This window comes from Saprospiraceae bacterium, from assembly GCA_026129545.1.
Lineage (GTDB): Bacteria > Bacteroidota > Bacteroidia > Chitinophagales > Saprospiraceae > M3007.
Genome location: JAHCHX010000003.1, coordinates 344,446 through 402,116 on the forward strand (window position 1 = coordinate 344,446; position 57,671 = coordinate 402,116).

General features: G+C 53.3%; 39 protein-coding genes and 2 tRNA genes (2 of these 41 only partly in view). 26 read left to right on the top strand and 15 right to left on the bottom strand.

All coding sequences use genetic code 11. The features are described from left to right. The 3 genes from KIS77_19345 to KIS77_19355 form a co-directional block, all read left to right on the top strand. Window positions 1-97, top strand: partial view of a catechol 1,2-dioxygenase gene (locus KIS77_19345; GenBank protein ID MCW5924483.1) — the 3' portion only. It extends 806 nt beyond the left edge of the window; only the last 97 of its 903 coding nucleotides appear in the window; its start codon lies beyond the left edge, outside the window; it ends in the stop codon at window positions 95-97. Window positions 98-281: 184 nt separating this feature from the next. Continuing rightward, window positions 282-944 (top strand): endonuclease/exonuclease/phosphatase family protein, encoded by a 663-nt coding sequence (locus KIS77_19350; GenBank protein ID MCW5924484.1) that lies wholly within the window; start codon window positions 282-284, stop codon window positions 942-944. Window positions 945-1,126: 182 nt separating this feature from the next. Next, window positions 1,127-1,927, top strand: a complete 801-nt coding sequence (locus KIS77_19355; GenBank protein ID MCW5924485.1) for a sterol desaturase family protein — start codon at window positions 1,127-1,129, stop codon at window positions 1,925-1,927. A gap of 13 nt (window positions 1,928-1,940) precedes the next feature. On the opposite strand, the gene KIS77_19360 is transcribed toward KIS77_19355, so the two are convergent. Together KIS77_19360 and KIS77_19365 are read right to left on the bottom strand one after the other, a co-directional pair. Beyond that, window positions 1,941-2,309: an IS1 family transposase gene (locus KIS77_19360; protein MCW5924486.1), complete on the bottom strand. Its 369-nt coding sequence runs from the start codon at window positions 2,307-2,309 to the stop codon at window positions 1,941-1,943. A 30-nt stretch (window positions 2,310-2,339) separates the two neighbouring features. Further along, window positions 2,340-2,654 (bottom strand): IS1 family transposase, encoded by a 315-nt coding sequence (locus tag KIS77_19365; protein ID MCW5924487.1) that lies wholly within the window; start codon window positions 2,652-2,654, stop codon window positions 2,340-2,342. Between the two features lie 347 nt (window positions 2,655-3,001). Here KIS77_19365 and KIS77_19370 point away from each other — a divergent pair, with 347 nt between their 5' ends. The 7 genes from KIS77_19370 to KIS77_19400 all read left to right on the top strand — a co-directional run bounded on the left by KIS77_19370 (window position 3,002) and on the right by KIS77_19400 (window position 9,185). Next, complete coding sequence (locus tag KIS77_19370; GenBank protein MCW5924488.1) at window positions 3,002-4,906, top strand: DUF262 domain-containing protein; 1,905 nt, start codon at window positions 3,002-3,004, stop codon at window positions 4,904-4,906. A 188-nt stretch (window positions 4,907-5,094) separates the two neighbouring features. Continuing rightward, window positions 5,095-5,544, top strand: coding sequence for an NAD(+)--rifampin ADP-ribosyltransferase (gene arr / locus KIS77_19375; GenBank protein ID MCW5924489.1), 450 nt, complete (start codon window positions 5,095-5,097; stop codon window positions 5,542-5,544). Window positions 5,545-5,548: 4 nt separating this feature from the next. Next, a complete protein-coding gene (locus tag KIS77_19380; protein ID MCW5924490.1) occupies window positions 5,549-6,094 on the top strand; it encodes a dihydrofolate reductase in 546 nt (181 codons plus the stop codon). Between the two features lie 177 nt (window positions 6,095-6,271). After that, window positions 6,272-6,544: a hypothetical protein gene (locus KIS77_19385; protein MCW5924491.1), complete on the top strand. Its 273-nt coding sequence runs from the start codon at window positions 6,272-6,274 to the stop codon at window positions 6,542-6,544. A gap of 171 nt (window positions 6,545-6,715) precedes the next feature. Next, entirely contained in the window at window positions 6,716-7,399 is a 684-nt protein-coding gene (locus KIS77_19390) for a response regulator transcription factor (GenBank protein MCW5924492.1), read from the top strand. Continuing rightward, on the top strand, window positions 7,396-8,658 hold the full coding sequence (locus tag KIS77_19395) for a hypothetical protein (protein ID MCW5924493.1): 1,263 nt from the start codon (window positions 7,396-7,398) through the stop codon (window positions 8,656-8,658). The genes KIS77_19390 and KIS77_19395 overlap by 4 nt, the downstream gene beginning before the upstream one ends. Further along, window positions 8,655-9,185 (top strand): two pore domain potassium channel family protein, encoded by a 531-nt coding sequence (locus KIS77_19400; protein ID MCW5924494.1) that lies wholly within the window; start codon window positions 8,655-8,657, stop codon window positions 9,183-9,185. Before KIS77_19395 ends, KIS77_19400 begins: the two co-directional genes overlap by 4 nt. 131 nt (window positions 9,186-9,316) lie before the next feature. Here the strand turns inward: KIS77_19400 and KIS77_19405 are convergent, their stop codons facing one another. The 5 genes from KIS77_19405 to KIS77_19425 all read right to left on the bottom strand — a co-directional run bounded on the left by KIS77_19405 (window position 9,317) and on the right by KIS77_19425 (window position 17,581). Beyond that, window positions 9,317-10,033 carry a M48 family metallopeptidase gene (locus tag KIS77_19405; GenBank protein ID MCW5924495.1) on the bottom strand — a complete coding sequence of 239 codons (717 nt, stop codon included), beginning with the start codon at window positions 10,031-10,033 and terminating at the stop codon, window positions 9,317-9,319. Then, entirely contained in the window at window positions 10,033-13,182 is a 3,150-nt protein-coding gene (locus tag KIS77_19410; protein MCW5924496.1) for an HsdR family type I site-specific deoxyribonuclease, read from the bottom strand. Before KIS77_19410 ends, KIS77_19405 begins: the two co-directional genes overlap by 1 nt. Further along, complete coding sequence (locus tag KIS77_19415; protein MCW5924497.1) at window positions 13,179-13,619, bottom strand: GxxExxY protein; 441 nt, start codon at window positions 13,617-13,619, stop codon at window positions 13,179-13,181. The genes KIS77_19410 and KIS77_19415 overlap by 4 nt, the downstream gene beginning before the upstream one ends. A 95-nt stretch (window positions 13,620-13,714) precedes the next feature. After that, window positions 13,715-14,944 carry a restriction endonuclease subunit S gene (locus KIS77_19420; protein MCW5924498.1) on the bottom strand — a complete coding sequence of 410 codons (1,230 nt, stop codon included), beginning with the start codon at window positions 14,942-14,944 and terminating at the stop codon, window positions 13,715-13,717. Window positions 14,945-15,001: 57 nt separating this feature from the next. Further along, entirely contained in the window at window positions 15,002-17,581 is a 2,580-nt protein-coding gene (locus KIS77_19425; GenBank protein ID MCW5924499.1) for a type I restriction-modification system subunit M, read from the bottom strand. 239 nt (window positions 17,582-17,820) lie between these two features. Between KIS77_19425 and KIS77_19430 the strand changes: the two genes are divergently transcribed. Beyond that, window positions 17,821-20,244 carry a TonB-dependent receptor gene (locus KIS77_19430; protein ID MCW5924500.1) on the top strand — a complete coding sequence of 808 codons (2,424 nt, stop codon included), beginning with the start codon at window positions 17,821-17,823 and terminating at the stop codon, window positions 20,242-20,244. A 66-nt stretch (window positions 20,245-20,310) separates the two neighbouring features. Beyond that, window positions 20,311-20,724: a PepSY-like domain-containing protein gene (locus tag KIS77_19435; GenBank protein MCW5924501.1), complete on the top strand. Its 414-nt coding sequence runs from the start codon at window positions 20,311-20,313 to the stop codon at window positions 20,722-20,724. Between the two features lie 54 nt (window positions 20,725-20,778). Here the strand turns inward: KIS77_19435 and KIS77_19440 are convergent, their stop codons facing one another. Then, window positions 20,779-21,372, bottom strand: coding sequence for a Uma2 family endonuclease (locus KIS77_19440; GenBank protein ID MCW5924502.1), 594 nt, complete (start codon window positions 21,370-21,372; stop codon window positions 20,779-20,781). Window positions 21,373-21,465: 93 nt separating this feature from the next. Here KIS77_19440 and KIS77_19445 point away from each other — a divergent pair, with 93 nt between their 5' ends. Then, a complete protein-coding gene (locus KIS77_19445; GenBank protein ID MCW5924503.1) occupies window positions 21,466-24,594 on the top strand; it encodes a glycosyl hydrolase in 3,129 nt (1,042 codons plus the stop codon). A 28-nt stretch (window positions 24,595-24,622) separates the two neighbouring features. On the opposite strand, the gene KIS77_19450 is transcribed toward KIS77_19445, so the two are convergent. Both KIS77_19450 and KIS77_19455 read right to left on the bottom strand, forming a co-directional pair. After that, window positions 24,623-25,021 (bottom strand): hypothetical protein, encoded by a 399-nt coding sequence (locus KIS77_19450; protein ID MCW5924504.1) that lies wholly within the window; start codon window positions 25,019-25,021, stop codon window positions 24,623-24,625. Between the two features lie 403 nt (window positions 25,022-25,424). Next, window positions 25,425-25,877 (bottom strand): TerB family tellurite resistance protein, encoded by a 453-nt coding sequence (locus tag KIS77_19455; GenBank protein ID MCW5924505.1) that lies wholly within the window; start codon window positions 25,875-25,877, stop codon window positions 25,425-25,427. A gap of 340 nt (window positions 25,878-26,217) precedes the next feature. Between KIS77_19455 and KIS77_19460 the strand changes: the two genes are divergently transcribed. From KIS77_19460 to KIS77_19500, 9 genes are all read left to right on the top strand, one after another. Beyond that, complete coding sequence (locus KIS77_19460) at window positions 26,218-28,806, top strand: cation-translocating P-type ATPase (GenBank protein ID MCW5924506.1); 2,589 nt, start codon at window positions 26,218-26,220, stop codon at window positions 28,804-28,806. A gap of 474 nt (window positions 28,807-29,280) precedes the next feature. Then, window positions 29,281-29,976, top strand: a complete 696-nt coding sequence (locus tag KIS77_19465; GenBank protein ID MCW5924507.1) for a response regulator transcription factor — start codon at window positions 29,281-29,283, stop codon at window positions 29,974-29,976. Continuing rightward, window positions 29,973-31,340 (top strand): HAMP domain-containing histidine kinase, encoded by a 1,368-nt coding sequence (locus KIS77_19470; GenBank protein ID MCW5924508.1) that lies wholly within the window; start codon window positions 29,973-29,975, stop codon window positions 31,338-31,340. The genes KIS77_19465 and KIS77_19470 overlap by 4 nt, the downstream gene beginning before the upstream one ends. A gap of 97 nt (window positions 31,341-31,437) precedes the next feature. After that, window positions 31,438-32,706 carry a TolC family protein gene (locus KIS77_19475; protein ID MCW5924509.1) on the top strand — a complete coding sequence of 423 codons (1,269 nt, stop codon included), beginning with the start codon at window positions 31,438-31,440 and terminating at the stop codon, window positions 32,704-32,706. Next, window positions 32,703-33,773: an efflux RND transporter periplasmic adaptor subunit gene (locus KIS77_19480; protein ID MCW5924510.1), complete on the top strand. Its 1,071-nt coding sequence runs from the start codon at window positions 32,703-32,705 to the stop codon at window positions 33,771-33,773. The genes KIS77_19475 and KIS77_19480 overlap by 4 nt, the downstream gene beginning before the upstream one ends. Window positions 33,774-33,789: 16 nt before the next feature. Then, complete coding sequence (locus KIS77_19485; GenBank protein ID MCW5924511.1) at window positions 33,790-34,515, top strand: MgtC/SapB family protein; 726 nt, start codon at window positions 33,790-33,792, stop codon at window positions 34,513-34,515. After that, window positions 34,505-35,920, top strand: a complete 1,416-nt coding sequence (mgtE, locus tag KIS77_19490; GenBank protein ID MCW5924512.1) for a magnesium transporter — start codon at window positions 34,505-34,507, stop codon at window positions 35,918-35,920. The genes KIS77_19485 and mgtE overlap by 11 nt, the downstream gene beginning before the upstream one ends. A 16-nt stretch (window positions 35,921-35,936) precedes the next feature. Next, window positions 35,937-36,236 carry a DUF190 domain-containing protein gene (locus KIS77_19495; protein ID MCW5924513.1) on the top strand — a complete coding sequence of 100 codons (300 nt, stop codon included), beginning with the start codon at window positions 35,937-35,939 and terminating at the stop codon, window positions 36,234-36,236. A gap of 48 nt (window positions 36,237-36,284) precedes the next feature. Continuing rightward, window positions 36,285-39,395, top strand: a complete 3,111-nt coding sequence (locus KIS77_19500; GenBank protein MCW5924514.1) for an efflux RND transporter permease subunit — start codon at window positions 36,285-36,287, stop codon at window positions 39,393-39,395. Between the two features lie 17 nt (window positions 39,396-39,412). Here the strand turns inward: KIS77_19500 and KIS77_19505 are convergent, their stop codons facing one another. Next, window positions 39,413-40,582, bottom strand: a complete 1,170-nt coding sequence (locus tag KIS77_19505) for an ATP-binding protein (protein ID MCW5924515.1) — start codon at window positions 40,580-40,582, stop codon at window positions 39,413-39,415. A gap of 253 nt (window positions 40,583-40,835) precedes the next feature. Here KIS77_19505 and KIS77_19510 point away from each other — a divergent pair, with 253 nt between their 5' ends. Next, complete coding sequence (locus KIS77_19510) at window positions 40,836-43,262, top strand: TonB-dependent receptor (protein MCW5924516.1); 2,427 nt, start codon at window positions 40,836-40,838, stop codon at window positions 43,260-43,262. Window positions 43,263-43,454: 192 nt separating this feature from the next. On the opposite strand, the gene KIS77_19515 is transcribed toward KIS77_19510, so the two are convergent. The 4 genes from KIS77_19515 to KIS77_19530 all read right to left on the bottom strand — a co-directional run bounded on the left by KIS77_19515 (window position 43,455) and on the right by KIS77_19530 (window position 54,537). Continuing rightward, window positions 43,455-50,153, bottom strand: coding sequence for a DUF4397 domain-containing protein (locus KIS77_19515; protein MCW5924517.1), 6,699 nt, complete (start codon window positions 50,151-50,153; stop codon window positions 43,455-43,457). A 275-nt stretch (window positions 50,154-50,428) separates the two neighbouring features. Beyond that, window positions 50,429-53,707: a T9SS type A sorting domain-containing protein gene (locus KIS77_19520; GenBank protein ID MCW5924518.1), complete on the bottom strand. Its 3,279-nt coding sequence runs from the start codon at window positions 53,705-53,707 to the stop codon at window positions 50,429-50,431. 112 nt (window positions 53,708-53,819) lie between these two features. After that, window positions 53,820-54,188 (bottom strand): diacylglycerol kinase family protein, encoded by a 369-nt coding sequence (locus KIS77_19525; protein ID MCW5924519.1) that lies wholly within the window; start codon window positions 54,186-54,188, stop codon window positions 53,820-53,822. Next, window positions 54,163-54,537: a hypothetical protein gene (locus tag KIS77_19530; GenBank protein MCW5924520.1), complete on the bottom strand. Its 375-nt coding sequence runs from the start codon at window positions 54,535-54,537 to the stop codon at window positions 54,163-54,165. The genes KIS77_19525 and KIS77_19530 overlap by 26 nt, the downstream gene beginning before the upstream one ends. 123 nt (window positions 54,538-54,660) lie before the next feature. On the opposite strand from KIS77_19530, the gene KIS77_19535 reads away from it, so the two are divergent. The 3 genes from KIS77_19535 to KIS77_19545 all read left to right on the top strand — a co-directional run. After that, window positions 54,661-54,748 (top strand) — tRNA-Ser (locus KIS77_19535). Window positions 54,749-54,809: 61 nt separating this feature from the next. Next, window positions 54,810-54,896: transfer RNA gene (locus KIS77_19540), tRNA-Ser, on the top strand. A 214-nt stretch (window positions 54,897-55,110) separates the two neighbouring features. Further along, window positions 55,111-57,671, top strand: the 5' portion of a protein-coding gene (locus KIS77_19545) for a glucosidase (GenBank protein ID MCW5924521.1). It continues 226 nt past the right edge of the window; only the first 2,561 of its 2,787 coding nucleotides appear in the window; the start codon lies at window positions 55,111-55,113; its stop codon lies beyond the right edge, outside the window.

Consider the following 57,671-nt stretch of genomic DNA (forward strand, 5'->3'; position numbering starts at 1 on the left):
AAAAAATGGAAATATAACGGCGACGGAGAAATATAAATGGGACGAGGTTAAAGAAATTGTAGCCGTGTATCATAAAACAAAATCAGAGAATAAATAAAACTGCCACCAACAGTACATTGCTGCAAGTGTGGCTGATGTACTGCTATTGGGCTGACGAATAGCACGGCATCTGATTATCTTTATTTAAGTGTATTACCAGCAATGCCACACCTGACAGCAATGCCTTGACGTTAGCGGTGATTTTACGAGACACGGTAAGCATAGATAATTGACTGACAAAAATGAGAATAGCAACTTGGAATTTAGAACGGCTCGACAAGAGAAAAAATCAACTCATTCTTGACAAGTTGGTTGACATAAATGCTGACATTTTAGTGCTGACAGAAACAAATTCATTAATTCAACTTGATAATTACAGTTGCATTTCAACAGACCTTTTGCCGACCGAATTTGACGGCATAAAATATAACGTTGGCGAAAACAGAGTTAGTATATTGACAAAGTATAAGGCGGCAACTCAACACAAAACTTTTGACAGTTACACGACTGTTTGCACAGATATTGAAACCCCGTTTGGACTTTTGACAGTTTACGGTTCAATTATTGGAGTTTTTGCAAACCGCCAACCACGTTTCGATAACGACCTCAACGGACAACTTGCAGACTTTGAAAAGATATTTCCCGGCAGACAGGTTTGTATTGCAGGCGACTTGAACGTAACATTTTCGGGACGACCTTGGCCAAGTAATAAGGCTCGACAAATACTTTTGGACGCATTTACAACTTACGGACTAACAAATACAACCGCAAAAATTGCTGACATAGTTGACCATATTATTTTGAGCAACGACTTTATAGAGAACAAGCATATAGAAATTGAAACTTGGAACACAGACAAAAAATTAAGCGACCACGTTGGACATTTATTAACTTTGACAGTATGAACAGAAAAGAAAAAACCACCGCTAACATGGGTTTTGCGTCAGGCGGGCTGACGTGCAAACTCGTAGGTTCGTTCTTATATTCAAGTTCAGTGCTGGTTGACAGTTTTGTGCTTCAAAACCCGCCCGACCGCAAAGCCCAAAAACGTTGTAGGCAACTTTGACAGACCCTAAAATTTTAAACCGTGATAGAAAAGGTATTTCACTATCTGACCAATCTTAACCCAGACATTTTCATGGCGTTTATATTGGCATTTTTATTTTCGTTAGAACAAATATTTACAGGAGTGTCATCCTTGATTAAAAGGACACCTCATTTAATCAACAATATTATTCTTCAAATTGGCTATGTTCTACTGAATCTTGGACTGGCTACTTTAGTTCTTAAAGTCTTAAACTGGACAGATGCTAATAAATATGGGCTTTTTAATATTATTGAACTGCCTTATTACATGAAAGTAATTTTCGGTGTTTTTTGTATTGACCTGACATATTATTTTTCACACCGACTTGCTCATACTTGGGAACTGTTTTGGCGTCTTCACAGAGTGCATCACAGTGACATAATAATGGACAGCTCTACAACATATAGATTTCATCCTCTTGATGCTATTTTAGATAATCTCGCTACTGTTACAGCAGCAGTAATATTCGGGCTTGACGGAACTATATTGATTTTTTGGCTCATTTTGTATATGCCATTATTAGTTTTACATCATACCAGTTTTATAATGCCTAGTTGGTTTGACAGAACATTTGGAAAAATAATAGTTTCGCCAAATTTTCATAAAATACATCATCATCAAGAGCAAAGGTTTACTGACTCTAATTACGGTTTAATATTTATTTTCTGGGATAAGCTTTTTAAAACTTATAAAGAAATTCCTGTTAGTGAAATCAAGTATGGACTATCAGAGTTTGACAATCCAGTACGACAAAAATTTTGGTATTTACTAAAAAGCCCTTTTATAAACGTAAAGAAATAGGTAGTGGAAATATTTAACTGATGACATTTAAGTTGTAGTGGTATGCGAATAGTTTGAAGTGCAGATTGAGCATATACTCCTTTTTGGAGAAGGAGAGGGTTTTTCGGACGAATCGGCTGATACGCTGGCGCAAGGTGTTGTTCAGCCTTTCAACATGGTTTGTCAGACCGGTCTCCTTGCCGACCATGTAGTGTGTTTCGTTGGGCAAGCATTGGTACGCCGTCCAAAAATCGCTGAAACTCAAGCATTTTTGGTACTCGTAGGGTAGTTTTCGCCAAAGGCGCTTGCAGGAGTCCATCGAGCCATCGCCAATGAAAAAGGAAAGTATCTGCCTAGTTCTACAGCACTGGACAATCCAGACCCGTACTTGATTGATTTTCACGGCGAATGTAAGTGAACATTTCGTCCGCCTCTAACTGGTCGTCGGCTTGTCCTTCCTCAATGGTGGTTTTGAATGGGGGGAGTTGCCGGGCTTTTTTTTTAACCAATTGAGTACCGTCCGATGCGAGACATTCAACAAGCGCCCCGTGCCTCGAAGGCTTTGCCGCTCTTGGTAGGCACGCTCCACCAGTTCGGGGTCCATGTTCCTGCTGGGTTGCTTGCTGTCCAATACCCGGCAGCAACCACAATCTTTGCACTTGTAGGTTTGGGTGCCGGAGCGGTTTTTCCCGTTTTTGACGATGTTGCTGCTTTCACAGCGGTGGCAACGACGAACTTCCGTTATCATGGCGCAAAATTACATTGTCAGTTAAATATTTCCACTACCAAGAAATAAAAGCTGCCTACAACAAGAGGTTTGGCGTTATGTCGGCGGACTTTAACGCAATCGTCAACTTTGGTACATGTGGCGTCTGTTATTCCTAGCTTGACGGAACGCTATTCACCTGTATTTTGTAAGCATCAACTAATTAGCTTTAATAATCAACAGTTCCGGGCAGGACGTTTTTCAAATTCCGCCACATCGCCAAGCCCCGAACGTTGCGCCGCAATCCCTTCGGGATTGCGGCGCAACGCCCGCTCCGCTTTCGCGGACAGCCGTACGCCGCCCCTTCGGGACTGCGTACAACTGTCCGCTTGGCAAAATCCAAAAAAATTTTTTTCGCTTCGCGAAATTTTTTTGGACTTCGCCAAGCGGAGCGGGCGTTAGCGGTCAGCTTAAAAAGACAACACATCATATCAAAGCAAACAGACAGAAAAATGAGTTACGAAAAATTGACAATAAAACAGATAATAGAAAAAATTGGAAACAACGAAATTTATCTACCTGCAATTCAAAGAAAGTTTGTTTGGAAACAAGAACAAACTGAAAAACTTTTTGATTCTATTCAACAAGGCTATCCAATAGGCACTTTTTTATTTTGGTTTGTAAAAAGACCACATATAGACAACTATGTTTTTTACAAGTTTCTTCAAAACTATCACCAGCGTGACAACTTTTTAAATATTCGTGTTCCTAACCCTGAGCTAAAAGACGAAATCATTGGTGTATTAGACGGACAACAGCGTCTAAGTTCAATTTATTTAGCACTGCAAGGAACTTATGCTGTAAAAAAGCCTTACTTTTCTTGGGACAATGATTCCGCTTTTCCAAAGAAGACTTTACACCTTAATCTACTAAGTCAAATTCATTTAGACGAAGACAGCGAAAACAACTTTTCTTTTAGCTTTATAACAGAAGATGATGCAAAAATCAAGAATGAAACAACATTGTGGTTTAAAGTAAGAGATGTGCTTGTTTGGGATAAAGATAGTCCACCAGTTGATGAGTTTTACGATGATTTAGTAAGTAACAATCCTACTATCAATGCACTTTCAGATAAAGAAACAAGAAGTAGAATCAAACGGATAGTTAGAGATATTCATTCACGTTTAGTCAGAGAAGAACTAATAAACTTCTTCAAAATTGAAGAGCAAGAGCTTGATAATATTTTGAAAATTTTCGTTCGTGTTAATAGCGGTGGAACTATTCTTTCTAAAACAGACCTATTATTTTCAACGATTGTTGCTAACTGGGAAAATGGACGAGATGAAATAGAATCCTTCTTAACGACAATCAATAAATTAGGGGACACATTCAATTTCAACAACGACTTTGTAATGAGATGTTGTTTGATGTTAACAGATTGTGATGTTCTATTTAAGGTTGGAAGTTTTAAAACAGAAAATGTTATTAAAATAAAAGACAATTGGAATCTAATCAAACAAGCAATACAAAGAACAATTGAGCTTCTTGTTGAATTTGGAATGAGTGGAGCTACATTATCTTCTCAAAATTCTGTTTTACCAATATCATATTATTTGATGAAAGGTGGTGTGTTAGATTCAGCCACAAAATATGAACTAAAGAAATATTTATTTCACGCTCTTTTGAAAAATGTATTTAGTGGTCAAGGCGACACTGTTTTGACTAATCTTAGAAATTCATTAAGAACTAAACCAGACGGAGCTACAGACTACACTTTAAGAGAGAATAGATTTAGTTTTAACAGCATAGTAGGTTTGAAATTGCCATCAAATAAATCATTAAAAATTAATGATGATGATATTGATGAATTTTTACGCTACAAAAAAGGCAATAATGCTTTTCTTGTGTTGTCTTTCTTATATCCAAATTTAAAATACGGACAAGTAAAGTTTCATCAAGACCATATACACCCACAATCTCAATTCACGGACGCAAAAATGAGTAATCTTTCTATTCCAAATACAGACTTTGCAACGTATTACGAGTGCAGAGACTCTTTACCAAACTTGCAATTATTGGAAGGAATAGAAAATATTAAAAAAAATAAAACATCGTTCGCTGATTGGCTAAATTCAAGAGACGAAAACAATAATCCTGTAGTTAGCGACATAAACAAATTTCTTGCGGACAACTACATTGACAATACTCTAAGTTTAGACTTCAGAGACTTTATAACATTTTATAATCACAGAAAACAAACTCTAAAGACAAAACTTCAAAGCATACTTAAATAAAGAAAGCCGAACCGCTAACACGGGTTTTGCGTCAGGCGGGGTGACGTGCAAACTTGGAGCTTTGTGCTTCTATTCAAGTTCAGTGCTGGTTGACAATTTAGTGCTCCGAAACCCGCCCGAACGCAAAGCCCGAAAACGTTAGCGGGCATTGTAAATACCGACCAGTCCGAACAAATAAACTTTTGACAATGGAGAATAACGACAATAAATCAATTTCAACAAGCGTACAAGGAGCAACACCTTTCGCTCAGACTTATTTTCACGGGACTAAGGCAGACCTAAAAGTTGGCGACTTAATTGAAGTTGGTTTCAACTCTAACTACGGACAACAAAAAAACGCAAAATACATTTTTTTGACAGGGACATTAGACGCAGCAATTTGGGGAGCAGAACTTGCTTTCGGTGACGGACGTGAAAGAATTTATTTGGTAGAACCAACAGGAGAAATTGAGAATGACCCGGACTTGACCGACAAGAAATTTCCCGGAAATCCAACGCAATCTTATCGTTCTACCAAGCCTTTCAGAGTAGTTGGAGAAGTAACCGTTTGGCAAGGACATCCAGCAGAACAAGTAAAGACAATGAAAGAACACCTTGAAAAATTGAAAGAACAAGGCATAAATTCATTAAACGATTGAGTAAATGAGAAAAGTAATTTTAGACTTAGCCGTAACTCTTGACGGATATATTGAAGGTTCTAATGGAGAAATAGATTGGTGCATAATGGACGATGATATGGACTTTGATGGTTTTCTATCAACCATTGACACCATATTTTATGGACGTGTAAGTTATGATTTATGGGGAAACTTTCGGCCTGAAAAAAATGCAAGTGAAACGGAGTTGAAACTTTGGGAAGGAGTTCACTCAAAGAGAAAATATGTATTTTCAAAACAAAACAGACAAGACCCAAATGCATCGTTTATCAGTTCAGGAATTTCGGACGAAGTAACAAATATTAAAAACCAAGAAGGTAAGGACATTTGGCTTTATGGTGGAGCAAGTCTAATTAAAACATTTATACAACTTGGACTAATTGACATTTACCGAATATCCGTTCATCCGACAGTATTAGGAAGCGGTAAACCTTTATTTGAAGACTTGAAAGAACGAATAAATTTAACTTTGATTAAGACGAATAAATATAAATCAGGCGTTGTGCAACTGATATATGAAACGAAGAAATGAACAACAACCCGCTAACACGGGTTTTGCGTCAGGCGGGGTGATGTGCAAACTTGGAGTTTTGTGCTTCTATTCAAGTGCAGTGCTGGGTTGACAGTTTTGTGCTCCGAAATCCGCCACTACGCCAAGCGCCAAAACGTTGTGGGCAATGCAAAACAGAAATCTATAAAACAGAGGATTATGAAAAAAAACGACATTTACAATCTGACTGACGAAGAACTATTAGCCGAGAAAAAAAAGATGAGGAAATCTAAACTCTTTTATGCTATTTGGATCGGCTTTCTGGCTGGAATATTCCTTTTCGGAGTTGTTTCTTGGGGTCTATCTTCAGAAAAAAGATTGGGATACCTTATTCCAATGTTGATTCCCGTTTTTTTCATTTACAAACTGCTTAAAGCCCCAAACAACCATAAGGAATTGGAAGATGTCCTGAAAGAGCGCAAACTTAACTGAAGTATCAAGGAAAGTACAGGAGGCACTAGATCAAATCGGGCAGTGCGGGTTCGGGGCTGCCGACAACGTGCAAATCTCCACTTTAAAGTGGCACTGTAAACCGGGGGGCAGGACGGCAACAGCAACACGTCCGCCCAAATTCATCCAAAATCCGGCCCGTATTTTCGCCCCATGAAAATCTTGCTCATTGAGGACGAGCCGGAACTGGCCGCCACCGTCCGCGAGTACTTACAGGGCGAGGGCTACCGCGTCGAACACGCCGCCGACTTCCCGACCGCCGACGAAAAAGCCGCCCTGTACGAATACGACTGCCTCATCGTGGATGTCAACCTGCCCGGCGGCGGCTCGGGCCTGGATGTAATCCGAAACCTGAAAAAAACACGCCCCGAGGCGGCCGTCATCATCGTCAGCGCGCGCAACGCCCTCGACGACCGCATCATCGGCCTGAAACTGGGGGCCGACGACTACCTGACCAAGCCCTTCCACCTGCCCGAACTCAACGCCCGCATCAAGGCCCTGCTCCGCCGCCGGCATTTTGGCGGCATCAACGACCTCGTCTTTCACGAAATACGGGTCCGACCAAACGAGCGCAGCGTGGCCGTCGGGGATGCCGCGCTCGACTTGACCCCGAAGGAATACGACCTGCTGCTCTATTTTTTGGCAAACCCCAACCGCGTCCTGCGCCGCGAAAGCATCGCCGAACACCTGCTCGGCGACGATGCCGACCAAATGGACGACTTCAACTTCATCTATTCGCACATCAAAAACCTCCGCAAAAAACTCCTCGACCGCGGCTGCGGCGACTACCTGCGGGCGGTTTACGGTATCGGCTACAAATTCACGAACAAGCCATGAAACTCCTGCACCAAACCCAACGGATGTTCTGGCGCGTCGCGCTGCCGGTATTTGTGGCGGCGGGCGTGGCGATATACATCGTGCTGTACCGCGTCATCCTGCACGAGACCGACGAACAACTATCGGACACCCGTTTTGCCCTGGAGGAATTTGCGCGAGCGCACGACACGTTGCCCGCGTTTTTCCAGCGCATCGACGCGCGCCTCGTCGCCGTGCCCATGCCGCCGGGAGCGACCGATTTCGGCGAAAAACTGGCGGACACCATGCTGCTCAATCCACTCGAAAATGAACTCGAACCCTTCCGATACCTTGCTTTCCCGATGCAAATCCGAGGGCAATGGGTGCAGGTATCCATCTTTCAGAGCACGTTGGAGCAGCAAGAACTCGCCATGCTGGTCGTGGCCATGCTCGCCCTTGCGTTCGGACTCCTGTTCGGGGCCATCCTTTGGGTCAATCGGGCGGTTGCGCGGAACGTGTGGCAGCCGTTCTACCAGACCCTCGATGCCATGCGCGACTTCCGACTCACCGACCAGGAGCCGCTGCGCCTGCCGCCCGCCGCCGCACAAGAGTTTCGGGAACTCAACGCGACCCTCGAAACCCTCACCGACCAGGTGCGCAAGGATTTTCAGACCGTCAAAAAATTCACGGAAAACGCCAGCCACGAGCTGCAAACACCGCTCGCCGTCATTCAGAACAAGGTGGACCTGCTCCTGCAAGACGAAAATCTGAGCGAAGCGCAGGGGCGCCACCTCGACCTCGTGGGCCAAAGCGCCCGGCGCATGGCCCGGCTCAACCAGGCGCTGCTGCTGTTGTCGAAAATCGAAAACAACCAGTTTGCCGAGAAACAACCGGTGCCGTTGAAGCCGCTTGTTGAGAAAAAATTAGTGTGGCTCGAAGATTTTATCGCCGAAAAACGGCTCGCTGTCGAGGCTGATTTGACGGAAAAAACACTCGTCATCAATCCGTTTCTCGCCGAAACGCTCGTGGCCAACCTGCTGACCAACGCCGTGAAACACAACCTGCCCGACGGCTGGCTGCGCGTTGTTCTGGACGCGCAATGCCTCCTCGTGGAAAACGCCGCTGCGCCGCCGGGCGCACCCGTCGAAACCCTGCGGGAGCGGTTTGCCCGCGGAAACAGCCCAACCGATGGGCTGGGCCTGGGCTTGGCCATGGTGGGGGAAATTTGCGCGCAGGAAGGTTTCGGCCTCGAATTGGTTTTTGCGGAGGACATTTGGGCGACTAAAATCAGGTTCGCATGAAGCATCTCCACGCAACAATCAAATATGTGACCGTCATCCTGCTGGGGGTTGCGGTCTTTCTCTTCGATGCTTACGAATTGACCAACCCCACCGTCAGCGAAGCGATACTGCTGGCCATCAGCGTGGCCAAATCGGGCTATTTCATTTGGTTCACCCTGACAAACATCCGGGCGACCACCATGCGCGAGTTCTACTTCCACGAGTTCATCCCCTTTGTCGTGCTCACGGTGCTGCTCATCGTGCTGTCGTTCGGCATTGATTACTTTTGCCTGTACCACATCCAGAAGGATGCCTTTGCGGGCAGTTTCGACCCCGGTCAGGGCGCGGCCACCTTCCTCGCATTCCTGTATTTCAGCGTGACTACGTTCACCACCGCCGGACTCGGCGAAATCATCCCGCAGGCATCGAGCGCGCGGATTTTTGTCATGTTCGAGCTGTTCGTCTCCTTCTTCTTCACCATTCTGGTCATCGCCAACATCGCCCAAATCCGGGATTCCTTCAGGAAGCAGTCAAAACAGGGGGAATGATGGAGAGGGGGCAGCATTTGGCCGACCTGCCTGACGTCTTCATCAGGCAAAGACGGCGGAATGAGGGCTTTGACCTGCATATCAGGCGGGACCGCGCTTGGCCATGCCCCGGCAAACAACCTTACGCTGCCTCAGTAACTCCAATCCGCATGACTGACGGGCAACTTGTTCAACTCCGTTTTCAGTTGCTGCCAGTTGGGTAGGTGGGTGTCCATGAAATACTGAAATCGGTCGTTGTGGTGTCGTTCCAATAAATGCACCATTTCGTGCACGATAATGTATTCCAAACAATGTTCAGGTTTCTTTGCCAATTCGAGGTTGAGCCAAATCCGTTTCTTTTCGATGTTGCACGAACCCCACTTGGTTTTCATTTGCTTTACTTGCCAATCGTCAACTTTTACGTTCAATATTTTCTCCCATTTGTCTATGATGGCAGGGATTTGTTTTTTGAGTTGCACCCGATACCATTCGGTCAGGATTTCGTGTCGCTTTGCGGTTGGTGTGTCGGGCTTGATGTGCAGTTCAATGAACTTCTTGTTTTTCAAAACTACTTTCTGTGTTTTGTCTGTCTCCACAATGTTGAGCAAATACCGCCTGCCCTGAAAGTAGTGGCTTTCCCGTTGTTTGTATTCTCTTGGTGAAATGCGTTCCTGTCCTTCAAACTTTCTTTGGTTGCGTTTTATCCAGCCAAGTTTTGAAAGGGCAAACAGTCGGATGGCGTCTTCGCTGACGGACAATGGCGCCGCAATGCGCACCCTTCCTGTCGGTGGGTAAACAGCAAGATGGATGTTCTTGATGTCTTTGCGCACGATATCTATTTTTATGTTGCCGATAGTGATTTGCTCCATCAATAGTCCCGTTGATTCTTTACCAAATCAAAAATGCGATGCACTTCCATGTCGTCCATGATGCCGTGGCGATTCAGTACTTCCGTGATGGCATTCCGCACGGCTTTCGATTTCTGGATGTTATCCCGCCAACCGTCTTTCTTTGTTGTCAGGATTTTGTGGTCCAATTCGGTTGCCAGGGCTTCCTGTCGCCCCAGGTTGTCGAACAAGGCCCGTTTGGCGTTGGTGTTGACGGCGCCCGGGTAGTCGGTGGCGGCACCTGGCTTTTGGACTTTCCCCGACAAAGCAATGATTTCATTCAAATACTTTTCATATTTCAACGTGGCTTCTTTTCTCATTTTAATGAGTTCGTCCAACAGCACACTCATTTTCTCGTAGTACATGGGGTTGGTCGGGCTTTTTTCGATGATGACTTTGCGCAGGTTGTTTTCGATGGACTCTGCCATGGCATCGGGATTGCCGGATATGCTTTTGGGGAGTTTTTCGTAAGTGGTTTGTGGCTCCTGCACCAGCATTTCCACAAGGCTCATGTCGTCAAAGTTGGCAAGCAGGCGGCTTTCCTCTGCCCCGATGTAACTGTCAATCAAATGCCGCATGGCTGGCTCGTATTGCTTTAAATCAATATAGTCGCCACTGGCTAACTGAATTTCTTTGCGGACATTTTCAAAATGCTTGATGTCGGCTTTGATGGCTTCCGTTTCCTTTTCGGTGTAACCTGCCTCTTTCATTTCATCGGCTATGTTGGCATAAGCCCGAATGAGAGCAATGGTCAATTTATATAGGGCAACACGTCTTGGCTCAGTGTCTTTTAGTTCATCAGGGTTTTCTGTATTGCTTCCGCAGAAGTAACGAATGTGTTCAATTGTTCCTTTGGGTGGCTCAACGGGTTCAACCAATACTTTAATGGCTTCCAATGCTTCGTCCAATCGTTCTTTACCTTTCTGCAAGCGGTTTTTCAAAAGTCCGTCAATATCCTGTTTCTCGTAACCGCTAAACGCTTCGGAAGTGTAATCATTAAATGCCTGTTCCAAACTCTTGAACAAGTCCATGTAGTCAATGATGTAGCCGTAATCTTTATCGTCTCCATCCAAACGGTTTACACGGCAAACGGCTTGAAACAACCCGTGGTCTCTCAGTTTCTTGTCAATATATAGATACGTGGCACTCGGAGCATCAAAACCTGTAAGCAGTTTATTTACCACAATCAGCAGTTTCATTTGTGCAGGTTCTTCCACAAATTTTTTCTTCACTTCGGTTTCAAACTGCTCAACCTTCTTTAATGCTTCCTCTGGTGTTTCGTTGAAGTATGCGGAAAGCATTTTTTGATAAATCTCAAACCGCTGCAATTTCTCTGTATAGTTGTCTCCTTCGCCTTTTATATCGTTGGCATTGGGAACGAATGATGTTACTATCGCACAATTTTTCAATCCTGCATTTTGAAACAACTCATAATAACGGCAAGCATTGTAAATACTATCGGAAACCAACAGGGCATTGCCTCTGCCGTTTTGCAGTCGTTCTTTTTTCTCCATATCCATCACCACATCCAACACAATTTTTTCCAATCGTGATTTGCTGCTGAACACTTTTTTCAAGGTTCCCCAACGCTGTTTCAATTCGGCTTTGGCAAAGTCGGTCAGTCCTCTTGTTTTCAGTTCAAACCATTCATCTATCTTGTCGGGTGACTTAATGTTTTGCTCAATGTCTCGGGCTTCATAGCGTAAATCCAACACCACTTTGTCCGCTACGGCTTCATTGAATTTGTAGGTATGAATGTATCTGCCGAAAACTTCCAAACTGGTTTGCTTGTCGCTTTTCAACAATGGCGTTCCGGTGAAACCGATAAACAAAGCATCGGGAATAAATTGCTTCATGGCTTCATGCAATTTCCCCGATTGTGTTCTGTGGCACTCGTCCACAAACACATAAATGTCGCCTTTGGCTTTAAAATCGCTTGGAATACTGCTGCGGAGTTCCTGCAAGTATTTTTCTACATCTTCATCGGTGGCTTCTTCGCCTTTGTCTTTGCCACCAAACTTGTGAATGAGTGAACACATCAGCCAGGGCGAAGTGTCGTTGAGTTGTTGCAGTAAATCCCTGCCGCTTTTGGTGCGGTAAATGTCTTCCTGAACGCCTTTGTAAACCTTTTCAATTTGTTCGTCCAGTTCTTCACGGTCGGTAATGATGAGCACCCGTGCATTGTCGTTAAACTCTCTTATCCATTTGGTAAGCCACACCATGGTCAAACTCTTTCCGCTTCCCTGCGTGTGCCAAATGATGCCGCCTTCTTTTCGCTTTACAAAATCCTGAGCCGATTTGATACCAAAATACTGATTGGGTCGGCAATGCTTTTTGATGCCACGGTCAAACACAATATAATCGTGCAGCAATTCAATAAAGCGTTCTTTGTTCAGTAGTTCAATGATGTTTCTGTCTAAAGGATAATCATACTTGGCTGCCTTGTCCCGAATGGGTTTTGTAATTTCCAACAGATGCGGAAATTCTTTGCCCGTTTCTTCGGTAACTTCTTTCCATTTCAAAAAGTATTTCTCTTTGGTTTCAATGGCACCATACGCCAAACCTTCAATGTCGTTACCTGCCATTACATACTGAATGGTGCTGAAAAACGGCTTGATGAAAAGATGCTTTTGATTGTCTAAATTTTGGCGAATACCTTCTGAAATGGAAACCGTGCTGCGTTTCAATTCCAGCACACCCAAGGCAATGCCGTTTACATACAGCACAATGTCGGGGCGTTTTTTGTGTATGCCTTTTATGGTTACTTCTTCGGCAATGGCAAAATGATTGGCAAGCGGATTTTTCCAGTCAATGAGCCAAACCGTTTTTTTGTTTTGCCCAATTTCGGGCTGCACCGTTACGCCATAGCGGAGCAGGGAATACACTTCTTTGTTTACATCATACAGCGATTTGCTTTGGTCGCCTGCGGCTTTGGTAAATTCATAAATGGCTTTGTTCGTTAGATTTTCATCATAGCGTTCTAACAACCATTTACGCAAAAGTTCTTCTTCTATGTTGCTGTTGTTTTCCCGTTCTTCCCAATTGCCCAAGTATTCGTAGCCCAGTTCGTTTTGGAACAGTTTTACCACACGGTTTTGGGTTTCGCGTTCTATTTGTCCTACTTTGCTCATTTGTCAGAATTAGGATTTTTAAGATTAGACGATTGTAGGATTTGCTTTTTGTATTCCTTGTTTTCGGGATGATTTACATTGTAAACTCTTTTGAACTCCAAACTTTTTCCGCCAAAATTGATAAGCAACCCAATTGGTAAATTATATGCCTGACAATAGTTCATGGCTTGTGCCAAATGGACATCTTCTAATTTTATCAATGCTTTCAGCTCTACCATTATGCACTCCTCCACAAAAAAATCTACCCTGCGGGTGCCAATGTCTTCGCCTTCGTAAAAAATGGTCATTTCCATTTCTCGCTGAAATGTCAAACCCTGCTTTGCCATTTCAATAGCCAAAGCCCGTTGATAAATTACTTCCTGAAAGCCATTGCCCAGCGTGGTATGAACTTTCATAGCACAACCGATGATTTTATGTGTTATTTCTTCGTGTTTCATTCTCAATTCTTTTAGCGTTAATTGTCAGAATTAGGATTTTTAGGATTAGATGATGGTAGGATTATTGGTAAAGAAAATCCTATCATCCTGAAATCCTACGAATCATAATTCAGACGTATTTTCCCCGTCAGCAGCACCTGCATCATGCCTTGCTTCATCATTTTGTATTTCTCCAATTGCATTTCCAATTCCTGAATTTCATTGTCCATGTCGGAAAGGATTTGGGCAATAGCATTTTGCTCTGTTTTTGTCTTTGGCAGTTTAACAATTATTTTCTTCAAATGAGCAGGACCAAAATTCGGTTGAGCACCACCAGTTATTAATAAGTCAATTTGCTCTTTGAAATATTTCGATTTCAAAAACTCATGCAAAAAATTGTAATCAAGGTTTTTTAATGGCTTAAATCTTATTACACTGGTGTTCATTAATAGTGGCAAATCTCTTTTTCTCACAACTGCTACTTTACCATAACTATTTCCAGAACTTGCAACTACTATATCGTCTTCATCAATTTCAAAATGTTTATACATTCTATTAAATTCTTCAAGAGAGATATATCTATCCGTTCTGTCAAGGTTTAAGAAACCGTTTTCAAGATTTGTTACATTAATTACTTTGATACCAAACTTCGTGAATTGCCAATTTCTTAAACCGGGACCTTCTTGAAACCAACATAAATTTAGAAGTGGTTCACTAATCCAATCATCTGTAAATCCATTCAGTCTTTTCTTACCAGTCAGCAACTCCTGCATTGCCCCTGTTTTGATGTTTCGCTTTTTGGCAATGAGTTGTTCTAATTTTTGAATGAGTGCATCGGCATCATTTAAAGCGGTGGCAATGGCGGTTTGCTCGGCTTTGGTGGGGGGACAAGTAAACTTTGTATTCCTTAGGATACTGTTGTATAACCTTTGTATTGTTCCACCTTCTGTGCTGTATTTTACAACTTGCAGAATATGAAAAAGAAACTCATTGGGGATGAGTGTTTCATTATTTTCAATCCAAACGATGTTTGAGTCCTGATAATATGAAGGGCTTCCATCGTAAATCAAAGTCCTACCGATAGTTCCTGCTGCCGAAATAAGAATATCACCCTTTTTCGGAAATGAAAAACGCTGTCGGTAATTATCGTATAATTTTTTGCTTATGTAGGCATCTGGTTCTTTTCCGAAAGTCCCAATTTTGAAAAATGGAATTTCACCTTGCTCTTTTGTTTCATGGTTAAAAACCCTTCTGCACATACGGACTTCACCAACCTCACCAAGAGTTTTCACTTCCCAATCAATAGGAATAGTGCCAATTTCTGTATGTTTAAATCCTTCTACCATTGTCTGAATTATGATTTTTAAGATTTTAAGATTTTAGGATGTTAGGATGTTAGGATGTTAGGATGTTAGGATGATAGGATTATTTTTCTTTTGATTGGTGTCTGGATTTGCATGTTCAGATTTTGTAATCTTATCATCCTTTAATTCAACAAATCCTAATTCAGACAGTTGCCAGTTGTAGCCCATCTTTTTCAAATGCTTTTCCACCTTTTTAGTCAGTTCATCTACTTCGTTTTGCAGCTTGGGCAGGGGTGTTTCGTAGCGGTCTGCCAGTTCTTTTATGCGTTGGGTCAGGCGGTGGCTGATGTTGTCCATTTCGGTGCGTATGCGTTGCTCCATATTTGCCATCCATTTCTTTTCCACCACAATGGTTTTTATTTCGTCAATGGTCAGTTTGGGGTATTGGGCAATCACTTTCTTTTCCAATTCGGCTTTGGCGGCTTTTATTTGGGTTTGGGTGTCGGCTTCTTCGTCCATCAATTTTTTGTAGGCAGCCAGCATATCCAATTCTTCGGCATTGTCTTCGTTGCGTTTGCCCAATTCTTTAATGGCTTTGGCAAGGTTGGCTTTGCTTATTTTGCCTTTGTCGTCTAAGGCATTGGCAAGCAAACCGTCTTCGCCCCCGTGTTCGTCACGCATTTCTTCCATGCTGGCGTTCAGCGTTTCCGCTTTGGCTTCGAGTTCTTCAATGGCTTTTTGTGCTGCGGCAAAATATTCCTGTATTATCAAGGCAGGGGGTATCAATCTGCCTTCTAATCCTTCAATACCCGCCACCTGTTTCACCATTTCCTTATCGCCTTTTTTGGTTTTCTTCTCTTTGCGTTTCACTTCGTTTCCTGCTGCCCAACCATCAGCGGCTATTTCGTAAAAGTCGTCCTGCATGGCTTCATCGTTACCGTCAGGGCTCCAATAGTCCATCAGGTGCTGATACATGGCGTATTTGTCGGTCAGTTGTTTGTTGTCGTAATGTTTCAGCAGGTTTTCAGAAATGGTGTGTATTTCGTGTTTGGGTCGTAGTCCTTTGTCCAATGCCTTGGTATAGGCAATGGTTTCGGTTTTCCATTGTTCAAATACCTGCTCCATTTGCTTGCCAAAAGCCGTAAACTCAGGATGGTTGAAAATGGTGCTTTTGATTTCATCGCTGGCTATAATCAGTTCGTAATAATCGGGACGGTTTTCAATGGGCTTGAATAAAACCGATTTCAGTGTTGGATACACTTTCCAGTAATTTTCCAAAGCATCAATATCCCGCTTGGGTATGCCACCCAGCAAATGGGCTTCTATGTCTTGAATGTCTTCCGCTTCCTGGCTGTCAATGTAGCGGGGAATGTTCAGGTTGTAATCGTTCTTTGGGTCGGCTATTTCTGTAATCGGAACCAGTCGGGCATATTTTTTATCGCTTTCGTTTTGCGAATTGAACGTGTCCACTATTTTGTGAATGTCCTGCTCACGAAGTCGGTTTTTGTTTCCATCTTTCTTGAAGCCCTTGCTGGCATCAATCATAAAAATGTGTGTCCGCTTATCGGCATCTTCCTTGTCCAGCACAATCAGCGAGGCGGCAATGCCTGTTCCGTAGAACAAGTTGGGCGGCAAACCAATAATGGCTTTGATGTAGCCCTTTTTAATTATCTGCTTGCGGATTTCGGCTTCTGCATTGCCCCGAAACAGTACACCCAAAGGCAAAACGATACACGCCTTGCCTTTTGATTTCAACGATTTAATCAGGTGCAACAGAAAAGCAAAGTCGCCATTCTTCTTTGGCGGAATGGCATCGTAACCCTCAAAGCGTTTGTAAATGTCGTTCTTGGGGTCAAGTCCGTTCATCCACGCCTTGTAACTAAAAGGCGGATTGGCTACGGCATAGTCGAAGGTTTTGAGTTCGCCTGTGGTTTCATCGGTAAACAGGGGCGAAGCCATGGTGTTGCCCTGCACAATTTCGGCATCGGCAAAGTTGTGCAGCCACATATTCATTACGGCTAATGCACGGGTGGCATTGTCGTTTTCCTGTCCGTAAATGGTGATGCCGTGCGGGGCAAGGTCAGCCGCTTTCAGCAGCAACGAACCCGAACCGCAGGTAGGGTCGTAAATGGTTTCGCTTTGGCTTTTGGAATTTTTAATGCCAATCACTTCCGCCATCACACGGGAAACTTCCGAAGGCGTATAGAATTGTCCTTTGCTCTTTCCGCTTTCGGTAGCGAAGTGCCGCATCAGGTATTCGTAGGCATCGCCCAGCAAATCGTCTCCGTCTGCACGGTTAGCAGAGAAATTGAGTTCAGGTTTATTAAAGATGTTGAGCAGGTTGGTCAGGCGGTCAACCTTTTCTTTTCCTGTTCCCAGTTTGGCATCATCGTTAAAATCGGCTTCGGTAATGATACCCGAAAGGTTGTTGTTCTTGGCAAACTCGCCAATGATTTTATTGATTTGGTCTCCAATGTCCGATTTGCCCCTGTGTTGGAGCATATCGTAAAAAGTGGTTCCGGGTTTTAATTCAACCAGCGGGTCTTTCTTATCGGAAACGTATTTCATAAACAACATCACCAATACATAATCCTTGTATTGGCTGGCGTCCATACTGCCTCTCAGTTCGTCACAACTTGCCCAGAGAGAGGCGTAGAGTTCGGATTTTTTTATGGCCATTGTTACTTCTTGTCCGGTTAATTTAGCATTCGTTGCAAGGAATTAGCCCAACTGGTTCGCGCAAGGCAGGGAACGGCAAAATTAGGCAATCGCCACCTACAAAGCCATCAAAAGTCGGTTTGCGATTCGGCCGGGGGCGCACGGGACGCTTTGCCGGGCTTTCCCTGCCAAGTATTCCTCAGTCCCCCAAATTCCTCCAAAATCCCCCCACACCTTTGCGCCCTAAAACACATATCGTCATGAAAATTTTCCTGATTTTATTCCCAGTCCTGCTGTGCTCGGCCCTTGCGCCCACCTTGTACGCCCAAGCGCCGGGCAGCGGCGTGACGGTGCACGGCAACGTGCAGGACGCACAGACCAAAGCCGCCTTGCCCTACCTCACCCTGGTGCTGAAAACCGAAAAAGACAGCGCCTTTGTGGCCGGAACCCTCACCGACGAAGCCGGCGCCTTCACCTTTTCGGGGCTGAAAAAAGGCACCTACCTGCTCGAGGCTGGCCTGCTGGGCTATCAGCCCTTGCGCAAACGGGTATTGGTGGGCGAACTGAGCGCCTACCTTGACTTGGGCGCGTTGGCCATGCTGGAAGATTCCAAAGCGCTCGGCGAAGTCGTCGTCACCGCCAAGGCCGACGAGGTGTCGGGCAAGATGGACAAAAAAACCTTCACCGTGGCCGACAACATCAGTCAGTCGGGCGGCTCGGTACTGCAGGCCATGTCCAATCTGCCGGGCGTGACCGTCGGGCAAGACGGCAAGGTGCAGTTGCGCGGCAGCGACAAAGTGGCCGTTTTGATTGACGGAAAACAGACCGCCCTCACCGGCTACGGCTCCCAAACCGGCCTCGACAACCTGCCCGCCTCGGCGCTGGAGCGCATCGAAATCATCAACAACCCCACGGCCAAGTACGATGCCAATGCCAGTGCGGGCATCATCAACCTCGTTTTCAAAAAACAGGAACAGCAGGGGTTCAACGGCAAAATCGGCATGATGGCCGGCGCCGGCGCCCTCTGGGTCAAGCGCGAAAACCTGCCCACCATCCGACCGCAGTACCAAGGGACACCCAAACTGAACCCCTCTTTTTCCGTCAATTACCGCAAGCAGGCCACCAACGTCTTTTTGCAGGGCGACTGGCTGTATGCTCCCACCCTGAACAAAAACGAGTTCTCCACCCGCACCTACGACGACGGGACGGTCATCTTCCAGCAGGTGAAGCGCAACCGCCGCACCGACTATGCCACGGCCAAAACAGGCATTGACCACACCTTCAACGCCCGCAACACCCTGAGCGTGTCGGGGCTGTTCAACCGCGAAAAAATCCTCGACAACGGCGACAACCCCTACTTCGAGGGCAACCTCGAGAACCGCTACCGCCTGTGGCAGTTCCTCGAAGACGAGGTGAAGTACACCGCCTTTGGCACGGCGGTTTTTACCCACAAGTTCCGGCAGCCGGGGCACACGCTCCTGCTCACCGGCAACTATTCCTTTCACCGGGAAGACGAACAGTACTTTTTCACCAACACCCTGCCGGCATTCACCGGGCAGGATGCCTTCAAATTGCTCTCCGACGAACACGTCTGGGATTTCAACGTGGACTACACCAAACCGCTCCGGCAGGGGCGCCTCGAAGCCGGCTTCAAGGGGCGCTACCGCTCCATTCCGGTCAATATGCAGTTTTTCCCCGGGGAAAACTCCCCGCTCGACACCGGCGCAGGCGGCTGGGCCAATTACTATGAAAAAATACCCGCCCTCTATGGAAACTATGTTTTTGAAAGCGAAAAAATCGAACTCGAAGGCGGGCTGCGCGTCGAGTATGTGCAGGTGGACTACCAGGTGAACCCCGACCACAACACCTACAAAAGCGACGGCTACCGCTACTTTCAGCCCTTCCCCAACCTGCGGGCCGCGTACAAATTCGACGAGCGCCACAAAATCTCGCTCTTTTTCAACCGACGCGTGGACCGCCCCAACGAGGTGGACATCCGCATTTTCCCCAAATACGACGAGCCGGAACTCATCAAAGTGGGCAACCCGACCTTGCGCCCGCAGTTTACCACGTCCGTCGAACTGGGCTACAAAACCACTTGGGCACGGGGCAGTTTCTACGCGGCGGCTTATCACCGGATGATCGAGGGTACCATCACGCGCATCGCCACGCAGGTGCCGGGCAGCGTGCTGCTGTACAATGTTTTCCAAAATGCCGGGCGCAGTTGGAACACGGGAGGCGAGTTTGTGTGGCAGCAAACCGTGTCCAAGCGCCTGTCGCTGAGTGCCAATGCGAACGTTTACCGCAACACGTTCGGGGCTTTCTCGGTTGTCAACCAATACCCTGTGCCAACCACCTATTCGGCCAAACAGCAACAACTCGTATCGGGCAATTTCAAACTGAACGCCGCCGTCAAACTCCCCGGAAACTGGGAAACGCAGATTTCGAGCGTCTATCTGGCGCCCGACCTGTTGCCGCAAGGGCGCATCGGCAGCCGTTATGCGCTGGATTTGGGCCTGAAAAAAAGCATCCAGCAGGGCAAGGGCGAGTTGGTGCTGAATGCCACCGACCTGCTCAACACCATGCAAATACGCAAGACCATCGAGGGCACCAATTTCAGGCTGGAAAGCACGGACTACCTCGAAACACAGGTCGTTCGGGTGGGGTACAGCCGCAAGTTTTGAGCGCACGGGATTGCTCCAAAATCGCCTCCAAACGTTGTCGCATCATTCACAAAAAAATAGTTTGCTATGAAAAAGAGTCTGTTTTTGAGCCTGCTCGCGCTCACGTCGTGCTTCGCCGCATTCGGCCAAAAGAACCCGCCGCAGTCCGTGACGAACAGTTTTAGTCAACAATTCCCGGGCGTGACCAAGGTGGACTGGTCGCGGGAAAAAAACGGCGAATGGGAGGCCGAGTTCCGGGCGGCAGACGGTCGGGAGACATCGGCCAACTTTTCGCCCGATGGCACCTGGCTCGAAACCGAAATGGAAATCGCCGTGTCGGACCTGCCCGCCGCCGTCCGCGATGCCGCGCTGAAACTGTACCCCGGCAAAAAAATCAAGGAGGCCGCCCGTGTCACAAGGGCTTCGGGCCAGACGCTCTACGAAGTGGAAATCGGCAGCAAGGACGTGCTTTTTGATGCCGCGGGGAAGTTGGTTCGATAAGTGGGCCGGCGGTGGCCTTCCCGCAGGAGCGTACAGCGCAGGCCGGGCAAGGGTTTAAATGTCGAACACATCGGCGAGGGGCACCTCCATGCCGGGCACGACAGGGGTGGTCACGGTATCGCCCGAGATGTAGGGGCGCAGGCCGATGTAGCGGCCGTTTTCGTTGAGTTGAAAAATTTGCACGCTGCGTTCGCCGGGGTGTACGAGCCAGTACTCGCGCACCCCGGCTTCCTCGTATAGGTCGAATTTGTCTTTCATTTCCGTTTGGCTGTTGCCGGGCAAGAGGATTTCGATCACGAGGTCGGGCGCGCCGATGCAGCCGCGTGCGTCCAATTTATCCGGGTCGCAAATCACACAGAGATCGGGTTGGACGACCGTGGCCACCTCCTTGTTTTTCAGTTTGTTGAAGCGGGTGAGGCGTACGTCGAAGGGGGCGGAATACACTTGGCAAGGGCTTTTCCAGAGCGCATTTGAAAAAAAATGTTGCAGGTTGCTGCTGATGCCCTGGTGCGCCCGATTGGGCGCGGCCATCTGGCGGATTTTACCGCGCAGCAATTCCACGCGCTCCTGAATTTTCCAAGTGAGGTAATCCGCGTAGGTGTATGTGCCTTCGGGGTCCAGTTGGCTGAGCGATGTGATAGCAGGCATGGGTTGTTTTTTGCAAAAGTAGGGAGCCCATGCCAAAACCGAAACCTTTCGTAACATTGCCTCCCCCTTTTTGCCAACAAATCATTCCCACTCATGCGCTACCTCCTGCTCGCTCTTACGCTCTTACTCTCCTCCACCGTCTTTTCCCAAAAAAACAAACCCGCGCCCGCGCCTACGCCGAAAGCGGCCATACCCGAAACCCTCTACAACGCCCTCGAATGGCGCTGCATCGGCCCGTTCCGGGGCGGGCGCTCGGCGGCGGCCACCGGCGTGCCCGGCAAGCCCAACCTGTTCTACTTCGGCGGCACCGGCGGCGGCGTGTGGCGCACCACCGACGGGGGCCGCACCTGGGAGTGCATCTCCGACGGCTTTTTCGGCGGCTCCATTGGTGCCATCGAGGTGGCCCCCTCCGACCATAACGTGCTGTACGCCGGCGGCGGCGAAAAAACCGTGCGCGGCAACGTCAGTTCCGGCTCCGGCGTGTGGAAAAGCACCGACGCGGGCCAAACCTGGGCCTTCATGGGCCTGCCCAACAGCCGCCACATCCCCCGCATCCGCGTACACCCCACCAACCCCGACCGCGTGTACGCCGCCGTGCTCGGCGACCTGTTCAAACCCTCGCCCGAACGCGGGGTCTATCGCTCCGACGACGGCGGACGCACCTGGCAGCGCATCCTCTTCGCCAACGACGACGCGGGCGCCATTGACCTCTGCCTCGACCCCACCAACCCCCGCATCCTCTACGCCAGCACTTGGCGCATCCGCCGCACCCCGTACAGCCTCAGCAGCGGCGGCGCCGGCTCCGGCCTCTGGAAAAGCACCGACGGCGGCGACACCTGGACGGACATCTCCCGCAACGAAGGCCTGCCGCAAAAAGACACCCTCGGCATCATCGGCGTCACCGTGTCGCCCGCCAACCCGCAGCGCGTGTGGGCCATCGTCGAGGCCGAAAACGGCGGCGTGTTCCGCTCCGACGACGGCGGGAAAAAATGGGCCAAACTCAACGACGACCGCAACCTCCGCCAACGCGCCTGGTACTACACCCGCATCTACGCCGACACCAAGGATGCCGACAAGGTCTATGTCGTGAACGTGGCCTACCACACCTCCAAAGACGGCGGCAAAACCTTCACCGGCAAATCAGCCCCGCACGGCGACCACCACGACCTCTGGATCGCCCCCGAAGACCCCCGCCGCATGATCATCGCCGACGACGGCGGCGCCCAGATCACCTACGACGGTGGCGAAACCTGGAGCACCTACCACAACCAGCCCACCGCGCAGTTTTACCGCGTCACCACCGACAACGACTTCCCCTACCGCATCTACGTCGCCCAACAGGACAACAGTACCCTCCGCATCCGCCACCGCACCGAGGGCAGCAGCATCGGCGAACGCGACTGGGAACCCACCGCCGGCGGCGAATCGGGCCACATCGCCGTGGACCCCACCGACAGTGAAATCGTCTATGGCGGCTCCTACCACGGCTACCTCACCCGCGTGGACCACCGCAACAAAACCGAGCGCAACATCAACGTGTGGCCCGAAGACAACATGGGCCACGGGGCCGAAGATGCCCGCTACCGATTCCAGTGGAACTTCCCCATCTTCTTCTCGCCCAACAACCCCCGCAAACTCTACGCCGCCTCCAACCACCTGCACGTCACCACCGACGAGGGCCAGTCCTGGACAACCATCAGCCCCGACCTCACCACCAACGACCGCGAGCGCCAAAAATCGTCCGGCGGCCCCATCACGCAGGACAACACCAGCGTGGAATACTACTGCACCATCTTCGCCGCCTGCGAGTCGCCCTACGAACCCGGCCTGCTCTGGACCGGCAGCGACGACGGCCTCGTGCACGTCAGCCGCGACGACGGCGCCACCTGGGCCAACGTCACGCCCGCCGACCTGCCCAAGTGGTGCATGGTCAACAGTGTCGAACCCGACCCCTTCCGCAAGGGCGGGCTGTACCTCGCCGCCACCTCGTACAAGTCCGGCGACTACCGCCCCTACCTGTTCCACACCGCCGACTACGGGAAAACGTGGCGCCGCATCACCGACGGCATCGCGCCGGAGCACTTCACCCGCGTGCTGCGCGCCGACCCCAAGCGCCGCGGCCTGCTGTACTGCGGCACCGAGCAGGGCATGTACGTCAGTTTCGACGACGGCACCCGCTGGCAGCCCTTCCAACTCAACCTGCCCATCACACCCATCACCGACCTGACTCTCAAAAACGACCACCTCATCGCCGCCACGCAGGGCCGCAGCATCTGGATGCTCGACGACCTCACGGTGCTGCACCAGGTGTCGGACGCCATCGCCGGCAAGGATTTCCACCTGTACCAGCCCATGCCGGCCTACCGCATGGAGGGCCGGCAGGTGCGCAACTTGAAAACCGCCGGCACCAACCACCCCGGCGGCGTGCTGGTGCATTTTTATTTGAAAAACAAACCCGGCGAACAAGACACCGTGACGCTGGAAATCCTCGACGCGAGCGGCGCGACCGTGCGGAAATTTTCCAACCAAAGCAAGGAGGACAAACTGGCCGACCTAAAGGCCGGCGGCAACCGCTTCGTGTGGGACCTGCGTTACCCTGATGCCAAAAAATTCGACGGCCTCATCCTCTGGTCCACCCGCCTGAGCGGTCCGCGAGCCGTGCCGGGCGACTACCGCGTGCGGCTCACCGTACAGGGCCAAAGCGCCGAAGAACCCTTCGCGCTCCTGCCCGACCCGCGCGCGAAGGCCCGACCGGAGGACTTCGCCGCGCAGTTTGCCTTCGTGAAATCCTGCTCCGACAAACTCTCGGAGATGCACACCGCCATCGGCCACATCCGCGACCTGCGCGCCCAGCTGAAGGGCCTCGCCGGCCGCCTGCCCGACGAGGAGCGCCTGAAGCCCCTGCGCGAGCAGATCAAAACCCTCGAAAAAGACATGACCGCCATCGAGGAGGCACTGTATCAGACGAAGAACAAATCGAGCCAAGACCCGCTGAACTTCCCCGTGCGGCTCAACGACAAACTCGGCAACGTCATGGAAAGCGCCGCCGGGGGCGACTTCCCGCCCACCACACAGGCCGTGGAGGTACGCGACATGCTCTTCGGCCTCATCAACGCCGAACTGGACAAGTGGAAAACCCTCCGCGAGCAGGACTTGCCCGCGCTGAACCGGTTGGTGCGGGAGCTGGGGGTGGATGTGGTGCGGGTGACAGACGACAGATGACAGGCTAGGAAAATGCCCTTCCCAGCCCTCACGCTTTTACCACCAGCCACCCGCCATCCAACTCAAACCTGCCCTTGCCCCCGGTGTTCTGCCGAATGGCCTCGCTGCCGATGTGGTGTAGTATTTCCTGTCGCTTGGACAATGGAATCTTGGTCTGGGCCTCCCATTCCTCTGCTTTGGGCACATAAATGATGGCCAAGGCATCCCCACCGCCGTACTCCCAATACAGACTGAAACTGCCCTCCTCGCCAGCGTAGTCAACCTGCCCGTTGGGGCCTTGCTGGGTAAAAGAGACCCTACCCTTGTTGGGTGGTGGCTGCGGTATTGGGCCAGCAGCACGAGACTGCGTGGCACGGGCCGAGGCACCCTTTTTCCCGAAAACCATTCGGACCATGTTGAAGACAATACCTAAGTAGCCGGATGTCATGGGCTGTGTGTTTTGAGTATTCGTATCAAAGGAGTTTTAGTCGCCAAAAGTAGGCTTTTCACTATGAATGAGACTTGCCCCCACATGGGCAAACGCCTCAATATCGCATAGACCTCGAAGCGGTCAAATCTGCAAGGGGCAAGCCCCCCAGGGCAAACGCATCAAAATTCAACCGACCTCGGAGAGGTCAAATGTTGGTAGAAATGGTGTGTTTTTGTGATAATTATCACGACCTCGGAGAGGTCAAATGTCTATCGCAGCAAACAGGTCACCAACATTTTACCTCTCTGAGGTTTGTGCCATATTGATGCGTTTCCCCTGGGCAAGCCCCACCCCCCATCATAAGCAGAACAGGGGTTGAACAAGGAGGAATTCGGTGCCCAGCATCGCAAACGTCCCTCCGCTACAACTGGTTTTTGGCCACCAAAACCTCCAGCGCCTTATAGGCGAGTTCGTCCTCTACCTTGAATTTGCCTTTGAGGTATTGGAAAATTTGATGCTCTTGCGGGGTCACCACCCCGTCGGCGAGAATGACATCAAGACAGTGATAAAACAGCGGCAAGCGAGTTTGCTCCCGAATAGCGCCTATGGCCGCGTCAATGAGGGCCGCCGGGCTGCCGACCTGCTCGTAGCGTTGTTCGGCTTGTGCGATGAGCGCCGCCGCATCGTGTCCCTTGAAAATGTTTCGGCTTTTGATAGTGGTGTGAAAAGTGGCGTTCTCCGTCATGCCATACAGTTCGTTGGAGCGCAGGCAAGCCACCAACACCGCCGCGCAAGCCTCCGCCTCGTTGAGGATGTGCAAAGCGGGCGCGTCGGCGGGTGGTTGGGAGCGGAAGAAATCGAGGGTGTTTTTCATAATAGTTCTGACAATGTAGTGCGCAAAGGTCAGCGATTCTCGCTTTGTCGGATTCTGAGGTGTCATCCCGGAAGAATGGAGGGGTGACATCTCAAAAACAGGCCGAGATGTCACCTCTTTCGTTCCTCAATAGATGACACCTATTACAAACCGAGAATAGCTGCGCAAAGGTGGAAAGTCCTGCCTACATTTTTCAACGTGAGGTTAGGGTTAGTGCGAACCAAGAATTGAAAAGAAAGCCATTCCCACTAACAACACGCGGCGGAGTGGGCGACAAAACCCAACAAGCACAGATTCGCTTGGCATCCGGCATTCAAAAACCTACCTTCGCTGCCCAGATATGAACTGGCATACCCTCCCGCTCAAAAAAGTCCACGAACTACTCGGCTCCTCGCCATCGGGCCTGACCTCCGTCCACGCCAAGGAACACCTCGCCCAATATGGCCCGAACGAATTGGAAAAAGGGAAGAAAAGACCGTGGTGGAAATTGCTTTTGCACCAGTTCGCTGATTTCATGATTCTCGTGCTGATGGTGGCCGCTGTCGTGGCAGGGCTATTTGGCGATGCCACCGATGCCATCGTCATCCTCGTCATTATTTTTGTAAATGCCATCATTGGTTTCGTGCAGGAATACCGCGCCGAAAAGGCGATGGACGCGCTTCGGAATTTAGCCGCGCATACCGCCGTCGTGGTGCGCGACAACCAGCCTTCACACATTCCTGCTGCCGAATTGGTGCCCGGCGATGTGGTGGTGTTGGAAGCGGGCAACGTGGTGCCAGCCGATGTGCGCCTCTTTGAAGTCCACAACCTGCGCGTGGAAGAAGCCTCGCTCACGGGCGAATCGGAAGCCGTCGAAAAACACCGCGACGTGCTTTCCGGCGACGACCTACCGCTCGGCGACCGCAAAAACATGGGCTACAAAGGCACCTTCGTCACCTACGGACGCGCCAAAGGCATGGTGGTGGCTACCGGCATGAACACCGAGTTGGGCAAAATTGCGCGGATGTTGCAAGAAAAAGACACCGAAACCCCGCTGCAAAAACGCCTCACGGTTTTTGGGAAAAAACTCTCCTACATCATCCTGCTGATTTGCGCCAGCTATTTCACCCTCGGCTACCTGCGCGGCGAGCCGCCCCTGCTCATGTTGCTCACCGCCATCTCGCTGGCAGTGGCGGCCATTCCCGAAGCCCTGCCAGCCGTCATCACCATCGCGCTGGCTTTGGGCGCTCGGCGCATGGTGCGCCAAAACGCGCTCGTGCGGCGATTGCCCGCCGTCGAAACACTCGGCTCGGTCACCTACATCTGTTCAGACAAAACCGGCACGCTCACCCTCAATCGCATGGCCGTGCAGGAGATTTTTTCGGGCGATGCCCTCATCCCCCTGAGCCAGCTCCACCGCCACCAAGAAGACGAACAGACGCAGTGGCTCCTGCGCGCCATGGCCCTGTGCAACGATGTGGCCGAATCCGACAACGGCCAGCCCCTCGGCGACCCCACCGAAATCGCCTTTTCCGTCGCCGCGAAAGACCACCTGTTTGTAAAAAAAAACTTGGAGAAAGATTACCCCCGCATCGCCGAACTGCCCTTCGACTCGGATAGGAAGTGTATGACTACCATCCACCGCGACGGGGCGGGGTTTGTCGCTTTCACCAAAGGCGCGCTCGACGTGTTGCTCGAAAAAACAACCCAACCCAGCGAAGCGAAAAAATGGGCCCAACAAGGCGACGAAATGGCCGGGAAAGGGTTGCGGGTACTCGGCTTTGCCATGCGGCGATTCGAGCAACTACCCGACGAAATCACCCACGAAACGATAGAGCGCGGGCTGATACTCATCGGCACGATTGGCCTCATTGACCCGCCACGCGAGGAAGTGAAGCAGGCGGTGCACGAGTGCAAAACGGCTGGCATCAGGCCCGTGATGATTACGGGCGACTACCTCCTCACAGCCAAAAATATCGCCCAGCGATTGGGTATCGTCGAGTCCGAAAATGATTTGGTGGTGACTGGCAGCCAACTCGCCGCCATGTCGGAAAAAGAATTTGAAGAAAAAGTGGAGCACATCCGCGTGTACGCTCGCGTGTCGCCGGAGCAAAAACTAAACATCGTGAAAGCCCTGCAAGCCAAAGGACACTTTGTGGCAATGACGGGCGATGGGGTGAACGATGCCCCCTCCCTGAAAAGAGCCGACATTGGCGTGGCAATGGGCATCACTGGCACGGATGTATCGAAAGAAGCCTCCGACATGATTCTACTCGACGACAACTTCGCCACCATCGTAAAGGCCATCAAGCAAGGCCGGCGCATTTTCGACAACATCCGCAAATTCATCAAATACATCATGACCGGCAATTCGGGTGAAATCTGGACACTTGTGTTGGCACCGCTTTTCGGGTTGCCCATCCCTCTCCTCCCGATTCATATTTTGTGGGTCAATTTGGTCTCCGATGGACTGCCGAGCATCGCCCTTGCCGCAGAGCCTTCCGAAAAAGACATCATGAAACGCCCCCCCAGACCCGCCAACGAAAGTGTTTTCGCCGGAGGACTTGGCCGACACATCATCTGGGTAGGCTTGCTCATCGGTCTCGTGTGCGTCGCCACACAAACGGTGACAATCCGTCTGGGCGCTCTTCATTGGCAGACGATGGTGTTCACGGTACTGAGTTTTAGCCAAATGGCCCATGTGCTCGCCATCCGCTCCGAAACACGTTCCTTGTTTCGGCAAGGTTTGCTCTCCAACCTCCCGCTGCTTGGCGCCGTGCTGCTCACCTGTGCGTTGCAATTAGCCACCATCTATATCCCGTTCCTCAATCCCATTTTCAAAACCGAGCCACTGGCCCTGTACGAGCTGTTGGCCGTGCTGGGCGCGTCGTCCGTCGTGTTCGTGGCAGTGGAGGTGGAAAAGGTGTTCAAGCGGAGAAGGGTGGCATAACGGCTAAAAAACACCTGCCAAGCGGAAAAACCCAGCGCATCTCCACTCTGATGTCCCAATCCCCTAATCTTGGCCATACAACCCACAGATTGGACGTTTCCTCGAACCAGAGACAAGAAGATTTCTGTTTCGTAACTATACTTCGCGCCGTCAAGTTTTGGGCATGACTAAAAGCGCAATCTGTTCAAAATCAGGGGCATCAATCATGTTCATCTGACAAATCATAGCGAACAAGGTATAACTCAAGCTCGAAGCTCAATCCTTGGGTCATCTATTTCGTAGAGAGACAACTCCGCCAAACATTCCAAGTTTTCAAAACTTGGAATGTTTGGCGGAGCCATAACCTAATAATTTATCGGACAATTGCGGTGAATACAGCACGCGATACCCCAGAAACTGATGGGCTTCATTAACCCCGAACGCACGTTAGTTACTATGTATCCATATTTTTGTGCTGAAAATTGCCAGCAGTCAATGCCCAACCCGATTCGAGTACTCATCATCGAAGACGACCCGCGCGTAGCGGAACTCATCCAACGGGGCTTGTCCGAGCACGGATTCGACGCAGCCCTCGCCTACGACGGCCTTTCGGGCAAAAAACTGGCCCTGCAAAACGACTACGACCTCGTCATCACCGACATCGTGCTCCCCAAAATGGACGGCCTCGACCTGTGCAAGTCCATCCGACAGGCCAAGCCCGACCTGCCCATCATCATGCTCACGGCCCTCGGCACCACCGATGACAAGGTGGAAGGCTTCGATGCCGGCGCCGACGACTACCTCGTGAAGCCCTTTGAAATGCGGGAACTGCTCGTGCGCATCCGCGCCGTGCTCAAGCGCCACGAGAACGCGCAAAAAATACCCGGCTTCGTGCTGCAATACGCCGACCTCGAAATGAACCTCCACACCAAAATCGTGAAGCGTGCCGGACAGGAGATCAGCCTGACACCCAAAGAGTTCAACCTGTTGGCCTTCCTACTGCAAAATCCCGAACGGGTGCTGTCGAGGGCCGAAATCGCCGAGCACGTCTGGGACACCCACTTCGACACCGGCACCAACTTCATAGACGTGTACATCAACTACCTGCGCAAAAAGATAGACCGCCAGTTCGACCACAAGCTCATCCACACCAAGCCCGGCATGGGCTTCATCCTCAAGACCGAGCCATGAAAGTCCGCACGCGCCTGACCATCCTGTTCACCGTCCTCATCACCGGCATCTTCGTGGTGTTTGCCACGCTCATCTACCTGTCGGCCAAAAAGAACCGCGAGACGGAGTTTTTCGCTGTCCTGCAAAAGGAGGCCGTCACCAAGGCCAACCTGTTTTTTGAGGCTAAAGTGGATACCAAAACCCTGCAGGACATCTACCGCAACAACCGCCAGACCCTCAACGAGGTGGAGGTGGCCATCTACGACACCACCTTCCAACTGCTCTACCACGATGCCGTGGAGATAGACGTGGTGAAGGAAACCCCGGAAATGATCCGGGCCATCCGACGGCAAGGCCCCCTGCAATTTTACCAGCAGGGCTGGCAAATCGTCGGCCTGCGATATCCGCATCGGGGCCAAACGTACATCGTCACAGCAGCCGCCTACGACCAGTCAGGTTACCGAAAACTCCACAACCTGCTGACCAATAGCCTCGCCCTGCTCGTGGGTGCCGTGTTGGTGATTTTTTTCATGGGCAACTTCATGTCCAAAAAAGCCTTTGAGCCGGTGCGCTACATGTCGGAAAAAGCGCAGTCCATCACGGCCAACAACCTCGACCTGCGCCTGAACACCAGCGAAAGCAAAGACGAACTGAGCGAACTGGCCAACACCTTCAACCGGATGCTCGACCGGTTGGAAAACGCCTTCGATGCCCAGCAGCACTTCGTGTCCGGCATTTCGCACGAAATGCGGACGCCCTTGGCCGCCATCATCGCCGAACTGGAACTCGCCCTCGACAAGGAGCGCAATCCCGATACCGACCAACGGGCCATCCAAAACGCCCTGAACGACGCCAAAAAACTCGCACGCCTCTCCAACAGCCTGCTCGACCTCGCCAAGGCCGGCTACGACCCGGCCCACATCGCGTTCAAAACCGTGCGCGTGGACGAGGCCCTGCTCGATGCCCGCCAACAGGTGCAGCAAGCCCATGGCGCCTACCGCATCGATATCCACTTCGACCGCGACTTCGACAGCGACCGGGAAATCTCCGTATCCGGCAACGAGTACCTGCTCAAGGTGGCCTTCGCCAACCTGTTCGAAAACGGCTGTAAGTTCTCGGCCAACTGCCAAAGCACCGTTTTTGTGGATTTCGACCACCGAAGCCTTCGCCTGAAGTTTGCCGACACGGGCATCGGCATACCCGAGCAGGATATCCCCAACATCTTCCGGCCTTTTTTCAGGGGCGCGAACAACACCACTGCCGACGGAAGCGGTATCGGCCTGTACCTCGCGCACAAAATCGTGGCCCTGCACGGCGGCAGCATTTCGGTGGCCTCGGTGCCGGGCGTAGGCGCGACGTTTTCGGTCGAGTTGCCGCACTTGTAACCCCCTCTAATGAAATTCTAATAGATTTCTATTGCTCCTCTAACGGCCCCTCCCCGCCCCCGGGCGGAACTTTGCGCTCGCAAAACACAACAGCGGGATGCAACTGAATTTCATCTACATGTTACGGCTGACTGTCCTGCTTGGAACGCTCGGCAGCGGGACAGCCCACGCACAGGCCACCTACTCGCTCCAAAAAGCCCTGCAAACCGCGCGGGCCAACAACCCCGTGCTCGCCGCCGAGCGCTTGAACATCGGTGTGGCAGAAGCAGATGTCGCAACCGCGCGGCTCCACCCCAACCCCATGCTCAACAACCAGACCCTGCAACTGCTCCAGTCCTCCGCCTTCCCCTCCGAAACACGGTGGTACAACGCCGACAACCGCCAAGTGTGGTGGCAGCTGACCAAGGTGTTCCCCGTGGCGGGGCAGCGGCGCAACCAAATCGCCACGGCGCAGCGCAACGTGGTTTTTACCGAAAAACTGTACGCCGAGACCGAGCGCAACCTCTACCTCGACGTGGCCTCCAAATGGCTGGAGGCCTGGGCCGCCCGGAAACAACTGGACGTCATCGAAAGCGCCCAAACCAACTTGGACAGCCTCCTGAACGCCAACCGCTACCGCTACGAAAAAGAGGTCATCTCGCAGACCGACCTCTTCCGCACCGAGCTCTTGGCCAAGCAGTTCGCCCTGCAAGCCCAAACGGCCCGGCAGGACTTGCAGAACCGCCAACAGGAACTGCGCTGGATGCTCGGCACGACCGACAGCGTCCGGGTTGACACCGCCGATGCCTTCGCCTTTGCCCTGCCGACCGACTTGGAAAGCTTGCTCGCGCAGGGCGCCCAGGCCCGCAGCGACGTACAGGCCGGGCGTGCCCTCCTCGACCTGTCGGAAAGCAACCTCCGGCTCCAAAAAAGCCTCGCCGTGCCCCAGCCCGAGGTGGGCTTCATCTGGAACCCGCAAAACACGCTGCCGTACTTCGGCATCTACGCCACCATGGACCTGCCCTTGTTCAACCGCAACCAGGGCGAAATCCAGAAGTCGAATGTGCTGAAAGAGCAGGCTCGGCGCCAATTGGACGCCGTGCAGAGCCTGTCCCAAACGGAAATCGCCGTCGCCTTTGCCGACTACCGGCAGCAGGGGCAAAACGTGCAGGCCTACCAGCCCATTCTGGAACAATCGCAGGTCATCCTCGACAACGTGCGCTACGCCTACCTGCGCGGCGGCACCACCATCGTGGACTACTTGGAGGCGCAGCGCAGCTGGCTCGAAACCCGGCAGCAGTACTACGACACGGTGCAGGCATTCAAACAAAGTCACGTCCGTCTGCTGCACGCGACGGGCTTCATCCAACAATTGGCACAACAATGAGAAACACGGTCATACCACTCTTGGCACTCTTGCTCGCCGCCGCCGCTTGCGGCAAGGAAGAAAAGAAAGCGGGCGAAAAAAGCCTGACCCCGGTGGTCAGCAACGACGGGCGCAGCATCGCGCTTACCGACCCCGCAAGCCTAGCTTTTTTCAAAACAGAGACGGTGGCGAGCGCCGACCTCAGCGCCGACCTGGCAGCCCCGGCACAGGTGGCGGCCACGAGCGTGGGCAACCGCCTCGTGCTGTTCAGCAACCCCGACCTAAGCGCCAACTACACCGAACTGCTCAACGCGGCCGCGGGCATTGCCCAGCAGGAGGCGGTGGTGCGGCAGCGGCAAGCAGCCATCGAACAACTGGAAGCCGTAGTGCGGCAGCGGCAGGTGGAAATCGAGCGCTTTCAGGACCTGCTGGCCCACGGCTCCGGCACCGGCAAAGAACTCGCCGACGCGCGGGTGGACAAACTCGCCGCCGAGACCGAGCGCAACAACGCCGCCGCCGAAAAAGCCGTCGCCGAGGCCGAGCTCCTCGCCCGCCGCAGCCTCGCGCTGGAGCACCGCTCCAAACTCCGCATGGCCGGCTTCGACCCCGATGCCCTGCTGAACGCCCGGCCCGGCATGGCCTGGGTGGTGGCCGACATCCCCGAAAACCTCGTGGCCCAGATCAAAAAGGGCGGCAGCTGTCGGCTCGTGTTCACGGCTTATCCGTCCGACACCCTCACAGGCATCATTGAGGACATCGCCGACGTGGTGGACGTTTCCACGCGCATGGTCAGGCTCCGCATAGCCGTGCCCAACGCCGACAATCGCCTCAAGGCCGGGATGTTTGCCAACCTGTCGCTCGGCGTGCGCGAGGGGCGGTTCATCAGCGTCGCCAAGCGCGCGTTGGTGACCGTGCAGGGCAAGCACTTCGTTTTCGTGAAAACCGCAGCGGGTGCCTTCGAGCGCCGAGAGGTGCAGGCCGGCCGGCAAATCGGCGACCGCATGGTCGTGTTCGGCGGTCTGGAGCACGGCGATGCGGTCGTTGTGGAGGGCGTGATGCAACTCAAGGGACTATCGTTTGGCTATTAAAAACATCAACCGAGCCATGCCATTTTTTGAATTCACCGTTCGGCTGCTCTTGGCGCTTTTGCTGGGCGCTGCCATAGGTTTTGAGCGCCAATGGCGCCAAAAAAGCGCCGGGCTGCGCACCAACACGCTGGTGGCGCTGGGGGCTGCCGCCTTCACGCTCATCTCGTACGAGCTCACCTCGTTGGAGGACGGGGTCTATAAGGGCGATGCCACCCGCATCATCGGCCAAATCATCACCGGCATCGGTTTTCTGGGGGCTGGTGTCATCATGCGCGATGGGCTGAGCGTGCAAGGACTGAACACGGCCGCCACGATATGGTGCTCCGCAGCGGTCGGCGCGTTTGCGGGGGTAGGGCTTTATGGGCAAGCCACCATGGTAGCCGTCGCGGTCATGCTTACGCATTTGGTGCTGCGTCCGCTGGGTTTGCGCATCAGCCGACTGCCTTTCCAAAAAGAGGAAAACGCCGTCTATTTCTATTTTTTCAAAATCCGCTGCAAAGAACAGGTCGAAAACCACCTGCGGGTACTGATGCTCGACGCGCTAAAAAAAGACCCGCACCTACTGCTGCGCTCGCTCAAAAGCAGCGACAACGGCAACCCCGCCTATACCTACATCGAAGCGGAAATCCAGGCCAACGGCAACCACGATGCCGAAATGGAAAATCTGGCTGGCAAACTGACCGTGGAGTACGGTGTGACCCAAGTCAGCTGGGAAATTAGTGGACAACAAAATGATGGATAAAAAACGACCGACCATGGCCATGATAATGGATGTCCAAAAACTATATCGGCTCACCAAAGACCTTCGGCATGTGGACCAGCTCCTTGACTGGGTGCCCACGCTGAAAAAAATGCCCGTCGTGGAGGTGGGCGAAATCCTGCAGCTGCTGAGCGACGTGCACCTGTTCAAAGTGTTGGACTATTTCTCGCCGGAGCAACAGGGGCTGATTTTCGCGGAGTTCCCGATGGCGCAACAGTTGAACCTGTTCAAATCGGTGTCGCAAAAACGCTTCGCCCATATTTTTGAAAACATGCCCTCCGACAACCGGGCCGACTTTTTCCAACATTTGGCGCAGCACGAGCAGGCCGCACTGCTGCCCTATCTGTCCAAAAGCATCCGGGAAAACGTCATTTCGCTGAGCGCCTACCCACCGGAAACGGCGGGCGGCATCATGAGCACCGACTTCGCCACCGTGCAAAGCGATATGACCTGTGCGGAGGCCATTGAAAAAGTGCGGAGCGACGCACCCTCCAAAAAAACCATCTACTACATCTATGTGGTGGACTCCGAACAGAAACTCCTTGGCTTCATCACCTTGAAAGACCTCATCATGGCGGAGCGCCACACCCTGGTCGCGCAGGTGCTGCACACCAATTATGTGTTTGCTTTCGTGGACGAAGACCGGGAGTCGGTGGCGCAAAAAATTGACAAGTACGACCTTGTCGCCATCCCTATTTTGAACAGGGCCGACCAGTTGGTGGGTATCGTGACCCACGACGAGGCACTTGATGTCATCCGGGCGGAGCATTCGGAGGATATGCAAAAGTTCATGGGCATCGTGCAGGCCAATGAGGAGTTCGACTACATGGGCACTTCCACGTTTCGGCATTTCAAAAAGCGGGTGGTCTGGATAGTGTCCTTGGCCGCAGTGGGCATCATATCGGGCCTCATCATCCACCAGTACGAGAACGCCTTGGAAAAGCTGCTCATCCTCGCCCTGTACATGCCCATGGTGGCCGACACGGGCGGCAACTCGGGCAGCCAAGCGGCCACGGTGGTGGTGCGGGCGCTGGCCTTAGGGCAAATCACGGTGGCCAACTGGCTCAGAATCCTGTGGAAAGAGGCGCGAGTCGCCCTGATGCTGGCCGTCTGCCTCGGGCTGCTGGCCTACGCGAAAGTGTTGTTCCTGAGCTGGGAAACGGAAATCCCCTCGGCATATTCGCTCCCCACCATCGCCTTTATGATTTCGCTCGCGCTTTCCCTACAAGTGGTCACCGCCACCGTTATTGGTGCGGGGCTGCCCCTGCTGGTCAGGCGCTTTGGCGGCGACCCAGCGGTGGCGGCCAGCCCAGCCATCACAACGGTGGTGGACATCACCGGGCTGCTTATTTATTTCGGCACGGCAACGCTGTTTTTTAGCCTTTGAAATTTCTTCTCAAACCATGTTACAAGCGCAAATTTTCATAGACGCAGACGAACTCCGGGGCACGCAACTGCTCGCCGACTTCATCATGCAGGTATTGATTTCCCACAAAATCAAAGGCGCGACCGTGCTGCGCGGGCGCTTTGGCTTCGGCGAAAACCAGCACCTGAAGCGCCCGCACGAACTGTTCAGTTTCGACGAAACACCCCTGCTCATCACGTTCATTGACGAGGCGGGAAAAGTCAAAACCGCGCTCACCGCCTTGCGCCGGGAATGGCAAGGCGGCTTCATCGTGACCCATGCCGTGGAAAAATGGTAAATCCTTAGCCGTGCAGGCCGCACGCCCCGCACAAAAACGGACAACATCGTGATCAGAAACCTCCTCATATTCAGCCTCCGCAACCGCTGGTTGGTGGTGGCCGCCAGCCTCGCCGTCATGGCGGCGGGCTATTTTTGCTTCACCCAACTGAAAATCGAGGCATACCCCGACATCGCCGACACCAACGTCATCGTGGTGGCGCAATACGAGGGCCGTGCCGCCGAAGAAGTGGAGCAGCAGGTGACCGTACCCATCGAGCGCGCCTTGCAGAACACGCCCAACGTGCTCGACCGCCGCAGCCGCACCATCTTCGGGCTGTCCGTGGTGCAACTCACCTTCCAAGACGGCACCGACGACTACTTCGCCCGGCAGCAGGTCATCGAGCGCCTCGCCACCGCCGAACTGCCCGAGGGCGTGGAACCGGAACTGGCCCCCCTCTCCACCGCCGTGGGCGAGATTTTCCGCTATGTGGTGGAAGCCCCGCCCGCGTTCACCCCCACCGACCTGCGCGACTTGCAAGACTGGGTCATCAAGCCCTATCTGCTCCAAACGGCAGGCGTGGCCGACATCGCCACCTTCGGCGGGCCGCTCAAGCAGTTCCACATCCTGACCGACCCCGACCGGCTGCGCAAGTACGGCCTGACCATCGCCGACCTCGAGGCCGCCGTGACGGCCAACAACCAAAACACCGGCGGCAACATTATCGAACGGGGCGGGCAGGGCTTTGCCGTGCGCGGGCTGGGCGCCATCAAAACGCTCGACGACATCCGCAACATCGTCCTGAAAGCCGACAACGGGGCACCCGTTTTCGTGCGCGACGTGGCCAGCGTCGAAATCGCACCGCCCCCGCCGAGCGGCGTGCTGGGCTACACCGTGCCCTCCGAAAACATCAACGTGAGCAACGGCGTGGAGGGCATCGTGCTGCTGCGCCGCTACGAGAACCCCAGCGAGGTGCTCGCCGAACTCAAGCAGCGCATCGCCGACCTGCAAGCCCACGAACTGCCCGAGGGTGTGACCATCCGCACCCTCTACGACCGCAGTTTCCTCATTGACCACTCGTTGCACACCGTGGGCAAGACGCTTTTTGAGGGCGTGAGCATTGTGGTCATCATCCTCATCTTTTTCCTCGGCAGCGCGCGCAGCGCCTTGGTGGTGGCGCTCACCATCCCGTTCTCGCTCCTGTTTGCCTTCATCCTCATGCGCTTCACGGGCATACCCGCCAACCTGCTCTCGCTCGGCGCCATTGACTTCGGCATCATCGTGGACGGGGCCTGCATCATGGTGGAGCACCTCATCCGCAAGTACCGCACCGCCAGCACGGCGGAAAAGCGCGAGGGCATCGTCAAGATCACCCTCCTCTCGGCGCAGGAGGTAGGGCGGGAAATCTTTTTCTCCGTCACCATCATCATCTTGGCCTACATGCCCATCTTGCTGATGACGCGGGTGGAGGGCAAACTGTTTTCGCCCATGGCGCTCACGTTGGCCTTCGCGGTGGTCGGCTCCATGTTGGCGGCGCTGACCTTCATCCCGGTGCTCATTTCCTTTGTCTATGCCAAGGCCATTTCCGACCCCGACCAGCCCCTGAAAGCGCACGACAACCGGGTGCTGAATTTTGTGGAAAAACACTACGAGCGGCTGCTGGGCTACCTGATGCGGCATTACAGGCGAACGGTGGCCGTCGGCTTCGCCGCCGTGCTCCTGCTGTTGGCCTTCGGGGCGAAATTGGGCACCGAGTTTTTGCCCGAACTCGACGAAGGCTCCATCTTCCTGCGGGGCAATTTCCCGGCGGGCATCACCATCCGCGAAAACGCCAAGTATGCCCCTACCATCCGGGAAATCATCGCCCGATACCCGCAGGTGGCCTTTGTCATCACCCAGACTGGCCGCAACGACGACGGCACCGACCCCTTCCCGACCAACCGCAACGAAATCCTCATCGGCCTGAAAGACTACGACGAGTGGAGCCATACCATCACCAAAAAAGAACTCATCCGGCGCATCAAGGGCGACTTGGAGGCCGCTCTGCCGAGCGTGCGCTTTTCCTCCGGGCAACCCATCATTGACCAGGTTATGGAAATCGTGACCGGCAGCGCCGCCGACCTCGCCGTGTCCATCGTAGGCACCGACCTGACCCTCATGCGCAGCAAGGCCGACAGCATCGCCGCCATCATGGCCACCCTGCGGGGCAGCGAGAGCGTAAACATTGAGCAGGAGGGCACGCAGGCGCAACTGGCCATCGAGATCAACCGCGAGCGGGCGGCCCGCTACGGCATCAACGTGGCCGACATCCAGAACATGGTGGAGGCTGCCATCGGGGGCAAGACCATTTCGGTGCTGTACGACGGCACCAAGCGCTACGACATCGTGCTGCGCTACCTGCCGGAATTCCGCAACAACGTGGACGAGGTGCAAAAACTGCTCGTGCCCGCAGCCTCCGGTGCCCTCATCCCCATGAGCGAACTGGCACAGGTGCATTTTGTGGAAGGGCAGACGAACATCTATCGGTACAGCAACAAGCGCATGGTGACCGTGCGCACCAACATCCGCGGGCGCGACCAAGGCGGCTTCGTGCGCGAACTGAACGCCCGCATCGAGCAGGAAATGACCATCCCCAAGGGCTACGAAATCGTGTTCGGCGGGCAGTACGAAAACCTCGAACGGGCGGGCGGGCAGTTGCTGCTCACCATTCCGCTCACCTTGGTGTTGGTGTTTTCGTTTCTGTTCATGCTCTACCGCAACTTCCGCGATACGCTCATCACGGCGGCCTGCATCCTGTTCGCGCTGGCGGGCGGCATCATCGCGCTGCTGCTGCGGGGCTACTATTTCAACGTGTCGGCGGGCGTGGGCTTTGTGTCCATCTTCGGCATATCCGTCATGGCGGGCGTGCTGTTGGTGTCGGCGCTGAACCGGGAGGCATTCAACGAGGGCTTGTCCGCGCCGCTCGTGCTGTCCGTCTCCAAAAGCCAGTTGCGGGCCGTGCTGTCCATCCTCGTCTTGGCCATTCTGGGCCTCGTGCCCGCCGCCCTTTCGAGCGGTATCGGCTCCGATGTGCAGCGGCCCTTGGCCACGGTCATCATCGGCGGGCTGACGAGCACGCTGGTGTTCACGCCGTTGGTGATTCCGGCGTTGTATTGGTGGGCACATGGGAGGGCCGATTGACGGGCAACGGCGCTTGCCTACAAATTCCCCAAATTCCGCCACGACTCGATTTTTGCCGCGCTGCGGTGTTGCCCCTCGTCGCCCGCATAGATGACATAGTTGTTGCCGACGCTGCGGTGTTCGGGCGCGTTGTTTCTGAAGGACTGAATGCCTTTAAAAAACTCTGCTTTGGGCGTGAAACTATATTTCATTTCAAAGAGGTTGGTGCTCAGCCCTTCCAGCGATACCAAGTCCACTTCAACGTGGTGGTTGTCTTTCCAGAAATAGAAATCCGGTCGGCGGTTGCGGTTGTACCGGTTTTTCATCAGTTCGACGATGACCAAGTTCTCGAACAGGCTGCCTCGGCTATAGTGTTGCTGGATTTGTGTGCTTTCTGCGATGCCCAGCAGGTAGCACAGCAAGCCGGTATCATAAAAATACAGCTTGTGCGATTTGACCAACCGTTTGTTGAAGTTTTCAAAAAAAGGCGGCAATTGAAACAGGATGTAGCTCGCCTCTAGGACGGATAGCCAGTTTCGGACGGTCTGCACGGAAATAGCCGCCTCGGTGGCCAGCGCCTGAAGATTGACGGGTTGTCCGACACGCCCTGCACACAAGCGCAGGAAAATTTGAAAAGCGTTCAGGTCCTTGACGTTCAATACGCTGCGCACATCGCGCTCGGCGTATGTTTCCAAATAACTTTGAAAATAAACCGCTGGTTCGGTTTTTCGGTCGTACAAGACCGGATAGCCTCCCCAGTAAATAGCCGCTTCGATTTCGGCAGGTTTCAGCCCGGGGTCCGAGGCCTCCAGTTCGGCATGGCTGAGGGGCAATAAGCGAAAGATGGCCACCCTGCCTGCTAGGCTCTGGGTTATTTTTTCGAGCAACAAAAAATTTTGAGAGCCGGACAAAATGAACTGGCCCATGATCTTGTCCTCGTCCACTTTCACCTGCAAGTAGGAAAAGAGCGCAGGCACGCGCTGAGCCTCGTCGAACACCACCATTTTGTCGTATTCGCGCAAAAAACCGTTTGGGTCCTGCTCAAAAAACAGTCGGCTGTCCGGGTTCTCGAAGTTCACATATCGGTATTCCGGGAACATCCCGCGCAGCAAGGTCGTCTTTCCGCTCTGGCGCGGGCCGGTCACGGAGATAATCGGGTAATGGGAGAGCAAGTCTTGGATAGGCTGGGCAATCTGACGAGCGATCATACTGTTTTTTGTGCAAAAATATCAATCTACTTTGTTTTTTGCACAAAATTTAACGCTTTCGATTTGCTGGTCTTGAGCCGTGCGGACCGTTGGTTCCACTGGTTCCGCCTGATTTAGCGTGCATTTTGGAGGGCAACCCTCGCGGGTTTGCCTAACTTTGGGCAATCAATTACAGACCGCAGAGGAATTCGAGGTGTTTAAAAAACAGTTGATGGGGTGAAGATGAGCACAAGTTCCTCCCGTTTTTTAGATCATGAGACAAGGTAAAATAAACACAACCCTCGCCCTCCTCTTCCTCCCTCTCTGCCTCTTAGCCCAAAACAGCGTGGCTATACAAGGGACGGTTTTGGACAAAATCGCGCGAGAAGGGTTGCCCTACGCCACTGTGGCGCTGTTGGACACCGACAAAAAAATCGTGACGGGCGCCACGACCGACGAGGCGGGCCGTTTCCAATTGTCGGCGCAACCGGCAGACACTTTTTTTATCAAAGTGCAGTACATCGGGTTTCAGACGCTTGACACCCTGTTGGCTACCCAAGCAGGCAATACCACCCTGAACGTCATGCTGTTGCTCGCGCCGAACACGAGCGAATTGCAGGAGGTGACCATCCAGGCGGAGCGAGCGGCAGGCTCGGTGCAAATGGACAAACAGACGTTCAACGTGGCCAAACTCGGCAATACCGCTGCCGGGACGGGGCTGGATGTGCTGCAACGCCTGCCGTCGGTCACCATCAATGCCGAGGGCAAAATACTGATGCGGGGCAATGCCGAATTTTTGGTGACGGTCAACGGCAAGTTCACCAATCAAACGCCCGCCGACGTGCTGGCCCAACTGCCCGCCAACGTCATCGAATCCATCGAGATCATCGCCTCGCCGTCGGCCAGCCTCGATGCCGAGGGCAAGGCGGGCATCATCAATATCGTCACCAAAACGCACGTCCCCGAGGGCAAGGGCATCATTGCCAACATCAACCTGAGCAATGCCGAGCGCTATGGCGGCGATTTCACGCTGCACCACGCCCGGAGCCGGTTCAACACCTTCGTGACCGCCAATTTCCGCCAGTACAACATCGGCGGCTACCGCAAGGGCGAAATCCGAACACTGTACCAAGACACGGTCACCTACTCGCCCTCGGCTGGCGAACGCCCCACCGCCGAGCGCATTTATGGCATCCGGGGCGGCACGACCTACAACGTGGACAAGTCCACCACCGTCAGCACCGCCATATTTTATGGCTACCGGCAAAACGACCGCACCGCCAACCTGCACTATCGGCAGTATGCCGGCGCAGCACAGCCGCTTGATTTGTACCAGTCGTTCGACGACTCGGCGCTGGAGCGGACGTTTTACAACCAAAACCTGTTCGTCCGAACGGGGCGTTTTTTCACGGCAAACACCGATTTCACGAAGACTTTCCGCGACCAAAGCAAACTCGCCCTGACGGGCATCTACGAACACTCGGTGCTGGGCGGCCCGCTGCGAAACCAAGACAACGAACATCCCGGCGGCCCTTTGCTCCTCCGCGAACGCTCTGATGAAACCAGCCCGCTAAACGCCTGGCGCCTGCAGGCGGACTACGCCCGCCACCTGTTTGGACACTTCACCCTCGAAACGGGCTATCAGTGGCGCACCGTCCACCATGAGGGCACGTTCGTCTTCGAGCGCCTGGACATCCCGTCCGATACTTGGGAAAAAGACCCGGAGTTCAACGATGCGCTCGACCTGCGGCAGAGCATCCACGCGGGCTATGTGCAACTGAACGGCCGGCACGGGCCGCTCCAGTTCCGCGCGGGTCTCCGGGGTGAGCAGATGTTCCGCAGCCTGACCCACCTGCGCGGGCAAGGCCCCGTCGAGCTCAACCAGTTCGACTTGTTTCCGTCGCTCCAGGCGCTTTGGAAACTGAAAGACGAGCAGGACTTGAAATTCGGCTATTCCAAACGCATTGACCGACCGACCACCAAGGCGCTGTCGCCGTTCAAAAACCACCGCCACTCCGAAGCGATCTGGATCGGCGACCCCAACTTGCAGCCCGAAATCACGCACAACCTCGAATTGGCCTACATCCACCGGCGCCAAGCGGGCACCTTCGCCCTCACGGCCTATCACAACCGCACGTCCAACCTCATCTTCCGGGTCAACGACAACTACAACCGCATCACGCTGCTGACCATCTCCACCAACGCGGGCAACAGCCGCTCGACGGGGCTGGAGGCCGTTTCCGATTGGCAGGCGGCCAAGTGGTTCAACCTGTACCTGTCCGGCAATGCGTACCTGTTCCAAATCAACAACATCGAAAACGCCACCACCGAGCGCACCCAAAGCGTGAACTACAACCTGAACGGCAACTTGGCCTTCAAAATAGCGCCCAAATGGCGCGCGCAATGGAACACGACCTACGTTTCCCGCACCGTCACGGCACAGGGCAACGACACGGATTTGCTGCTGTCCAACATCGGGGTCCGGTACTCCGTGAGCAAGCACTGGTCGGTGGAGCTGCTGTTCCAGAATATCTTTGACACTAACCGTCAGACCATCACGACGAGGGGCACCTTGTTCTATTCGTCCACGGAGTATTCCAAGTACGACCGCATCGTGCAGTTGAACGTGGGCTACCGGTTCAATGAAAGCGGCAAGAGCGCGAAGAGCGTGAAGACGGAGTACGGGGAGCGGGATTTTTAGAGACTGATTTAAAATCCCTCACCGGGCAGGAGTTTTTTTACCCGGATGAAAATGATTTGAGCAGGCATATTTTCGCAAACCACTTTCCGTTGGGTGTAAAACAGTCTCTTGGGACGATGAGTTGATAAACAAAATGCGCCGAGGTTCCCCTCGACGCATTTTTTTATTCCATCTCAATCGTTGAAAAAAACATTACGGTTTCTGCACCACGAACTTCATCGTGCGGATGCCCGCATCGGAAACGATTTCCAATTGGTACAAACCGGGCGATAGGAAGCCCACGTCAAGTCGTTGGGCGAAGTAGCCAGCGTTCACGGTGCCGAAGTCGCCTTCGTACACCATGCGCCCCGTCACGTCGCGCACGGCATAGCGCAGATTTTCTGTTTCGGTCAGGTTGAAACGCACAAACAGGTCAGCCACCGTCGGGTTGGGTGCCAATTGCATGTTGCTGATTTTGGTGTCCAGCTCATTGGTGCTGACGAGTTCCTCCAAGGGGAAGGTGTTGCCATTGGCTTCCGCTGCCCATACTTGGAATCCGGGTTGGCCGCTGGAGAAAAATCCCGAAGCAAAGAGCGTAAGCGCAGCATTCCCGAAGTTGTTGAGCGTGGCGCGATACGTTTTCAGTACCGCCGCGTTGTTGTCAGCGGGTGTCACCTGAACGATGTAGGTGCTCGGTGGCACGCTGATGTAGTCGGCAAATTCGCCAAATGCCACATCATCGTACAGCACGGGGCCGCCTGCCAACTGCACATCCACCGCCGGAGCATCGGGAGAGCCGTGGAAAAGCGAGGCCTCCACATTGCCAGCCGTGTAGGCGCGATGGCGAGCATCGTCGTTGACAATCAAGCTAAAGCCTGGGTTGCCACCCACGACACCGGCAGCCATGATGACATAGGTCTTGCTGGTCTCAAGCCCCGTGACGGGCAGGCTGTATATTGCTTGCCCCACCGAAGTGCTATTGGCTGGTGCCACCGAAAGCGTGAAAGGCACGTTGGCCGGGAAGAAGCCGAAATTCGTGGCCTGACGGAAAGCGAAGTCGTTGAGCACCAAGAAATCATCAAAATAGACATCCACCGTTGGGTTGGGGGCGTTGTGGATAACTTGGGTACGCGCATAAGCAGGCAACGGGAAGGTGGTGCCATCGGGCAAAGCAATCCAGAGGTCGAAGTCAGGGTCGAGGCCGGGAATGCCTGTGGCGAACACCAGGCCTACCAAACCACCCAAGTCGGAGAAATCGCCGCCCCAAACACCAAGGCTTGGCAGGGGGGCGCTCGTCGGTGCCACCTCGAAGAGATAGACATCCGGGTCGAGCGACAGATAGTCGGTGAACGTGCCGTAGGGGAAATCCGTCAGCACGGGCGCATCGGCTGCCAATGGAAGCGTCACGTTCACGTTGGGCGCGCCAGGTGAGCCGTGGTGAATAGCCAGTTCCAATTTAGTTGGGTCGAGCGCGCGTTCGCGGCCCATGTCGTTGACCAACAAATCAAATCCAGGGTTGCCACCCACCGTGCCACTCGCCACCACAATGTACGTCTTGCGGTTTTCAAACGTCACCGGGAAGGTGGCAATCACATCATTCACCGAGGTGCTGTTGCCCAGGGCGATGCCAATTTCAAGTTGTGTCTCCGCTGGAACGTAGCCAAAAGAAGTGGCCGTGCGGAACTCAAAATTATCGAGCAACAAATCAGCCCCCACATACACGTCCACCGTTGGGTTGGGCGAGTTGTGAATGATTTGCACCCTTGCCACAGGCGTGTTAGGCAGTTCAATCACCGTACCGTCGGGGAATACCGCAAACAGCCCGTAGTCGTTGTTGCCCGCGACACCGCTGGTGAAAATCCGAGCGGGTTGTTCGGCAAATACATTCGGGTCGAGATAGTGCGTGCCCAACAAATCGGTGGAGTTGGCCAACGTGACATCAAGGATAATGTCGTCGGCAGGCAATTCGGCATATCCCGAAAACGCACCAAAAGCCAACTCGTCGAAAATGGTACCGATAAGGCGCTCATTCACACCTATGTCGAATACAAACGGCGTGTAAAATCCGTGGAAAGCACTGATGACGGTAGCGCCCAACGTGCCAGTCTCGCGGGCATTGCCGTCCGCGTAAAGATTGAACGGATACAGCGGGTCGCCCACGATGCCAGCAGCCATCACGGTGTAGGCACGTCCTTCCTCAAAATTGACGGAGAAAGTGGCGATAGCATCGGCAGCCGAGCTGCTGTTGTCCAAAGCCACCCCGACCTCGATATCGCGGTCGGCAGGGATATCCACAAACGGCGTGGCCGTGCGGAAGGCAAAATTGTCAATAAGCAAAGTGTTGCCTGCGTACACATCCACCGTCGGGTCGGGCGAGTTATGCACCACCTGCACCCGTGCGGTCGGCGTGAGCGGCAACTCGATGACCGTGCCGTTGGGCAAAGCAGCGAACAGGCCAAAAGCGGGCGAGCCACCAAGAATACCACTGGCAAAAACGTAAGCCGCTCCACCTGCAAGCCCCGTCAAATCGGCGCGATACGAAGCCAGCACATTGGGCGTGCCAGCCGGCCGCACGGCGAGGTCGTACTTGTCGGGCGCAAGGCCTATGTAAGAGGTGAACGCGCCGTAGGCAAGATTGTCCACCACATCGTCCACAAGGAAAACGGCATCCACATCCACTGCCGGAGCGCCGGGGGAGCCATGCAGCACCGCCACATCCACGTCACCAGCAATCAAAGCAGCCTCGCGTGCTTCCGTGTTCGTGATGAGCGTGAATGGCGTGGTCAAATCACCCAAAATACCCGAAGCCGTGGCAATGTAAGTCCTGCCTTCAAAGAACAGAGCGGGGAAAGTGGCAATGGCATCGTCCACCGAAGTGCTGTTGGCGGGGGCCACCGCTATCGAAATTTGCACATTGGCCAACACATCAATAAACGGCGTGGCCGTGCGGAACTCAAAATCGTCCAGCAACAAGTTGCCATTCACATACACGTCCACCGTGGGGCTGGGCGAGTTGTGGATGATTTGCAACCGTGCTTGCGGCGGAGCGCCCACTTCGGGGAACTCAACCACCGTGCCATCGGCCAGCGCCGCGAACAGGCCAAAACCGGGCGTATCATTCAGAATGCCGCTCGCAAACACCCGAGCCGAAGCCCCAGCCAATACGCTCAAATCCGCTTGATAAAAGCCCACCGTCTGGTTGGTGCCAGCGACTTTCACTTGCAGGATGTAGTTGCCGGGATTGACGGCGAGATAGGGCGAGAATTCGCCAAAAGCCAAATTTGTGATGATATTGGCACCACCCGCGATAGCCACATCCACTGCCGGAGCGCCAGGCGAGCCATGCAAAGTGGCAAATTCAACCTTCGTCGGGTCAATAGCCGCCTCACGCGACTCATCCGCCAACAAATCGAACGGCGTATCCGGGTCGCTCACAATACCATTGGCAAAAACAGCGTAGGCCTTGCCCGTTTCAAAATTGACCGGGAAAGCCAACAGCACGTCGGCAGAGGAAGTGCTGCCACTACCCGCCACACCGACGGTGAAAGTTCTGTCAGCCGGAATCGTGACATAGGGAGTAGCCGTGCGGAAAGCAAAGTCATCGAGCAGCAAAGTATTGCCCGCATACACGTCCACCGTAGGGTTGGGAGAGTTGTGAATCACCTGCACCCGTGCCGTAGGGGTTGTTTGCAGTTCCACCACCTGACCATCGTTCAAAGCAGCGAAGAGGCCAAAATCTGGCACACCGCCCAACAAACCGCTGGCAAAGACCGTAGCGGAGGCACCTTCCAAAGCAGTCAAATCAGCGCGATAGGAGAACAACACGCCGGAAGTCCCTGCTGCGCGAATAGCGAAGTCGTATTTGTTGGCAGCAAGCGGGAGATAGTCCGAGTATTCGCCGTAGGCCAAATCCTGCACCACGTTGTCGGCATCAAACACCGCATCCACGTCCACCGCAGGCGCGTTGGTGACACCATGAAACACCGCCACGTCCACGCCGTTGGGCGATTGAGCGCCCGCCCTGCCGTTTTCGTTCACAAACAAGGTGAAAGGCGTGGTCAAGTCACCCACGATGCCACCAGCCGTCACGACGTAGGTTTTACCCACCTCGAAGGTCACGTTGAACGTGGCAAAAGCATCGTCGGCGGAAGTGCTGTTGGCTGGAGCCACTTTTATCTCGAGCGGCGTGTCGCCGGGTACCTCGACAAATGGCGTGGCAGAGCGGAATTCAAAATCGTCGAGCAAAAGCTCGTCGTTGACATACACGTCCACCGTGCCAGAAACGCTATTGTGGATTATCTGGACGGTCGCCGAAATGGTGGCAGCGGGGAATTCCACCACCGTGCCGTCGGGGAAGGCCGCAAACAAGCCAAACGAGGGGGTACCATTCAGCAAGCCACTGGCAAACACACGGGCTGCCTGACCTTCCCGACCGCTCAAATCGGCGCGGAAAGTACCCACCACATCGCTCGAACCCGCAGGTTTCACCTGAAGGAAATACAAGTCCGGGTCAACACCAAGATAAGGTTCAAATTCTCCATACTCAATGTCGCTGATGAGCGTCGGGCCATTGTAAAGCGCGATGTCCACTGCCGGGGCATCCGGTGCGCCATGCAGCGTTGCGAACTCAAACTTGTCGGCATCTACTGCCGCCTCGCGGGCCTCGTCGGCCAGCAGCGTGAACGGCGTGGTGGCATTGCCCACAATGCCGGAAGCAAAAACCGAGTACGTTTTGCCTGTTTCAAAATTCACATTGGCATTAAAAATAGCATCAGCCGACGAGGTGCTGCCCGCAGGCGCCACCCCTACGTTGATGTCAATGTCCGCAGGAATATCAATGAACGGCGTGGCCGTCCTGAATTCAAAATCGCTGAGCAATTTGGTGACACCCGCGTACACATCCACCGTCGGTTCAGGCGAGTTGTGCACGATTTGCACCCGTGCGGTCGGCGTGGCAGGCAATTCGATGATAGTGCCATCAGGCAGCACGGCAAACAATCCGAACGCCGGGGTGCCGCCCAGCAAGCCGCTGGCAAACAAATACGCAACTTGGCCATCCAAACTGCTCAAATCGGCACGGAAACTTGCCACAGCGGTTGGAGCGCCAGCCGGGCGCACGGCGAGGTCGTACTTGGCAGCCGGAACGTTGAGGTAAGTGGTAAACTCGCCATAGGCCAGATTTTCCACCAAGTTGTTGACCACAAACGCCGCGTCAACGTCCACCGCGGGCGCACCGGGCGAGCCATGATGCACGGCCACGTCGAAACCCGTGGGCGAACCAGTTTCTTTAGCATTCGCATCCACCATCAAAGTGAACGGCGTGGAAGGATTGCCCACAATGCCAGCGGCAAACACGGCGTACGTCTTGCCCGCTTCCAGACTCACCTGGAACGTGGCCAGCGCATCAGCAGAGGAGTCGCTGTCTTCGCCAGCCACGCCTACCACAAACTCGCGGTCGGCAGGCACACTGATGAAAGGTGTGGCCGTGCGAAAGGCAAAATTGTCGAGCAAGCGCAAGCGCCCGGCATACACGTCCACCGTCGGGTCAGGCGAGTTGTGTACCACCTGCCAACGGGCAAAAGGCGTCACCGTCAGCTGTTCCACCGTGCCGTCGGGGTGTGCGGCAAAGAGACCAAACTCTGGCGGGCTGCTGACAAAGCCACTGGCAAAAATGGTCACGCCCTTGCCTTTAAGGTCAGTGAGGTCGGTGCGGAAGGTCTCCACCGCGTTGGAGGTTCCGGCCACACGCACAGTGAGGTCGTTTTTGCCCGGCAACACACTCAGGTACTCGCTGGCAAAGCTTCCGTAGGCCACACCCGTCGCGTAGTCATTTTTTTCAAAAATCACATCAATATCCACATTGGGCGCATCCGAGCTGCCATGGAAAAACACGATATCCGTCAGGTCGGCATCGTCGGAAATTTCGCGCCCATCCGCTTTGATGGCCAATTCAAGCGGCGCGTTCGGGTCGCCCACAATTCCGTTGGCCACCACGACGTAGGTCGCGCCATTTTCCAAAGCCGCTTGAAAGTTTTTCAACGTGTCGCCCACTTCAAGGCTGTTTTCCAAAGCCACGCCGATGTTCGTAAGACCCGCAGGCAAAAACACAAAAGGCGAAGCGGTGCGATAAGCAAAATCATCAAGCGCCAAAACACCATTGACATACACATCCACCCCTTGGTCGGGCGAGTTGTGAATGACCTGCACACGAGCCACAGGCGACGAGGGCAATTCCACAGTGACACCGTTGGGAAGAGCTGCCCACAATCCAAACCCAGGAGAGCCACCGAGCAAGCCGCTGGCAAACACACGGGCGGCATTGCCAGCCAAGCCCGTCAAATCAGCCCTGAATGTGCCGACAATGGCACTGCCTCCAGCGGGCTTCACATCCAGATAATACACACCGGGGTCGAATTCCAGATAAGGCGTGAACTCCCCGTAGGCGATGTTCGACACAATCTTGCTTCCGGTACGCACCACGACATCCACCGCAGGGGCATCGGGTGCTCCATGCAACACATTGACAGCCACTTTGGCAGGGTTGACCGCGTTTTGGCGAGCGTTGTCGTCCACCAAAAGCGTGAACGGAGTGACGACGTTGCCCGCGATGCCCGAAGCCGTGACGGCGTACGTCTTGCCATCTTCGAGCGTCAGCGTGGTGCTGAAAAAAGCATCGCCCACCGAGCTACTGTTGCCCGGAGCCACCGAGACCATGAGCGGGACCCCTGTCGGCAGCGGGATAAACGGCGTTGCTGTTCGAAAAGCAAAGTCGTTGAGCGTCAGTGTACCATTCACATACACATCCACCTCTGGGTCGGGGGAGTTGTGAATGACTTGCAGGTTGGCGAACTGCGCCTGCGCCGCGACTACCGAAAGCAGCAGCGCGAGAAGGGTGTTGATTAAATGTTTCATGCTTGTGAGAGGAGATTGGTTTGTGTAAAAATTCGGTTTGTAATGCAATGCCGCTCATAACACCTCCTTTCCCCATGTGTTTAGGGTTTGCCCGTTATTTGTTGAACAAAAGCGAGCGGAGTGACTAAAATTGGCATTTTAAAAAATCGGAAAAACTTGGGTGGAGGATGGAAGGGACGCATTTCACTGTCATGTATGTGATGCTTAAAAAAAAGCCCCCGCAGCGAGTTGTGCGCACGCTGCGGGGGGCTGTGATTTTACTAAATCCACCCCAACTACTGCTTCACAAACGACCCTTCTACCCTGCCGATGGCGCTCAACAGCGACAACCGATACACGCCAGCGGGCAAATCCGATACATCGAGCAGGAAATTGTTGCCACTCGCCACGGTGAGGGTACGCACCCGGCGGCCGTCGGCGTGATAGAGCTCGACGGTGGCTTCGCCGATAGGTATGCCGTTTTGTACCTGCACCAACACGTTCAGCCACGAGGAGACCGGATTGGGCGACAAGGTCAGGCGAGCATTGCTACCCGGATTGACGACCGCCACGATGCAGTCAACCGTGCCTACCTGAACGTCGTCGGCACAGTCTGGATTCAGGTGGTCCACCACCCCGAACTTGTAGTTCGTCGCATCGTCGCCAGGGAATGGGCCGATGATGATAGGCTGCGGGTGGTTGTAGGGGTAGTTGCCGTAGTTGCTGCCATTGCCCACAATATCGAATCCTTCACTGCCGCCATTCTTGTGTTTGAAGGTGATGACCGCGAAAAACTCATTGCAAAGGCAAGGTGTCTTGACGACTTGCAAATCCCAAATATCGCACGGTGCCTGCCCGAGGCAATCGGGCACGCTGAACTCTTTCGTGCGGCAGCAGAGCGTGCCAATGTTGGAGGCCGGAAAACAAACTTTTACCACATCGTGCTGACCGCCATCCCACGGGAAGTTGGGAATGTAAAGCGGCAACGAATCAAGCGCAAAGAGGCCGAGGAACTCGCCGTTGGCCCACACCCCGAATTGATTGCCCGGCGGGTTCTGCACTTGGAAATTGAGCCAGACCTGATAGGTGCTGTCGCTGGTGCAGTCGCCTGTCTCTACTGTCAGATCGTAGATTTCGCACGGGCCGCCGGGGTTGAGGCAGTCGGGCACCTTGAATCCTTTGGTGCGGCAGCAGGCCGTCCCGGGGATGTTCGCGTTGACGAGACACACTTTGATTTCATCTTGCTGACCACCGCCCCATGGGAAATCCGCGATGTAAAGCGGCAACGAGTCGAGGCTGTAAGAATCGTACAGCACGCCATTTATCCAAAGGGAGAAAGTGTTGCTCGTCGGGTTCTGCACTTGGAAATTGAGCCAGACCTGATAGGTGCTGTCGCTGGTGCAGTCGCCCGTCTCTACTGTCAGATTGTAGATTTCGCACGGGCCGCCGGGGTTGAGGCAGTCGGGCACCTTAAATTCGAGCGTCTTGCAGCAGCCTACGATGGTGTTGCTGATAAAACACACTTTCACCACGTCGTTCGGGCCGCCGTCCCAAGGGAAATCGGGAATGTAAAGCGGCAGCGAATCGAGGCTGTAATTGCCAAGGAATTGTCCGTTGGCCCACACTCCAAACTGGTTGCCAATCGGGTTGGCGACGGAGAAATTGAGCCACACCTCATAAGTGCTGTTGGTGGTGCAGTCGCCCGTTTCCACTGTCAGGTTTGATATTTCGCAAGGGCCTGTGCCAGCACAGCAATCGGGCGCTTGGAACTCAACCAAAGTGCAGCAACCTGGGCTGTCTTTGATGCAAATTTTCAATTTGCCGAGCAACGTGTTGTTGCATGGAAACGCCGGGATGGTGATGGGCAACTGACTCAGCGGGAACATACCAAGATAAATGCCATTGGCTGTCCAAACCTCAAAAAAGTCGCTGCCGGGGTTGTTTGCCTCAAAGTCCAGCGTCACGGAATATGTCTGGTTGCCGATGTTGCACGGCCCAGCCGTGACCGAAACATTCAAAATGGAACAAGTATCGCCCGTGAGACAGTCCGGCACTTCAAATTCCTTGGCCAAACAGCAAGAATCAAGGCTGACACTGTCGTTCACACAAATGCTCACCACATCCACATCATTGCCACTCCAGGGGAAACTATCAAACACGAGCGGCACGGAGTCAATCGAAAACGTCCCCAACGAGACCCCGTTGGCCCACACCTCGAACGTGCCGTCACCGGGATTGGTAGCCTGAAAATTGAGCCGCACCTTGTAAGTGCTGTCCGAAGTGCAGGCACCCGTTTGCACAAAAATATCCGTCACCTCGCAAGGGCCAAAAGGCACGCAATCGGGCGAGCGGAACTGAAATTCCTGACAGCAAGTAGGCGCATTGCCCGTGCAAACCTTCAGATGGCTAAAAATGCCGTTGTTCCACGGGAAATCAGCAATATACAGCGGCAACTGGTCCATGCCAAAAGTGCCGAGCGGGAGGCCGTTGCCCCACAGCTGGAAAGAATCAACGGCAGCAGGGTCGTTCACTGTGAAATTCACCCAGACTCCAAAAGTGCTGTCGGAAGTGCAAGAGTCCGTCTCCACGCTCAAGCCTTTGATGCCGCATGGGTAGATAGGCAAGCAATCGGGCACTGCGAACTCGAGCGTTTTGCAGCAAACAATCTGCGGCGGCCCACTCGTGTTCAGCAAGTCAACAATGCAGACCTTCACCACATCCTTGGCTCCCCCATCCCAAGGGAAACTGTCAATGGAGAGCGGCAAATCGCTCAAATTGAAATAGCCGAGCAATGAGTCGTTCGCCCAAACACCAAACTGCGTGAGCGGCGGAATGGGGGTGGTAGTGGCGGGCGAAAAATTCAATTTCACCTGATAAGTACTGTCAGACGTGCAGTCGCCTGTTTGAACGCTTAAATCCAAAATATTGCAAGGCAAGCCCAAGCACGAAGGAGCAGCAAACTGAATCTTCGCGCAGCAGTTAGGCTTGTCTTTGATGCACACCGTCAGTTCGTCAGTCAAATCGCCATCCCACGGGAAATTGGGGATGCCGAGTGGCAGTTGGGCCAACGCAAAAGCGCCTAAATACGCGCCATTGCCCGCCCACACCTGAAAGGAATCGGCGTTGGGGTTCGACACTTGAAAATCCAACTTCAGCTTGTACGTCAGCGAGCCGGGCACACAATCGCCCACCTCCACTTTCACATTGTAAATTTCGCACGTCGTGGTCGAGAAACACCCCGGCACTTGGGCCGTCGTCGAGTCCCGACAATCCTGAAAAATCGCGTCAGTTACCACAAATTGCTTGCTCGAAGGAGCAGGGTCAGCTGTAAAAGGACCAAGCGTCAGCGGCACTTGGTTGTAGGTGAAGATGCCGTAATTGTTGCCATCGCCCGTCACGACAAACTGATTGGTCGTGCCAACGTGCTTGAAGTCAAGTTTCACAAAATACTGGCAGGCATTGGGGGTGAGCGGCGAGACCGTAGCGGTAAGGTCCTGAATGCTGCACTGATTCTGCGCGGGCAGCCACCCCGTCACAAACAGCAATAGCATCGGTAGTAAGGATGATAAACGCATGGGATAAAAAGAGTTTGATGAAAAAATCGGTTGAGAAACCGGTTTGAAGAGGATACATCGGAGATACGCGCTAAACGCTATTCGCTGCGCATTATTCCACTGTTTTTCTCAATTATTGCGTCAAATAAGGCCAAATTTTCGGGAAAAATATCAGCCCCCCCACAATGGCAGCCCCTACCGCCAACACCAACACCGCTGCGGCGGATGCGTCTTTCGCTTTGCCTGCCAAAGGGTGAAAATCGGGCGATACCAAATCCGTCAAGTATTCCAAGGCCGTGTTCATGGCCTCAGCAGCCACGACCACCGCAATGCAAAGCACCACCGCGACCCATTCGAGCGCCGATATTTTGAAAAAAAAGCCTGCAAGCGTGACAACCACCGCAGCAAATACGTGAATCCGCGCGTTTGGCTGGCTGCGCCACAAGTCGGCCAAGCCCATCAAAGCAAAGCGAAAGCTATCGGTGCGTTTCCGAAGACTCATCAGCAGGATATTTATTTTTTGAAGGAGGCGTGTCCGGGTGCATTTGGTCACGCGCCGGCATTTCCAGCGGAATGGAAGAAGGGGAAAAATGGGAGGGGTCACTGATTTCGTGTTTGAAAAAACTAATGGCCGCGCTGCAACCGAGACACACAAACATCAAGCGCGACTTGTTGATTACCAGAAAAAAAAGCCCCAGCAACAAAAAGCCCATAGCCACCAGCACGGCGTTTTCGCCCCACCATTGAACGGCGGGAAGTCGGGGAGGAAAAATACAGGTCAGCGAACCCGCCAGCAATAACAACGTCAGCCCCTGCCGCACCCGCCGATTGTCGAAAAAGCGAACATTCATGGGTCGGCAAAGGTACAACCAAACCCCTTGAAAATTTCTGCTTTACTCCCGGCTTGCTTTTTGCTAAATGTCATTTTACCTTTGCACCCGCTTTTTCGGCACAAGCCGATTTTTGACACAAAAGGAGAGATGTCCGAGTGGTTTAAGGAGCGCGCCTGGAAAGTGCGTATACGTCACAAGCGTATCCGGGGTTCGAATCCCCGTCTCTCCGCGATGAAATCGTTGTTGCCCGCCCGGATGAATATCCGTTCGGACGGGCAACAACAAAACTCGGAGAGGTGGCAGAGTGGTTTAATGCACCTGATTCGAAATCAGACGTACCTGCGAGGGTACCGGGGGTTCGAATCCCTCCCTCTCCGCACTTTTTTTCATTTTGAGTAGTCTTGGCTAGCCATCCATGTGTCTTCTTGTAGAAGAGGAAACATGAAAATCGCCGAAGATTACTTGAGTTTGCATAAAGCGCACTTCGCCACTTGGCAAGTGCGCTTTTTTCTTTCCAAATGTTACCCGCGTAAACTTCCACCCACCCACGTGCCCGCACCTTTGCCTCACATTTCTTTAAAAAAAGAGGCAATGAAAAACACCGTCGCCAAACCAAAAACCAAAAACCTCGAATCCGCTCGCCTTTCCGAGCACTATTCTGGCAAAAAAAACTGGCTCCAATGGGGGCCTTACCTCTCCGAGCGCCAATGGGGCACTGTGCGCGAGGACTATTCCCACGGCGGCACGGCTTGGGATTTTTTCCCGCACGACCACGCCCGCTCCCGCGTCTATCGCTGGGGCGAAGACGGCATCGCGGGCATCAGCGACGAGTGGCAACGCCTCTGCTTCGCAGTCGCCCTCTGGAACGGCAAAGACCCCATCCTCAAAGAGCGCCTCTTCGGCCTCACCGGCAGCGAAGGCAATCACGGCGAGGACGTGAAGGAACTCTACTTCTACCTCGACAACACGCCCACGCACTCCTACATGAAACACCTGTACAAGTATCCGCCGTATCCGAGAGACTTGCCCCTTTGCCGTTTCGCGTCCTACATGAAACACCTGTACAAGTATCCGCAGGGCGAATTTCCCTACGCCGCTCTCGTGCAAGAAAACGCCCGCCGAGGCCGCGAGCAGCCTGAATACGAACTCCTCGACACAGGTATTTTTGATGAAGACAAATACTGGGACGTGTTCACCGAATACGCCAAAGGCGACGAAGACGACCTGCTCATCAAAATCACCGCGCACAATCGCGGCGCGGAAAGTGCCGGCCTTTGGCTGCTGCCCACGCTGTGGTTTCGCAATTTGTGGTCGTTCGGCCTGATGAAAGAGAAGCCAAATATTCGCCATTCGTCCGACGACTTTGAGCCGTCGGACGAGTACAGCCACGTCGCCCTTTCCCACGAAAAACTCGGCGACTACCATTTTTACTTCCAAACACCCACCCGACTTCTTTTTACCGAAAACGAAACCAACCGCGAGCGGCTTTGGAACCAACCCAACGACTCGCCTTTCGTGAAAGACGCCTTCCACACGGCTTTGACGACCAACAATTTCGGTTTTCTGGAAGGCAAAACCGAGGGGACAAAATTTGCCCCGCTTTATCAAATAACAGTGGACGGCGGCGGTATGACGGAATTCCAATTCCGCCTCTCGAAATCGGCCTTGAAAACGCCGTTCGGGAAAGGTTTTGATAAAATTTTTGCGGAGCGGAAAACGGAAGCGGATGAATTTTACGAAAAAATCACTGTCAACTCTACGAACCAACAACAAACAACCAGCAACGAACAACAAAACATCCAGCGCCAAGCCTTCGCGGGAATGCTCTGGTCGAAGCAGTATTTCAACATTGATATGCCGCGCTGGCTCGACGGCGACCCCGGCCAACTGCCGCCGCCCGAAAGCCGAAAAACGGGGCGCAACGCTCACTGGCGCACGCTCAACAACGAGGACATCATCTCCATGCCCGACAAGTGGGAATACCCCTGGTACGCCGCCTGGGACCTGGCTTTCCACTGCGTCCCGCTCGCGATGGTGGACGCGGAATTTGCCAAGAACCAATTGATTTTGTTCCTGCGCGAGTGGTACATGCACCCCAACGGCCAGTTGCCCGCCTACGAGTGGGCTTTCGGCGACGTGAACCCGCCAGTGCATGCGTGGTCGTGTTTGCAGGTTTTCAAAATGGAAAAAGCAATGCATACCTCCCTCTCCTTTGGAGAGGACCGGGGTGAGGCAGGCGACGTGGATTTTTTGAAAAAAGTTTTCCAAAAACTGCTCATCAACTTCACTTGGTGGGTCAACCGCAAAGACCACAAGGGCAACAACGTGTTCGAGGGCGGCTTTCTCGGCTTGGACAACATCGGCGTGTTCGACCGCTCCAACCAAATCCCCGGCGGCGGCTACCTCGAACAAGCCGACGGCACGGCGTGGATGGGGATGTACTGCCTCAATATGCTCGAAATGGCGCTCGAAATCGCCCAACACGACCCGACTTTCGAGGACGTGGCGACCAAGTTTTTCGAGCATTTCGTCTATATCGCCGAAAGCCTCAACCGTATCGGCCACGACTGGACGGGGGCTTGGGACGAAATGGAAGGCTTTTTCTACGACATTCTCGGCCTGCCCAATGGCGAGTACATTCCCCTGAAAGTGCGGTCGCTGGTCGGGCTTTCCACTCTTTTCGCCGCCTACGTTTTGTCAAAAGACAAGTTGGAAAAACTGCCCGACTTCACCCGCCGCCTGCGCTGGTTTCAAAAATACCGCACCGACAACGGCGACTACCTCGTGCTCGACGAAGACCCCTTGAACGGCGACATTTTGCTCTCGCTCATCCCGCAAGAGCGCCTGAGCCGTTTGCTCCACGCCATGCTCGACGAAAATGAGTTTCTCTCGCCCGGCGGCATTCGCTCCATTTCAAAAGTGAATGAACACGGCTATTCGGTCAATATCGCGGGTCAGGATTTTGGCCTGCGTTACGAGCCTGCCGAAAGCAGCACCGGCCTTTTCGGCGGCAACTCCAACTGGCGCGGCCCCGTCTGGATGCCGATGAATTACCTGCTCATAAAGGCGTTGCGTGAGTACGGCAAGTTTTACGGCACGGAATACACGGTCGAATTTCCGACCAACAGCGGCCAACTGATGTGCCTTTCAGA

Coding starts and splice junctions, on each gene's coding strand:
- KIS77_19515 (MCW5924517.1), bottom strand. CDS start 50,153: ATGAAACATTTAATCAACACCCTTCTCGCGCTGCTGCTTTCGGTAGTC.
- KIS77_19365 (MCW5924487.1), bottom strand. CDS start 2,654: ATGATAACGGAAGTTCGTCGTTGCCACCGCTGTGAAAGCAGCAACATC.
- KIS77_19420 (MCW5924498.1), bottom strand. CDS start 14,944: ATGGTAGAAGGATTTAAACATACAGAAATTGGCACTATTCCTATTGAT.
- KIS77_19435 (MCW5924501.1), top strand. CDS start 20,311: ATGAAAAAGAGTCTGTTTTTGAGCCTGCTCGCGCTCACGTCGTGCTTC.
- KIS77_19350 (MCW5924484.1), top strand. CDS start 282: ATGAGAATAGCAACTTGGAATTTAGAACGGCTCGACAAGAGAAAAAAT.
- KIS77_19450 (MCW5924504.1), bottom strand. CDS start 25,021: ATGACATCCGGCTACTTAGGTATTGTCTTCAACATGGTCCGAATGGTT.
- KIS77_19405 (MCW5924495.1), bottom strand. CDS start 10,033: ATGGAGCAAATCACTATCGGCAACATAAAAATAGATATCGTGCGCAAA.
- KIS77_19465 (MCW5924507.1), top strand. CDS start 29,281: ATGCCCAACCCGATTCGAGTACTCATCATCGAAGACGACCCGCGCGTA.
- KIS77_19410 (MCW5924496.1), bottom strand. CDS start 13,182: ATGAGCAAAGTAGGACAAATAGAACGCGAAACCCAAAACCGTGTGGTA.
- KIS77_19380 (MCW5924490.1), top strand. CDS start 5,549: ATGAGAAAAGTAATTTTAGACTTAGCCGTAACTCTTGACGGATATATT.
- KIS77_19485 (MCW5924511.1), top strand. CDS start 33,790: ATGCCATTTTTTGAATTCACCGTTCGGCTGCTCTTGGCGCTTTTGCTG.
- KIS77_19440 (MCW5924502.1), bottom strand. CDS start 21,372: ATGCCTGCTATCACATCGCTCAGCCAACTGGACCCCGAAGGCACATAC.
- KIS77_19400 (MCW5924494.1), top strand. CDS start 8,655: ATGAAGCATCTCCACGCAACAATCAAATATGTGACCGTCATCCTGCTG.
- KIS77_19415 (MCW5924497.1), bottom strand. CDS start 13,619: ATGAAACACGAAGAAATAACACATAAAATCATCGGTTGTGCTATGAAA.
- KIS77_19455 (MCW5924505.1), bottom strand. CDS start 25,877: ATGAAAAACACCCTCGATTTCTTCCGCTCCCAACCACCCGCCGACGCG.
- KIS77_19520 (MCW5924518.1), bottom strand. CDS start 53,707: ATGCGTTTATCATCCTTACTACCGATGCTATTGCTGTTTGTGACGGGG.
- KIS77_19430 (MCW5924500.1), top strand. CDS start 17,821: ATGAAAATTTTCCTGATTTTATTCCCAGTCCTGCTGTGCTCGGCCCTT.
- KIS77_19425 (MCW5924499.1), bottom strand. CDS start 17,581: ATGGCCATAAAAAAATCCGAACTCTACGCCTCTCTCTGGGCAAGTTGT.
- KIS77_19385 (MCW5924491.1), top strand. CDS start 6,272: ATGAAAAAAAACGACATTTACAATCTGACTGACGAAGAACTATTAGCC.
- mgtE (MCW5924512.1), top strand. CDS start 34,505: ATGATGGATAAAAAACGACCGACCATGGCCATGATAATGGATGTCCAA.
- KIS77_19395 (MCW5924493.1), top strand. CDS start 7,396: ATGAAACTCCTGCACCAAACCCAACGGATGTTCTGGCGCGTCGCGCTG.
- KIS77_19525 (MCW5924519.1), bottom strand. CDS start 54,188: ATGAGTCTTCGGAAACGCACCGATAGCTTTCGCTTTGCTTTGATGGGC.
- KIS77_19495 (MCW5924513.1), top strand. CDS start 35,937: ATGTTACAAGCGCAAATTTTCATAGACGCAGACGAACTCCGGGGCACG.
- KIS77_19505 (MCW5924515.1), bottom strand. CDS start 40,582: ATGATCGCTCGTCAGATTGCCCAGCCTATCCAAGACTTGCTCTCCCAT.
- arr (MCW5924489.1), top strand. CDS start 5,095: ATGGAGAATAACGACAATAAATCAATTTCAACAAGCGTACAAGGAGCA.
- KIS77_19530 (MCW5924520.1), bottom strand. CDS start 54,537: ATGAATGTTCGCTTTTTCGACAATCGGCGGGTGCGGCAGGGGCTGACG.
- KIS77_19445 (MCW5924503.1), top strand. CDS start 21,466: ATGCGCTACCTCCTGCTCGCTCTTACGCTCTTACTCTCCTCCACCGTC.
- KIS77_19390 (MCW5924492.1), top strand. CDS start 6,716: ATGAAAATCTTGCTCATTGAGGACGAGCCGGAACTGGCCGCCACCGTC.
- KIS77_19475 (MCW5924509.1), top strand. CDS start 31,438: ATGCAACTGAATTTCATCTACATGTTACGGCTGACTGTCCTGCTTGGA.
- KIS77_19470 (MCW5924508.1), top strand. CDS start 29,973: ATGAAAGTCCGCACGCGCCTGACCATCCTGTTCACCGTCCTCATCACC.
- KIS77_19480 (MCW5924510.1), top strand. CDS start 32,703: ATGAGAAACACGGTCATACCACTCTTGGCACTCTTGCTCGCCGCCGCC.
- KIS77_19460 (MCW5924506.1), top strand. CDS start 26,218: ATGAACTGGCATACCCTCCCGCTCAAAAAAGTCCACGAACTACTCGGC.
- KIS77_19510 (MCW5924516.1), top strand. CDS start 40,836: ATGAGACAAGGTAAAATAAACACAACCCTCGCCCTCCTCTTCCTCCCT.